We start from the raw sequence: 56,426 nt of genomic DNA, 5'->3' as shown, positions 1-56,426 counted from the left end.
CCCAGGTCCCCGACGAGCGGTTCATCGGCTACGTCACCCCGGAGAACCGGTCCACCGTCGGCACCGGGATGATCGTCTCCCTGGAGTTCAACCGGGAGATCGAGAACCGGGCCGCCGTCGAGCGGGCCGTCCAGGTGGAGGCCAGCCCCGCCGTCGAGATCCGCCCGCACTGGTTCGGCAAGGACCGCGTCGACTTCCGCCCCGAGGCGTACTGGAAACCCGGCACGAAGGTCACCGTCACGCTGCGGCTGCGCGACGTCGAAGCCGCCCCCGGCGTCTACGGGCTCCAGTCCAAGACCGTCTCCTTCACCGTCGGCCGCAGCCAGACCTCCCTGGTCGACGCCCGCGCCCACACCATGCGGGTCCGCCGCGACGGCGCCCTGCTCGCCACGGTCCCGATCACCGCAGGGGCGCCCAGGACCACCACGTACAACGGGAAGATGGTCGTCACCGAGATGCTGGAGGTGACCCGGATGAACAGCCGCACGGTCGGCTTCGGCGGCGAGTACGACATCCCCGACGTCCCGCACGCCATGCGCCTCACCGACTCCGGCACCTTCCTGCACGGCAACTACTGGGCGCCGGACGTCTTCGGCCGCACCAACGTCAGCCACGGCTGCGTGGGCCTGCTCGACGTGAAGGGCGGCGGCTCGGACACCCCCGCGGGCTGGTTCTTCGACCGCAGTCTCATCGGCGACGTCGTCGAGGTCGTGCACAGCGACGACAAGCAGGTCGCGGCCGACAACGGCCTCGGCGGCTGGAACATGAGCTGGAAAGAGTGGACGGCGCGCTCCCCGCGATGAAGTGCCCCCTTACAGGGGTATACGCACGACGTGCTCCAGCGTCGCCCCGCACGGCCGGAGTTTGGGACGGAACGGTGACCTTCCCGGGGATCCATCGCTCCGGGCCGTGTGATTAATTAGCGCGATACGCGCGTGGGACGCGCTGGAGTGCGGGCCTGATCAGGCCGTGCGAGGGGAGAACGACTGTGAACGGGCGACCGATATCGGGGGCGTCGGTTGGCGCACGAACCCACCGGAACAAGGGAATCCTGGCGCTGCTGCTGGGAGTTCTGCTGCTCGCGTTGACCGCGTGCGGCGGGGGAGGGGACGCGGACCGGGAAACCGGTCCGGGCGACGGCAAGGGCAAGGGCAAGGCGGCGAGCGGCACGGCGGACACCAGGGCCTCTCAGGCTGTGGTGAAGATAGCGCCCAAGGACGGGGCCGGCGACGTGGAGACGAGCGGCGCGCTCAAGGTCACCGCGGCCAAGGGCAAGCTGACCGAGGTCCGCGTGGAGGACACCAAGGGAAAGGTCGTCAAGGGGAGCATCACCGACGGGGGAGCCACCTGGACCCCCGCCTCGCACCTCGCGGCGGCCACCAAGTACACGGTCCACGCGGTGGCCAAGGACGCCGAAGGGCGTGAGGCCGCCGAGGAGTCGGCGTTCACCACCCTGACGCCGAAGAACACCTTCGTCGGCATCTACTCGCCCGAGGACGGCTCCACGGTGGGCGTCGGGATGCCCTTCTCGCTCCGCTTCACCCGGGGTATCACGCACCCCGACGCCGTCGAGAAGGCCATCAGGATCAAGACGGAGCCCGCGGTCGACGTCGAGGGCCACTGGTTCGGCAACGACCGGCTCGACTTCCGGCCGGAGGACTACTGGGCGGCCGGCACCAAGGTCACCGTCACCCTCGACCTCGACGGAGTCGAGGGCCGCCCCGGCGTCTACGGCAAGCAGGCCAAGACCGTGAAGTTCACGATCGGCCGCCGCCAGGTCAGCACCGTCGACGTCAAGACCCACAAGATGGTCGTCAAGCGCGACGGCAAGGTCCTCAAGACCATCCCCGTCACCACCGGCAAGCCGGGCTACGACACCTGGAACGGCCAGATGGTCATCAGCCAGCGCCTCACGGTGACCCGGATGAACGGCGAGACGGTCGGCTACGGCGGCGAGTACGACATCAAGGACGTGCCGCACGCCCAGCGCCTGACCGACTCGGGCACCTTCATCCACGGCAACTACTGGGGCGGCGACGCCTTCGGCAACTACAACGCGAGCCACGGCTGCATCGGCCTGCGCGACGTGCGCGGCGGCTACGACGGCAAGGTGCCGGCGGCCTGGTTCTTCGACCACTCGATCATCGGCGACGTGGTCGTGGTGAAGAACTCCAAGGACAAGAAGGTCGCCCCGGACAACGGCTACAACGGCTGGAACATGTCCTGGTCGGACTGGACCAAGTAGGTCCCCGAGTACCGGTCTTCCGCGGGCCGGGTGTGCTGTGACCCAGCACACCCGGCCCGTTGTCGTTAACGGCCGCTAACCTGCTGCCATGACTGTGCATCTCGAAGTGGCCGACGGCGTGGGCACCATCCGCCTGGACCGCCCGCCCATGAACGCCCTGGACGTCGCGACGCAGGACCGCCTCAAGGAGCTGGCCGAACAGGCGGCGACCCGGACGGACGTCCGCGCCGTCGTGCTCTACGGCGGGGAGAAGGTGTTCGCGGCGGGCGCGGACATCAAGGAGATGCGGGCCATGGACCACGCGGCGATGGTCGTACGGTCCCGGGCCCTGCAGGATTCCTTCACCGCGGTCGCCCGTATCCCCAAGCCGGTCGTCGCCGCCGTCACCGGTTACGCGCTCGGCGGCGGCTGCGAGCTGGCCCTGTGCGCCGACTACCGCATCGCCGGGGACAACGCGAAGCTCGGCCAGCCCGAGATCCTGCTCGGCGTCATCCCCGGCGCCGGCGGCACCCAGCGGCTGTCCCGGCTGATCGGCCCCTCCCGCGCCAAGGACCTCGTCTTCACCGGCCGGATGGTCAAGGCCGACGAGGCGCTCACCCTCGGCCTGGTCGACCGGGTCGTCCCCGCCGCCGACGTCTACACCGAGGCCCACGCCTGGGCGGCCCGGCTCGCGCGGGGCCCGGCGATCGCGCTGCGCGCGGCGAAGGAGTCCATCGACGCCGGCCTGGAGACGGACCTGGAGACCGGCCTCGCCATCGAACGGAACTGGTTCGCGGGCCTGTTCGCCACGGAGGACCGGGAGCGGGGGATGCGCAGCTTCGTCGAGGAGGGCCCGGGCAAGGCCAAGTTCCTCTGACGGGGCGGCGAATGTCACCCGCCCAATTCCGCTGATCCCCTTGCAGTTGACGCGGTGTCTCACCCGGCGTCCCCCGATGGTGCGGTTTATGCCGGCCTTAAGGCAACCTTAAGCGCACCTTGTCGGCGGTCGCCGGGCATTGCCCCCAACTCCCCTTTCGCCGCAGGTCAGATGGGATCTACCGGCCCCCGGTATGTCGCGGGCATATGCCAGCCGAATGGCATGGAATGCCCCATTCCGGGGGGCCTATTCCGCCGGAACGGCCCCCAACCGCCGTCCGGGCCGCCATGATGGGGGCATGGCGGGGCTGGAGGGTATCGAACAGCCGCGGCGGCACGGGAGTGCGACCGCGGCACGCTGGACGCCTGCGGTCGAGGACGAACGGGCGCACCGGGCACTGGAGTCGTACGGCAATCCCGCCGAGACCGAGGTGCGGCTCCCGTCCCGCCCCGAGTCCGCCGGGTCCGCGCGGCGGCTCGCCCAGGTCGTGGTGCTGCGGTACTGGGGCCTCTCGCCGAAGATGGCCGAGGACGCGGTGTTACTCGTCTCCGAACTGGTGGGCAACGCCGTGCGGCACACCGGTGCCCGCCACTTCGGACTCCGGATGCGGCGGCCGCGCGGCCGGATCCGCGTCGAGGTGCGTGACCCCTCCCGGGGGCTTCCCTGTCTCATCCCGGTCCAGGAGCTGGATCTGAGCGGGCGGGGGCTCTTCCTCGTCGACAAGCTCTCCGACCGCTGGGGGGTCGATCTGCTGCCCCGCGGCAAGACGACCTGGTTCGAGATGCGTGTCGCGGACCGCTGAAGCGGACCCTTCGTACTCTCGTACGCGGAAACCCCGGCCGCTTGGCAACCGGGGTTTCGGGGCGCCGCGGAGCGAATGGGGTGTGATCCGCGGGCCGACGACAACCATGGCCCGGGTCAATGGGTGGAGGTCGCACCGCTGACTATCGCAGACCCACCGTATTGATCCAAAACCGGGGGATGTCCCACGGTCCCCCTCCCGTCCCGGCCAAGTCCACCGCCCCCAAGCGTCTCTCGCCCCCTCCGCCCCTACCCGTCCCACCCCTGGGGCTCCGCCCCAGACCCCGCTCCTCAAACGCCGGAGGGGCTAAAGGATCGCGAGCGCCGGAGGGGCTGAAGGGTCGCGAGTGGAATTCGGCCCGCACCCGGCATCCGGCGGAAGGGGCCGTGCCGGTACATCAGATGTCCGTCGCTTACGCCCGGATCGAGCAGCCCCCACTACTCAGCACACGTCTGATCCAACGGCGACGGACGGATGTACCGGCACGGCCCCGACCCACCACCGAGCCACACCCGTACCGCCCGGCGCGCAGCCGCCCGCACCCGTACCGCCCGGCGCGCAGCCGCCCGCACCCGTACCGCCCGGCGCGCAGCCGCCCGCAGACGGACCAATCGCCGGTTTCCGGGACCTTCCCCCCTTAAATGGTCCGGTGACCACGCCCGCCGAAGACCCCGCACCCCCCGCCACACCCCCCGCCCCACCCCGACGCACAGCCCTGCTCTCGGGCCTCGCGCTCACCGCGGGAACCCTCACCGCGGGAACCCTCACCGCGGGCTGCTCCGCCCGTGCGGCCCCCGCCCACCCCGACACCACGCCGGCCGCCGCCCGATCGCGGCCCCCCGCCGCCCCGAGCGCCCCGGTGGTACCGCCCGCCCCGGCCCCCCGCCGCTTCCCCGCCCAGCCCGCCGAGATCACCCACGGCCCGCGCACGAACCCCCCGAAGGTCGCCCTCACCTTCCACGGCCAGGGCGACCCCGCCATCGCCGAGTCGGTGCTCGGCGAGGCCGAGAAGGCGGGTGTCCGGGTCACCGTCCTCGCGGTGGGCACATGGCTCGACGAGCACCCCGACATCGCCCGCCGCATCCTCGACGGCGGCCACGACCTCGGCAACCACACCCTCCACCACCTCGACATCAACGCGATGTCGCAGACGGACGCGGCCGCCGAGATCCGCGGCTGCGCGGACCGGCTGAAGCGGCTGACCGGCTCGATCGGCACCTGGTTCCGGCCCTCCCGCGCCCCCCGCGCCTCGGCCCTGGTCCAGCGGCTCGCGCAGGACGCCGGATACCCGCACACCCTCTCCTACGACGTCGACTCCCTCGACTTCACCTCGCCCGGGGCCGCCGCGGTCACCCGGAACGTCCTGGCGGCGGTCCGCCCCGGCTCCGTGGTGAGCCTGCACTTCGGCTACGCCGACACGGTCGCCGCCCTCCCCGACCTCCTGCACGAGCTGGACCGGCGCGGCCTGCGCCCGGTCACCACAACGGAGTTGCTGAGCTGATGCTGACGCCCCCCACTTCCCCAAGCCTCTCTTCCCGGCGCGGCGTGCTGGCCGCCGGCGCCGCCCTCGCCGCGCTGGCCGTCCTCACCGGCTGCGGCACCCCCGGCGGGAAGCACGCCGACGAGGCCCTGGGCACGAAGGCCGCCGTCCAGCCCGCGCCGGTGAAGAAGAAGGCGCCCGAGGGCCTGCCCGGCATGCCCCCGCTGCTCGACCCGAAGGACGTCTACGCCGCCGACCGGCCGGGCCGCCTCTCCCCGGTGGTCAAGGACTTCCCCTCGCGGGTGTACGTGCCGAACACCGAGTCCAACACGGTCTCCGTCATCGACCCGGAGACGTACAAGGTCATCGAGACGATCCCGGTCGGCGCGCAGCCCCAACACGTCGTCCCCTCCTGGGACATGAAGACGCTCTGGGTCAACAACGACAAGGGCAACAGCCTCACGCCGATCGACCCGAAGACCGGGAAGGCGGGCAAGCCGGTCGACGTGCACGACCCGTACAACCTGTACTTCACGCCCAACGGCAAGTACGCGATCGTGATGGCCTCGCTCGACCGCGAGCTGGTGTTCCGCGACGCGCACACCATGAAGCGCGTCAAGACCGAGCCGGTGAGCTGCTACGGCGTCAACCACGCCGACTTCTCCCCGGACGGGCGGTACTTCATCGTGTCCTGCGAGTTCAGCGGCGAGCTGCTGAAGGTCGACACCGAGAAGATGAAGGTGGTCGGCCAGCAGAAACTGCCCTACCAGGGGGCGATGCCGCAGGACGTGAAGATCTCCCCGGACGGCAAGAAGTTCTACATCGCCGACATGATGGCCGACGGCGTGTGGGTCCTGGACGGCGACAAGTTCACCAAGCCGACCCTGCTGCACACCGGCAAGGGCTGCCACGGGCTGTACGTCAGCCGGGACTCGCGCGAGATGTACATCTCCAACCGCGGCGAAGGCACCATCTCCATCTTCGACTTCACCCGGAACCGGCTCACCAAGAAGTGGCGCCTGCCCGACGGCGGCAGCCCCGACATGGGCGGCGTCTCGGCCGACGGCAAGGTGCTGTGGCTGTCCGGCCGCTACAACGCCGAGGTGTACGCCCTCGACACCCGCACCGGTGTGCAGCTCGCCCGCGTCCCGGTGGGCAGCGGGCCGCACGGTCTCGCCGTGTACCCCCAGCCCGGCCGCTACTCGCTCGGCCACACCGGCATCTTCCGCTAGAGCGGCGCCTGTTGGCCGGTCCGTCGACCCGTCCGTCCGGACACGCCGTCGTACGGGTGACGATCCACGGCCCGCCGCCGCGGAACGGAGATCGTGCTTCCCATGATCCTCCTTCGCCTGCGGCGGCGGGCCGCCGCCGTCGTCCTGTCCCTCGGCGCCGTCCTCGCGACGACCGCCGCGACACCCGCCGCCCCGGCCGCCCCCGCCACCCGGGCCGCGGCGCCCGCCTGCCCCCAGTTCGCCGACCCGGTCAAGGCCGCCGCCGACCGGCGGGTGGACGCCGCCCGCATCACCCCGGAGCCGGTCTGGCGCAGGACCTGCGAGACCCTGTACCGCAGCGACAGCCGCGGCCCGGCGACCGTCTTCGAGCAGGGCTTCTACCCCAAGGACGTCGTCGGCGGGCAGTACGACATCGAGCAGTACGTCCTGGTCAACCAGCCCTCGCCGTACGTGTCGACGACCTACGACCACGACCTGTACAAGACCTGGTACAAGTCCGGCTACAACTACTACATCGACGCTCCCGGCGGGGTGGACGTCAACAAGACGATCGGCGACACCCACCGCTGGGCCGACCAGGTCGAGGTGGCCTTCCCCGGCGGGATCGCCCGCCAGTACGTCATCGGCGTCTGCCCGGTCGACAAGAAGACCAAGACCGAGATCATGAGCGACTGCCAGAGCAACCCGTACTACGAGCCCTGGCACTGACCGGCGCTCCCCCCCCCACGCGCCCTGGCCCCCACGCGCCCTGGCCCCGACCGCCGCCGCTCGGGCAGGGGTCCGCTCAGCGCGGGGTGAGCAGCGCCTCCGCCCCGACGGGGCGGAAACCGGCCGCCTGGAACGCCCGCAGACTGCGGGCGTTCCCCGCCGCCACCTGCGCCCAGACCGGCTCGCCGGCGAGATGCCGGGCCGCCGCCGCGAGCGCCCGGCCCAGCCCCCGGTCCCGTACGGTCTCGTCCACCTCGACCGAGGTCTCCAGGCGCCCGCCGACCCCGTGGCCGAGGACGACCACCCCGCCGTCCGTCTCCCAGGCCCGCACGTCGTCCCGCCGCCGGCGCGCGGCGGTGATCCGCGGATGGTCGTGGCCGGTGAGTTCGGTGAGCGCGAGGGGCGGCGGGCCGGGCAGCGGGGCGGCGACGGAGAACACGTCGACGGTGTCGTGCGAGCGTCCGGTCCGTTCCATGAGCGCCGCGAGGAAGCGGGGGTTCATGGCCGCGGCGAGCGGGTCGCAGTCGACGGTGTCCAGGGTCGCGCGCACCCAGTCCTCGTCCTCGTCGGTGAAGACGACCGAGTGCGCGGTGAAGGCGAGCACCCCCGCGTCACGCGGCGCGTGCTGCCGTACGACCGTGACGGAGCCGTCGGCCGGCGGGAAGACCCCCCGGCCCGCCGCGTCCACGACAGCGCGCAACGTACCCGACGAACCGGTCATGACAGCCCCCTCGGCACTTGACCCTCCACCCACCGGTCACTCCGGTCCCACCCTTCCAGACACGACCGGCGCGGGCCCAGGCCTTTTCCCCGTCGGCGCCCGGTGCGCACCGGGCCGGGCGGGCGGGGTGCGACCTGGGCGGTCGCCGTACTGCGGGCTCGTACGGACCGTTAATCTGACCTCCGTACACAACGCACGACGCACGCAGTGACGCACGACGAAGGGGCGGATCGGTGGCCGACATCGAGGAAGCACGTAAGCAGTTCGAGCGGATCGATACGGACGGTGACGGGTTCATCACCGCGGCCGAGTTCAAGACCGCGCTCGCCCAGGGCGGCGACTGGAACGTCACCGAGTCGGTGGCGGAGGTCATCATCGCCGCCCGCGACCTCAACGGCGACAAGCTCCTCTCGTTCGACGAGTTCTGGGCCCACCTGAACAAGTGACCCACCCCGAAGGGGCGCCCGCCGGACATCCCGGCGGGCGCCCCTTCGGCGTTCCCGGGACCGTCCGGCAGGAATAGGATATCGGGGACCGGGGTTGGTGATCCCCATCAGGTGATCCCAACAGGAGCATCAACCCCGGAAGGGTCTGTCTCTCATGAAGATCGGCATCATCGGCGCGGGCAACATCGGCGGCAACCTCACCCGGCGGTTCACCGCGGCCGGGCACGAGGTCTCCGTCGCCAACTCCCGCGGCCCGCACACGCTCACCGCGCTCGCCGAGGAGACCGGGGCGACCCCCGTCACGGTCGGGGAGGCGGCGCGCGGCGCCGAGGTCGTGGTCGTCACGGTCCCCCTCAAGGCCGTACCGGACCTGCCGGACGGCATCCTGGACGGGGCCGCCGAGGGCGTCGCCGTCATCGACACCGGCAACTACTACCCGCAGCGCGACGGCCGCATCGACGCGATCGAGGACGACGGGCTCACCGAGAGCGGCTGGACCGCGCGGCAGATCGGCCACACCGTCGTGAAGGCATTCAACGGCACCTACGCCCAGGACATCCTGGACCGCGCCCGCCCGGCCGGCGACCCCGACCGGCTGGCGCTCCCGGTGGCCGGGGACGACGTGGCGGCCAAGCGGCGGGTGCGCGAGCTGATCGAGGAGATCGGCTTCGACACCGTCGACGCGGGCGGCCTGGACGACTCCTGGCGCCAGCAGCCCGGCACGCCCGTCTACGGCCTCCGGGAGGGCGTGGACGCGGTCACCAAGGCCCTCGCCGAGGCGAGCCCGGAGCGCCCGGCGGACTTCCGCGGCTGACCCGTACGACCCCTCCCGCCTGGGCCGGCCGGACTACGCCCCGCCGGCCCAGGCGCGCAGCGCCGCCTTGCTCGCGAAGTCGGCGACGTCCTTGTCCACCGGGTCGGACGTGTACTGGTGGAAGCGCCACTTCGCCTTGATCCGGGGCTTGCCCGCGGTGACGTAGTCGGCGATCCACAGCCCGTCGCCCGCGTACGAGGTGGTGTCGATGTTCAGCCAGAAGTTCCGGTTCGTGTAGAGCACCACCCGGTGGTGCGGGCGCAGTTCCTTCACCTTGCGGATGAAGCGGTCCTTCTCGGCGTTGCTCGCGTGGGTGCCGTCGCCGGTGGTCTCCCAGTCGACGGCGAGCACATCGCCCGCCTTCTCGGGGGCCTTGCCGACGAAGTACTCCGCCTGGGCGGTGATGTTGCCGGGCCACAGGAAGTGGTAGAAGCCGACCACACAGCCCGCGTCCCGCGCCGTCTTCACCTGCGCCCCGAGCTTCGGGTTGACGTAGGAGCGGCCCTCGGTCGCCTTGATGAAGACGAACGACAGACCGTCGGTTCCGTACGCGGACGACTGGTAGGCGCTGACGTCGATGCCTCGCAGCATGGGCAACCCTCCGTACGGCGGCCGGGCCACCCAGAGTGGTGCCCGGGGTCCATGGGGAACAACTGCCTTCCGGATTCCCCGACTTCCCCCGCCCCACCCTCGCACGGGCGCGCGAACCATGTCCGGCGCGGTCACCCGCCGCCGGTCAGTCGTCGAGGTTCCTGATGGTGCGGATCTTGCTCCAGTAGAGGGCGAGCGGTGCGAAGGCCACGAGCGCGCAGGCGGTGTAGAGGGCGCCGCGTGCGCTCAGAGCGTCCGCGGTGGAGCCGCCGAGGAGTGCGCCGACGGGGATGGCTCCCCAGGTGAAGAAGCGGACCGACGCGACGACACGGGGCAGGAGAGGGGGCGGGGTGACGGTCTGACGGTGGGTTCGGGTGAGGATGCTGAGGACGGTGATGCCCGCCGCGAAGCCGGCAAGGCCGAGACCGAAGCCGACGGCCGCCCAGTTCGAGCGGGCGAGCGGCATGAGCAGGGTGGCGGCGGCTCCCGCGACGGTGGCGACCACGACGGCGCGCGCGGTGCCGAGCCGGCCGGCGAGCCGGGTGGTGATCATGGCTCCGGCCAGGGCTCCCACGCCGTCGCAGGCGAGGACGAGTCCGACGGTGCCGGCCGGGAGACCGGCGGTGCGGACGAGGAAGACGGGGGTGACCGCCAGGACGATGCCGGAGGCGAGGTTGAAGGCGGTGGAAGCCAGGACGGAGGGGCGTATCACCGGATGCTGGAAGACGAACCGCAGGCCTTCCCTGATCTGCCGGACGAAGGGTTCCTGATGGCTTTTTGGGGAGCGGGGGCTCTCCGCGCGGATGCGCCCCAGAAGGGCCGCGGACAGCAGGTAGCTGACCGCGTCGGTGATCATGCTGGTGGCCGCGCCGAGGAGCTGCACGAGAAGGCCGCCCAGTGAGGGACCGGCCAACTGGGTGGTGGCGAGGGTGCCGGAGATAAGGCTGTTGCGGGCCGTCAGTTCTTCCTTGCCGACGATGGAGGGAAGAAAGGCGGTGTTGGCGACGTCGAAGAGGATGTTGGCCAGGCTGATGAAGAGACCGACCAGGACGAGCTGCGCGATGGTCAGGATGTGCAGCCACGCCGCGACGGGCACCGAGGCGATCAGGACGGCGCGGACGAGGTCCATGAGGACCTGCAGGCGCCGCATGGGGAAGCGTTGCACGATCACGCCGGCCGGCAGCCCGAGGAGGACCGCGCCCGCGTAGCTGGCCGCCGTGATGAGGCCGACATCGAAGGCCGAGGCGTCGAGGACGACGAGGGCGGTCAGCGGGAGGGCGATGGCGGTGACGCCGGACCCCAGGCTTCCGATGCCCGAGGCGGCCCAGAAGTACCAGAATCCGGAGCGCGATGAGGTTCCGCCGGGCACCGTGGTGACCTGGGGGCCAGTTGTCATGACAGCATTCCATCCCTCTTCGTGGGGGTTCCGGCCGGGCGCGGTCTCAGATCGTGCGGCTGTCCCGGGGGCGTGCGCCGAGCCGGAACTCCAGATGCGACACGGCCTCCCGGGCGGCGGCCAGTGCGGCTTCGGGGGTGTCCCCGAGCGCGCGGGCGGAGGCGAGACGCGCGTCGGAGTCGGTGAGCGCGCCGATCTCGCTGCCGGTCTGGGCGAGGACCGACACCTTGCTGACGCCGGGGACGGCCGCCGCTGTGTCGGTGCCGGTGACCGAGACGAGGGTGCCGGAGGTGTCGATGGAGGCGAACCAGATCGCCGAGGCCGGGCGTGACGGCCGGGCCTCGGCGAGCGTGGCCCGGATGCCGGGCAGCACCTGTTCGCCGAGTGCCTGCCGGGCCGTGCAGTCGTCGAGGTCGACGCCTGTGGCGTCCAGGGTCAGATCCGGGATGCTGTCGCCGCCGACGCGGACGTGCGTCTCGATCAGTCGCGGCCCCGCTCCGGTGAGGACGACCTCGGTGTGAGTCGGCCCGTTCTGCACGCCGAGGGCGTCGAGTATCCGCTTGACGTAGGTGCCGATGTCCCTGCGCTGTTCCTCCGGGAGACCGGCGGGGGAGACATGGCCCAGTTCCACGAAGCCGTCCGGGTCGGAGCACTTGGCGGTGATGCCCACCAGCACGTGCTCGCCGTACTCGGAGAACGCCTCGACGCTGTACTGGGGGCCGTCGAGGAACTCCTCCACGAGCACGCCCGCGGCGGCCTGGCCCGGCTCGCTCCGGCCGGCTCGCGCGAAGGCCTGCTCCAGATCGCCGTCGGTGCTGACCTTGCCGACTCCCGCGCTGCCCGCGCTCGACACCGGCTTCACGATGCAGGGCATGCCGTGGCGCTGGGTGAAGGCGCGCAGTTCGTCGAGGCTCTGGACACGCTGCGAGGCCGTGCTGTCGATCCCCTTCTCGCGCAGCCAGGCGCGCATGGCGGCCTTGTCGTGGGCCAGGTGCACGGTCTGCGGGCTGTGTCCCGGCAGCCCCAGGGACTGGGCGACCGCCGCGTAGGGGATCTGGTCCGACTCACCGAACGAGCCGACGCGGGTGAAGGGATCCCGCGCGTGCACGGCCAGGGCCAGGTCGATCCATTCCTGCTCGGGCGCGTTTCGGCGCAGGCAGATGACCCGGACGTTCTCCGCCGGCTCGCGGACCCGGCCGATGTAGGTGATGTCGCACAGGACGGTGGTGCGGGTGCCGGGCCTGGCCCGGCGCAGGCGGGCGGGGAAGTCGCGGCCTGGGCCGACGATCAGAACGTGCTCGGGCATGGTCTGTCTCCTGGGTCTCGGGCCCCGTCCGCGGAACGGCGGGGTGCGGCGGGACCACCCGCCGGGCTTGTCGGGCTGCGGAAACCTCCGGTGCGGGGGCCGCCGGGATGCCCCGGGACACCCGCCGCCGCGAGCGACGGAGCGCGCGCGGCGGCCTTGGTGTCAGGCGACTCTGTTGCGGGCGCCGCCCTCGACGTGGATCGTCTCGCCGGAGACGAACCCGGCGCGCAGCAGCCACATCACCGCGTCGACGACGTCCTCGCTCTCGCCATGCCGTCCGACCAGGGTCCCGGCGGCGCTCTTGCTCAGCAGGGCGCTCTTCTTGTCGCCCAGCCGATCCCAGGCGCCCGAGTCCACGACGCCGGGTGAGACGGCGTTGACGCGTACCGGGGCCAGGTCCGCCGCCAGGTGGCGAGCGGCGTACTCGACCGCGCCGTTGGTGATCCCCTTGACGAGGGACCCCGGCCCGGGGCGCCAGCCGACCACACCGGAGAAGAGCACCAGCGACCCGGTCGGGCGCAGGACCGGCGCGAAGTGCTTGGCCACCAGCATCGGACCGATCACCTTCGCCGTGAACGCGGCCACCAGCTTGTCGTGGTCCAGTTCGGTCGCGCGCACGTCGTGCGGCGCCGAACCCGTCGTCACGATGTGGTCGACGCCGTCCTTCAGCCGCTCGGCCGCGGCCGCGAGCGTCGACTCGTCCCCCAGGTCGCAGTGCACGGCGGTGGCGCCGATCTCCGCGGCCAGCCGCTCGGCCCCGTCCAGGCTCCGGGCACCGACCACCACCTCGTATCCGTCCTTGACCGCGCGCCGTGAGATCGCCGCGCCCAGTGCCCGCGCACCGCCGATCACCAGGATCCGTTCCATGGACTGCACTCTCCTTCGTAGGATCGGGTCTGACGGTATAGATTGCATACCGGTATCTTCAACGAAACCGGAGGCGGCCATGGGCAGGGCGTACAACGTGATGGCGGCGACATGCCCGAGCCGCACCGTGCTGCACCGGATCGGCGCGCGCTGGACCGTGTTCGTCGTCAACGCCCTGGACGGCGGACCGCACCGCTTCACCGAACTCAAGGCGCACATCCGCGGCATCACGTCGAAGGCCCTGACCGAAACCCTGCGCTCCCTGGAGGCGGACGGTCTGATCAGCCGTCACGAGTACGAGGAGAACCCGCCCCGTGTCGAGTACGCCCTGACCCCGCTGGGCCACTCCCTGCTCGTGCCGCTCCGCGCGGTGCGGACCTGGGCCGAGGAGCATGTCCCGGAGATCGAGCAGGCCCGCTCCCGCCGGGTCGTGGCCGACGCGGGTACCGGGTGAGAGCGTGTCCCTTCGATCAGTGAGGCGGTTCGGGCGATGACCGGACACGACGTGCCGGCCCCGGTCTTCGCCCGCGCCCCGGACGGCGTCGCGCTGGCCTGTCAGCACCGGGGGCAGGGGCCGCCACTGGTCCTGCTCGCCGGGCAGGCGAACAACCACCACTGGTGGGACGACACGCGGGAGGACTTCCACACCGTGCGCTCCACCGTCACGCTGGACCAGCGCGGCACGGGCGACAGCGACAAGCCCCGCGGGCCCTACTCCACCGCGCAGCTCGCCGACGACACGGTCGCGGTCCTCGACACGCTCGGCATCGAACGCGCCGACGTGTACGGCACCTCGATGGGCGGACGCGTCGCGCAGTGGCTCGCGATCCGCCATCCGCGCCGGGTGCGCCGACTGGTTCTGGGCTGTACCTCCCCCGGCGGCCCGCACGCCATGGAACGGGACACCGCGGTGCGGCGACTGCTCGCCCAACCGGACCCGGAGGCGGTACGCGAGGCGCTCGCCGACCTGATGTACTCGCCCCGCTGGCGAGCCGCGCACCCCGGTCCGTACCGGACCCTCGGCGACCCGCGGATGCCCGCCCACGCGCGCCGCGCTCATCTCGTGGCCAGCAACGAGCACGACGCCTGGAGCGAACTCCCGCGCATCACCGCGCCCACCCTGATCCTCCACGGCGACCAGGACCGGCTGACCCCGCCGGGCAACCTCGAACTGCTCGCGACCCGCATCCCCCGAGCCCGTACCCGGCTCTTCACGGGTGCTCGGCACGCCTACTTCGAGGAGTGCCGGGAGGAGGCCGCCGCCCTGGTGCGCGGGTTCCTCACCGAAGAGGAGTGAACGCCGGGTGCCGCCGCCCTCCCCGCGGCCGGCCGTGCGCCGAGGCCGCCGGTTCAAGAGGCCAGGCCGAGGTGACGGCCGTAGAGGGCGGCCTGCGTGCGGTGGCTGGCGCCGATCTTGCAGTAGATGCTGCCGAGATGGTTCTTCACGGTCTTCTCGGAGATGTCGAGCTGTCGGGCGATGAGCCGGTTGCTCAATCCCTCGGCCAGCAGGCCCAGTACGCAACGCTCGCGGGCCGTCATGGCGGCTCCCTGTGCCGGAGCCGCCAGGTGAGGGGTGGTCAGGCCGAGGCGGCGGGCGTAGAGGGCGGCCTGTGTGCGGTGGCCGGCGCCGATCTTGCAGTAGATGCTGCCGAGATGGTTCTTCACGGTCTTCTCGGAGATGTCGAGCTGTCGGGCGATGAGCCGGTTGCTCAACCCCTCGGCCAGCAGGCCGAGTACGTCCAGCTCCCGGAGAGTGAGGTTCACGGGCGGTGCTTCTCCCACGCTTTTTCCTCCCGCTGGGTTTCCTCGAAGGGCGAATGAAGAACCCCGCAAGGACGCGATTCCGTGGAACGTGCGGTTCACGGCGCCTCGTGCGGCGGCGGGACGACCGCCTCGCTTCCGTGCTGCCGCAGTCAAGCTACGCCCCGGACCCGGCCAGTTGCCCGTACGCCAGTGCGATCGGAGAGCGGGCCTGGAGCGGTTCCAGAGCGTGCGCCTTGAGCGGGTTCGCGGCGGTCTCAGGGCACGGCTCGGCCGCGCGCGCCGGGAAGCGGTGCCGGCGGCCGAGGCGGGGCGAGGCGTGGAAAAAGGCGGCCCCGGACCCAGGTGGTGCGGTCGGGGGCCGCCGGCTCGTCGGCCGGGGGCCCTGGTGCCCGCCGGCCGGGCAGGGCCTCACGCCTGCCAGTCGCCCGCGATCTTCAGCAGGCGGTCGTTCTGTTCGGGAGTGCCTATGGTGATCCGCACTCCCTCGTCGCCGAAGGGGCGCACCATGACTCCCGCCGTCAGGCACGCCTCGGCGAACGCCGGTGTGTGCGCACCGAGGCGCAGCCAGACGAAGTTGGCCTGGCTGTCCGGAACGGGCCGGCCCGCCGCCCGCAGCGCACGGATGACCCGGGCGCGTTCGGCCGTCAGGGTCCCCACCCGTTCCAGCAGTTCGGGTTCCGCGTCCAGCGAGGCCCGTGCCGCGGCCTGGGCGAGCCCGCTGACACCGAACGGCACGGCGCAAGCCCGCAGGGCGGCGGCGACCGGGGGATGCGCGACGGCGTAGCCGACCCGCAGCCGCGCCAGACCGTAGGCCTTGGAGAAGGTGCGCAGCACGACGACGTTGGGGCGGTCGCGCTGGAGCGCGATGCCGTCGGGTACGTCGGTGTCGTCGACGAACTCGCGGTACGCCTCGTCCAGCACGACCAGCACGTCGCCTGGCACCCGGTCCAGGAACCGTTCGAGTTCGCCGCGGTGTACGGCAGTGCCGGTCGGGTTGTTGGGGTTGCACACGAGGACCAGACGGCTGCGGCTGGTGAGCGCGTCGGCCATGGCCGTGAGATCGTGCCGCTCGTCACGCAGCGGGATCTGCACCGGGGTGGCCCCGGTGGCCCAGACGAGCCGGGGGTAGGCCTCGAACGAGCGCCAGGCGAAGACGACCTCGTCCCCACTCCCGACGGCGGCACACAGCAGATCCCTGGTGACGCCGAGGGACCCGGCGCCGGGAACTATGTTCTCGGCGGGCACCGCGAGCCGGGTGGACAGTCGGGTGACCAGCTCACCGTTGGCCGGATCGGGGTAGCGGTTGACGCGTCCCAGTTCCTCGCGCATCGCGGCGACCACCGACGGCAGAGGGGGAAACGGGTTCTCGTTCGACGACAGCTTGTCCACCAGGTCGCTGGGAGCGGCCCGGCCGGGTACGTAGCGGGGCAGCCCGGAGACATCGGCGCGCAGCCGGGGGACGGGTGACGAGGGCATCGGCGCTTCCTGTACGGGAGGGGGCGGGCGGTCGTACGGGGGCGCCGCCGGCCGCGGGAGCCGCGGGTCCCGGCGCCCCACGCCGTGGCGGGCGCGCGGGCACACTGTCCGGCCCGCGCACCCGCCACGCTCTTCCAGGGGTCAGCCGACGGCTTCGGCCGGCGCCTGCACCTCTTCGACCGCCCTGGCGCGTACGCCCGCGCCGGCGAACTCCTCCATGAACGTGGGAAAGGACAGGCGGACGTCTTCGAAGCCCGAGAAGTGGTTCGCGAACTGCATCCGCAGGCCTGCGACGAAGAGCGACATGAAGATGCGGTGGTCGCCCCAGCTCGACAGCGTCACCCCACCGGGATAGGTCCGCGCGCCGCGGACCAGGAAGCCGTCACAGACCCCGTCGTCGTACAGGACCTCGATGTCCACGCCCGCGCGGGACAGCTCGGCGGCCATGGCCTCGATGCGTGAGGCCTTGTGGAACCGGGTGAGACGACCGCCGGTCACCCGCAGGCTGCCCTGCACGTAGGCCCCGAGGCCGGCGAGCGTGGGCACGATGTTGGGGCAGTCGCGCACATCCACCTCGAAGTCCCCGCGGAGGCTGCCGGGCGGGTTGTCGACGGTCAGCGACGAGGTGTCCCGGTCGAAGGTGACACTCACCCCGAGCTGCTCCAGAATGGGGACGATCGCGAACTCGCCCTGCAGGCTGTCGCCGTACACGTTGGTCAGCACGGTCCGGCCCGGGAAGAGCGCGGCGGCGGCCAACAGGTACGAGGCCGAGGTGTAGTCCTCGTGGATGACGACGTCCTGGGCCTGGTAGGCGGAGGGCTCCACCCAGTAGTGACGCAGGTCCTCCGAGGCGGAGACCTTGATGCCCGCCTTCGTCAGACTCGCGAGCGTCTGGCGGATGTACGACTGGGAGAAGACCTCGCCCGTCACCTCGATCTCCACCGGGCCCTCGGCCAGCGGAGCCGCGAACAGGATGGCGGTGATGAACTGCGAGCTGATGTCGCCCGGCAGCCGGCAGACGCCGCCCCGCAGACCGCGCGCCCAGTTGACGATCGGCGCCTTGTTCTCGCTGACGATCGACTCGATGTCCGCGCCGAGTTCGCGCAGCGCCGCCAGAAGGGGTTCCATCACGCGGTTGCGCAGGGTCGCGTCGCCGGTCACCACGACGGGCGACGGCTGCACGGACGCCAGCGCCGTCGCGATGCGGAACACCAGGCCCGAGCCGCGCGACTGGATGACGCGTCCGACCGCCGGGAACGACCCGCCGATGCCCTGGATCTCCAGGAACCCGTCGTGCTCGGTGATCTGCGCACCGAAGGCACGGCACGCGTTCTTCATGGTCTCCGTCTCGTCGCAGCGGAGGTCGTTGTAAACGCGTGACGTGCCCTCGGCCAACGTGCCGGTCAGAATCGCCCGTTGTGTTTCAGGCTTCGAGGAAGGAACGCGGAATGTTCCGGAAAAGGAATCAACCGGATCAACTCTCAGCAGCATCCTTGAATCTCCTGTTTTCCGTGATTTTCGGTCTGAATGCTTCTGCACGTGATGTGTCTCTGCCGTCCCTACCGGTGATTCCACAGAGGGAGAAAGATGCTTTCCGCCGCTTGAGGATTCGGCGCCCGGTCGGCGGTTCGGGAAAAGTCTCCTGGTGCGCGCCGCAGTTCTCCATGAGTGAGGGAGGCTCGATATGAATTCTCCGTCCCGGATTGCGCACGGGCAATAGGTCCATGTGCCCATGGCATTTCCGGCATTCCCGCGCCCGGTCAGGCCAGGGACCGGAAGGACCGCTCGTAATGGACCATGGGGGCCCCCGCGTCCTCGCCAATGCGGGCGCCGCACACCCGCCCGACCAGGATCATGTGGTCCCCGGCCTGGTGGCGTGCGTGCACCTCGCAGTCCAGTTCGGCGAGCGAGTCGGCGACGGCCGGCAGTCCGCCGGGCGTGAGCGACAGGCCGCCCGACGCGAACTTGTTGACGCCGCGCGTCGCGAACCGCGTCGCCAGCGCGTCGTGTTCGCTCCCGAGCACGCTCACCGCGAAGGGTCCGCAGGCGGAGAACGCCGCGAAGGAGTCGGCCGAGTTCGCCAGACAGACCAGAATCAGCGGCGGGCGCAGGGACACCGAGCAGAACGAGCTGGCGGTGAAGCCGCGCGGCTCCCCGTCCGAGTCCAGGGTCGTGACCACCACGACCCCGGACGCGAACCGGGCCATCGCCGCCCGGAATTCCTCGGCGCCCGCCCGTCGTACCGTCTGTGCCGCTTCCGTCATGACCGCACCACCTGTCCCGCGAGATATCAGTCCGGTTTCGAAGCCGGCCCCCCGGCAGAGCCGTGTCCCCGCTGCGCCTGGCACCGGCGGAGTGCGCGGCCCTTTTTCGGCGCGGGGGTTGCAACAGGGATTCTGTGTCCCGAGCCGCGCTGGGTGCAATAGGCCCATCTACCCAGGCAGTTCCCTGGACGGGACGGATCAGGAGGCGGCCGTTCCGTCGAGAAGAGGGGTGCTGGGACGTAGGTCCTATTCAGGTCGAGCCCATCCCGTGCGAGGCTGAGGCAGTGCGAACGACACCTCCGTGGCCGCACCAGGAATACAGGGCCGGGTGTGTTTCCCGGGTCTTTGCGGGTCCGGTGCAACTGTCGGCCGGCCGTCTCGGGGCCGACGTATTCCTGATTTCGTGAACCGCGAACCGTGAGGACGATATCCATGTCCGGCGCCATCCTGTTCCTGAATCGCTGGCCCTTGTACGAGGACGAGCGCCGCTGGGAGAACCGCCTGGCCGCTCCCGAGGTCGTCTTCTCCGCCGAGACCGACCGGGTCACCTACGTCTGCGACGAGGGTGGCCGCAGCGCGGTGCCCGCCGACGCCGAACGGGTGCATGTCGTCACGGACTTCGACGACGTGGACGGGGTCCTGGAACTGCTCGACACCGTCGTGCGCGAGCAGGGCCCGTTCGACCACGTCATCGCCTTCTCCGAGATGCTCCTCGACCTCGCGGCGACTGTTCGCGAGCGGTACGGCGTCCCGGGGGCCGACCGCGAACAGACCTCCCGGTTCCGCGACAAGGCCGTCATGAAGGAGGTTCTGTCGCGGGCCGGTCTGAGGGTGCCGCGATGGGCGTCCTGCCGTACCGAGGAACAGATCGTCGAGGCCGCCGAGGAGTTCGGCTACCCCGTGATCGTCAAGCCGGTGCGGGGCGCGTCCAGCCAGGGCGTGCGCGAGATCGGCTCGGCCGAGGAACTGCGGGCCCTGTGCGCCGAGCGGAGCCTGCGCGACTTCGAGATCGAGGAGTTCGTGCGGGGCGAGATCCTGCACGTCGACGGCGTACTGGACGCCGCGGGCGTGCCCTTGTTCCTGTGCACCTCGCGCTACGTTTCCAGTTGCCTGGATTTCGAGATCTCGGGTGAACCGCTCGGTTCCGTCTTCCAGACGGACCCCGCGGTGCGCGCGCGCTGCGAGGACTTCGCCGTGCGCTGTCTGAGCGCGCTCGGCCTGCGCGGCTCCGCCTTCCACCTGGAACTCTTCGACACCGGCGACGAGCTGGTGTTCCTGGAGGTCGGCGCCCGGGTGCCGGGTGCCGACGTGCCGTACGTCATCCACGACGTGCACGGCGTGAACCTCTTCCGGCTCTGGGTGGACGTGCTGCTCGGCCGAGCGGTCGAGACACCGGCCGCCGATCCGGAGGAAAGCGGCGGCTGGCTCATCGTCCCGGGTCCCAGGCCGCTGCCCCAGAAGATCACCCAGGCTGTCTCGCTGCTGGGTGACATCCCCTACGTGTACCGGGAGTTGGTGCCCCGGCCCGGAGAGGTCCTGGTCTCTCGTCCCGGCTCCTACGCGACGCTGCAAGGCGGCCGCTTCCTGTTCCGGGGCGGCACCCAGGAACAGATCGAACGGGCGGTGCGCCAGGCACGGGCGCAGTACCGCCTCACCGCCGAACCTGTCGCGTAGAGCGAGCGGTCCGACCCGTGCCACCGGCAACCGAACCGTCGAGTCCCTGGAGGAAGACGTGGATCAGAGTCATGCGAAGCTGGCCGACAAGAACTTCGTGCTGTTCGCCGAGGGGTGCTTCGGACTCTTCACGAGCAAGATCGCCGCTTCGCTGGTCCGCTATCGCGGAGACCGCTGCGTCGCGGTGATCGACAGCCGCAGGGCCGGCCAGAGCGTCCAGGACGTCCTCGGCTACGGGGGCTCGATCCCGATCGTCAGCCGGGTGGAGGAGGCCCTGCACCTGCACCCCGAGGTCATGATCATCGGCAAGGGCCTGCACTCCGTCGAACTCCCGTCCGGCTGGAAGCCGCACATCCTCGCGGCGGTCCACCACGGCCTGCACGTGATCAACTCGATCCACTACCGCCTCGCCGACGACCCGGACATCGCCCGCGCCGTGCGGGAGACGGGAGTCACCGTCTGGGAGACCAAGGACGCCCCGACGGTGCCGCTCAACAAGGCCCGCGTCCTGGACCTGGACACCTGGGTCATCCACACCTGCGGCAGCGACTCCAACATAGGCAAGAAGACCGCCGCCCTCCAGGTCTGGAACGAGGCCAACCGCCGCGGCATCCCCACCGGCTTCGCCGCCACGGGCCAGAGCGGCATGCTGATCTCCGGACACGGCATCGCGATCGACGGTGTGGCCGGCGACTTCATGGGCGGAGCCGTCGAGCAGGTCGTCATGGAGGCCGCCGCCGGCAACGAGTGGGTCGTCGTCGAGGGCCAGGGCTCCCTCAACCACATCGGGTTCAGTGGCGTCGCCCTCGCGATCCTGCACGGCTCCCTGCCCCACGCCCTGGTCTTCTGCCATCGCCTGGGGGCCGAGCGCACCAAGGTCTGGGAGACGCCCATCGCCCCGATCCCCGAACTCATCCGCATGAACGAGGAACTCACGGTCTTCGAGCGGCCCGCCAAGGTCGCCGCCGTCAGCCTGAACAGCGCCGGCTACACCGAGGAGGACTACCGCCGGGCGGCCGAGAAGCTGGAGGACGAGACCGGACTGCCGGTCGTCGACCCGGTCCGCGAGGGCGGCGCCGCCCGGCTCGTGGACATCCTGCGCACTCACCAGCAGGAGAGCGCCGGCAGCAGCTCGGCCCGGCGGCGTTGAAGGCCCGGCCAGGAAACCGCGAGGAGACGCACTGATGAAGAGAGCGATCCTGCTCCTCATGCACCAAGGCAAGTCCTACACGGAGGACATCGCCCGGGCCGCCGCCGGACTGGACCTGGACCTGGTCGCCGTCAGCTCCCGGCCGGGGACGCCGTCGGCGCTGGCGGACAGCCGCCGCCATCTGGCGGACTGTGTGGTCACCGAGGAACCCGAACTGGGCTCCGGCGACGTCGACAAGGCCCTGCGCGAACTCTCCGGCCGCGGCTATCGAATCGAGGCCGCCCTCGCCACCTTCGAGGGCTACCGCCTCCTGATGGCCTCCCTCAACCAGCGGCTCGGCGCGCGCGACTGCACCGAGTCCGCCCTGCGCCTGTGCCTCGACAAGTACGCCCTGCGGAGCCACCTCGCCGAGGAGGGGCTGAGCGAGGTCGCCGTCCACCGGCTCGCGCCCGGCCGGATTCCCGGGCTCGACCCGTCGAAACGCTGGTTCGTCAAACCGGTGCGCGGTGCCTCGTCGTTCGCGACCTTTGTTCTCGACGACGTCGCCGACCTGGCCGACCTGCCCGCGATCCAGCAGCAGATGCGCGCCGACCCGTCCATGAGGGCGATCTTCATGGACCGGTACGACTTCCTCGCCGAGGAGTACGTCGACGGCCCGGAGTTCAGCTTCGAGACCTTCGTCCTCGACGGCGGAATCCATCACCTGTGCGTCCACGAGAAGGCCCGCGTGGAGCGTCTGGAGCGGACCACCCTCGAGGGGATGTCGGTCAGCCCGCCCGTCAGCCTGGGACGCGAACTCGTCCTGGAGGGAGCCGACCACGTCACCCGCTGCCTCACCGCGCTGGCGGAGCACGGACTGACAGCCGGCGCCTTCCACATCGAGGTCAAGTACTGGGAGTCCAGGAAGCGCTGGGAGATCATCGAGATCAACCCCCGGATGGGCGGCAGCCTCATCAACGACAGCGTCCAGGCCGTCACCGGGCTCTCCCTCCTGGACCTGTGGACCGAGTCCCTGCTGCTGCCCGACGCCGAGCGGGACGCCTTCCACGACCGGCTCACCGGCGCCTCCCAGCTTCCGGCCCTGGGCACCGGCGCGGCCGACCGGGCGACCGTGTTTCTCAGCAAGTACGGGGAGAAGGGGCGCACGGTCGACGCGATCGGCTTCGAGCCGCCCGACCGCGCACCCCGAATCCTGCGCGTCCACGTCGCCGAGGGGTCCGAACTCGCGTCGTCCGACCGCGGGATCTGCCTGATGGACGCCCTGTGGGACGTGTCGGCCGACGACCTCGCCGGGGAGATCGACTTCCTCGACCGGCACGCCACCGAGCACTTCCACGTCCGCTACCGCTGACCGCGCCGCCGCCCGGCCCGCCCGCGGGACGGGGGACATCGCTCCACTCGACCGTCGTGTGAACCCCCCCAGCGAGGAATTCCCTCCGCTGGACCTCTTGTGAAGGAGTACGCATGAACCGCGTGCAGAACACCGGTATCCAGCACCCGAAGCCGTTCTACAACGAGGCGCAGAGCCGGCTGAAGAAGGCCGAACTCGACCGCTACCTGGACAAGAAGATGGAGGAATGGAAGAACTCCGTACCCTTCGCGTCCCACCTGACCGAGCCGGAGCTGCACCAGGCGTACTACCGCCGCACCCTCATCGAGCACGTGTGGCGCATCCGTCTGTCGCGGGTCAGCCAGTCCAAGGCCATCTACAAGATTGCCCAGGTCGCGCCCAGGGCCGCCCGCGACTACGCGCAGTACCAGGCCGACGAGATGCTCCACGACAGGCTGTACGTCAGTGACGCCGCCGCCGCCGGTGTCACCGAGGAGGAGATCCTCGCCACCGAGCCCTACCTCTCCACCCGCCTTCTTGAGGGCTTCTTCTACTACGCGCTGGAGCACGAGTCGTTCCTCGCCCCGGTCGTCTCCAACTACCTGGTGGAGTACACCCAGATCAAGCTCCAGCCGGCCATCGTGGAGAACCTCCAGAGCCGGCTCGGCAAGGAGAAGGTCAAGGGGCAGGCGGCCCACCTCCACGTCGACTCCACCGAGGACCACTCGCAGGAGATGTGGGACATCCTCCACCAGCTCATCTTCAGCGAGGACGACTTCCGCCAGGTCTTCAAGTACATCGACGACGTCCAGGAGATCCTCGCGCTGTTCTTCCGGGAGATCTACGCGGACACCGTCGCCAAGCACCTGGACACCGCCGTCAAGCCCTCGTCGGAGACCGCCGTCACGGTGTGACCCGAGCGCGGGGCCCGTCGGCGAGGCCGCCGGCCGCCTCCGCGCCCCCGGGGGCGGCCGGCGGCCACGCCGGGCCGCCCCCGGGGGTCCCCGCACCGCCCGTTGACACTCTTGCCACCCAGCAGGGAGTAACCCACATGTCCGAAATCGTCAGCGCGACGCTCGCCAAGGAGTACCAGGAGAACGGCTTCGCGGTCGCCGAGCGCCTCTTCGACCCGAGCGAGGTCGCCGAGCTGGGCAACGCCATCACCGAGATCCTGGCCGTCCCCGACATCGGCTCCGTCGCCGAGGTGGAGCCGGGCGACAAGGGCATGGCCCGCCGGATCTGGTCGCCCACCCAGCAGCACCCCGCCTTCGAGCGCGCCGCCGCCCACCCGGGACTGCTCGACCACGTCGAGGCGCTCATCGGCCCCGACATCCTCTTCCACTACAGCAAGCTCCACCTCAAGGCGCCGCAGGTGGGCAGTGTCGTCGACTGGCACCAGGACTTCGCCTACTACCCCCACACCAACACCGACCTGGTGACAGCACTCGTCTACCTCGACGACACCACCGTCGAGAACTCCGCCCTCCAGGTCGTCCCCGGTTCCCACCGGCAAGGCCTCGCCGACCACTACGTCGACGGCCACTTCCGCGGCAAGGTGACCGGCGCCAACGCTCCCGACCCGGCCCTCGCCGTACCCATCGAGGCGCCGGCGGGCAGTGTGGTCTTCATCCACTGCCTGCTCCTGCACTACTCCTCCCCGAACCGCTCCGACCGCTACCGCCGGGCCTTCCTGCCGGCCTATCGGGCGGCGGATGCCTTCCCGATCCACTTCGGCCCGCACGCCGGCCACAACGAGGCCGGAGTGCGGCTGCTGCGCGGCGCCGTCTCGGACACGGCACGCGTGGAGGCCGGGGCGTGGCGTCTGCCGCTCGCGGAGCGCCCCTTCGGCTCGCTGTTCCAGCTCCAGGAGGGCGCCCACGAGACCGCGACCGCGGCGGCGAGCACCGGGTACGCCACCACCGAGGCGTCGAGGTGAGCACTCCGTGAGCACACCGCGGGTGGCCCTCGTCCACGCCTGCCTGCGCGGCGGGACGGGCGGCAGCCCCACGGCCGTCGTGCTGGAGCACGACGCGGACGCCCCGGCGCTGGGTGACGACGAGCGGCGCCGGATACCCGCCGCCTTCGGCACCTCGCACGCCGTGTACATACGTCCTGCCGGTGACATCACCGACCTGCGCTTCTTCACGGCACGCGGCGAATTGCCCGCCTGCGGGCACGGCACCATAGCCGCCCTCGCCTTCCTCGCCGCCCGGCACGGCGGCGTCGCGCCGTACGGGGCGACCCTGCGGGCGGCGGGGCGCGTCTTCGCCGGGCGGGCCGAGCGTGACGGCGAGCTGATCACCGCGGCCTTCGACCCCGGACCCGTCTCCCTGCGCGAACCGGCCGCCGGGGAGCGGACCCTCGTACTCGAGGCCCTCGGACTCGCACCGGACGAAGCGGGGCCGGACGTCCGGATCGCCGGCGTGGGCAGCGAACGCGCGCTGGTACCGGTCCCCAGCCGGGCCGCGCTCGCCACGCTGCGCCCCGACCTGGCGAGGCTCCGTGCGGTCTGCGACCGGTTCGGCCTGATCGGCGCGTACGTCCACTCGCGGCCTTCGCCGCAGGGCGCGCTCGCGGCTCGGATGTTCGCCCCCTCGATCGGCGTGGGCGAGGACGTCGCCAACGCCAACGGCACGGCCGCTCTCGTGGCACACCTGTCCGGCCGGGGCGTTCACCGCATCGCCGTCGACATGGGCGACGCCCTGGGCGGACGCGCCACCATCACCGCCACGGCGGGACCGGGCCCACGCGTCGAACTCGGCGGAACGGCACGGGTCCTGACGGAGCGGGACAGTCGGAATTCGATCGATCGGAAGGTGGGAACGTGGCCGTCAGTAGCTTGACACCCCGGCTGGACCCGGAGACAGACGAGCTCAGAGTGCACTGGAACTCTCCGCTCAGCGGGCAGCGGAAAGCGACGGGAAAGTACGGGACCGGACAGTTCGACCTCGACGAGATCGTCGAGTTCGCCCAGGAGGCGGACCGCCTGGGCGTCGACTCTCTCCTCATGGGGATCGGCGCCCACATGCCTGACCCGCTCCCGGTGCTCGGCGCGCTGGTTCGCGAGACCGAACGCGTCAAGTTCCTCCTGGCCTACCGTCCCGGACTGCTCTCGCCGACGCTCTTCGCCCAGGTGGTGAACACGATCTCGTGGATGTCCGACGGACGGATATCCCTCAACCTGGTCGCCGGCACCTCCCCGGCCGAGCAGGCGGGTTACGGAGACTTCCTCGCCCACGACGAGCGCTACGCGCGCTCGAAGGAGTTCCTGGACATCCTCCACCGGTTCTGGCGCGGCGACACCCCGCTGTCCTACGACGGCAGACACCACCGCATCGAGAACGCGCACATCGGCCTCGGCTACAAGGGCGGCGGCCGTCCCGAGATCTACATCAGCGGGGCCTCCGAGGTGGCCCAGCAGACCGCCGTGGAGTACGGCGACTGCTGGCTGCGTTACGGCGACACCCCCGAAGGGCTGGCCGCGGCGGCCAAGCCCGTGCTGGCACAGGGCCGCCGGGTGGGAACCCGTATGCACGTGCTGGCGAGGGAGACCCGTGCGGAAGCGCTGGCGGACCTCGCCGAGCTGATGCACGATCCTGACGAGGAACACCGCAAGCGGATCGCCGACGCGGTGGCCGCGTCCGACTCCGTGGCCGTGGCCACCACCTTCGGGCTGGCCGGGGCAGCGGACTCCGACTGGCTCTCCCCCATGCTGTACTCCGGTGCCGTGGCCTATCGCGGCGGACCGGCCCTGTGCGTCGTGGGCAGTTACGAGGAGGTCGCGGCGTACCTCTACGCGTACAAGGCGGCCGGGATCAGCGAGTTCATCTTCTCCGGCTGGCCGACGCGCGACGAGATGCGGATCTTCTACACCCGTGTGCTGCCGCTGCTGCGCCGGCTCGAACGCGCCGGGGCCGACCGGGTGGCCCACGCGGCGGCCACCCGGCTCTGACGGGCCAGGCGTCCGTTCCGGGCCGTCGAGGGAGTACGGCGAGCGCCCCGGCGCTCCACCCGTCCTCCACGCGATCCCTCGGCCACCCGGAGCGGACGGCGTTCACCTTCGCCCGCTCGACCGGTCTGTTCACGTCGCCGCGATCCGGACTCCCACACCCGGTGCACCGGCATGCCGGTGCGGGCGAGTTCCGGCCCGCCGAGGGTGCTGATCCTCTGCCCGGCCCACGGCAGATTCCGGACCCGCGCGGTACGAGCAGAGAGCTGATCACAGTGAGCCTGACCTTGGAAGCACTTGAGAGCGTCCACGGCCGTGGTGCCGCCGGCCTGCGGGTGAGACTGGAGACGCTCGTCGCCAAGGAGTGGGTTCTCCTCGCCGAGTGCACGACCAACGAGTTCGGCCGGATCGACGACTGGGACGGCCTCGGCGAGAGCCAGGGCCTGTACCAGATGGTGTTCGACGTCGACCGGTACTTCTGCGGACTCGGCATGATCCCCGTCTGTCCGGAAGTCGTCACCACGTTCCGGGTCTTCGGCGGGCAGGCACGGTGCCGGGTGTTCTTACACCTCTCGCTGCACCACTACGCCGTGGCCTTCACCTAACATGCACGGTCGCGGCAGCGCTCCCGGCCGGGACCGGAGCAGTCCGGCGGCCCGCGGGGACAGGGTGTGCACCCGGGTCCGCGCCTCGGCCAGGCACTGTTTTGCCGCCTCCAGGTCTCCGACGCTCCGCAGGGCCGCGTGCAGGGCGATCAGAGCCTCGGCCTGGTCGGCGGGGACATCCATCGACCGGAACAGCGAAAGCGCCCGGCGCAGGTGGCCGACCGCCCCCGGGGCGTCATGCGTGGCGAGCGCCAGCTCGCCGAGTGCCACCAGAACCCGGCCGGTGATCAGCCGCTCGCCGTTGCCCTCCGCCCGCACGAGAGCACGTCGCAGGGCCCTGGCGGCCCCCTCCGAGTCCCCGGCCATCAGCAGGGCGGAGCCGACGCCGTGGAGCGCGTAGGCCTCGCCGGTGTGGTCGCCGATGAGGTGGACGATGTACAGCACCTGTTCGAACGCTTCCAGCGCGGCCCCGCAGTCACCGCGATCCAGATGCGTCTGCCCGAGGCGGTGCAGCACCTGGGCCTCGACACGCCGGCCACTGCCCTCCCGGCTCAGCCTCAGCGCCTCGCTCAAGAGCGGACCGGCCGCGGCGTCGTCGCCGCTGTCGAGCCGCAACTGCGCGAGATTGTGCAGTACGTAGGCCACGGCGACGGACTGCCCGCCTTGCCGGAATGTCCTGAGCGCCGCCTCGTAGTGGCCGGTGGCCTCCTCGTGCCGGCCGCGGAGCCGGGCCAGGTACCCCAGGCCACGGGTGGCGAGGGCGCCCCCGAGTTGTTCGCCGATCTCCTCGAAGATCGTGGCGGACTCCAGTAAGTGGGTCTCGGCGCGGGCGAAGTCCTGCTTGTTCACGGCGAGGGAACCGAGCGAGTGGAGCGTCGCCGCCTCTCCCAGGCGATCGCCCGCCCCCCGGCTGGCGGCGAGCGCGGCCTCGCTGGTGTCGCGCCAGTCGTCGAGGCACGCCTGGGTCTCCAGGAACGTCACCGCGGTGACGGCGAGCCCCCAGCAGTGCTCGCTGAACCCCATCATGGAGGCCTGGCGGACATGGGCGAGCAGCGAGGAGCGCTCTCGGGAGAACCACCGGAGAGGATCGGCGAGAATCCGGTCCACCAAGGCGTCGGGCAGCGGGTACAGATACACGTCACGGCCCCGGATCAGTACGTCCTGTCCGTACTCGCGTTCTCGGGCCTTCGACAGCAGGAAGAGGAAGCAGCCGAGCACCCGGCGGACAGCGGCCTCGCGGGCCTCCGTGGTCTCCTCGGTGGCCAGCCGCTCCCGGGCGAGGAGCCGGATGAGGCTGTGGAGCCGGTACTGCCGGTGGTGTCCGGTCCCCACTCCGACGGTGTCCAGGAGCTGCGCGTCCATCAGCTCGTGGACCAGATCGTGCACCGCCTGCTCGGGAAGGTCGAGGAGCGCCATGACGGCCCAGAGGGAGAAGGGCCCCTCCTCCAGGATGGCCAGCAGCCGGAACAGACGCCGGGCGTCCTCGCGCAGACTGTCGTAGGTGAGGGAGAGCCCGGCCCGGATGCCGACGTCCGCGTAGTCGAGCTCGTCCAGCCGGCGGGTCTCGTCCGCCAGACGTTCCACCAGCTCGGCTATCGCCCAGTGGGGCCGGGCGGCCAGGCGGGCCCCGGCGATACGCAACGCCAGCGGGAGGTGCCCGCACAGATCGGCGAGGGTCCGCGTGGCCTCCTGCTCGTCCGTGACACGTTGGGTGCCCAGTATGCGGCCGAGGAGATAGGCCGACTCCTTCGGCGCGAAGGTCGGGACGTCCACCCGTACCGCTCCGGCGAGGCCGCCTATGTGTCCCCGGCTGGTGATGATGACCGCGCAGGAGGGCTTGCCGGGCAGAAGCAGCCTGATCTGGCTCTCCTCGGCGACATTGTCGAGAACGACCAGCACCCGCCGCTTCGCCAGGAGGGCACGGTACATCTCGGCCCGCTCCTCGATGTCCTCGGGAATCGCCGTGCCCTTGACCCCCAGTGCGCGCAGGAAACGTTCGAGCACCTGGGCGGGCGACACCGCGGCGGAGCCTCCACCGTGCAGGTCCGCGAAGAGCCGGCCGTCGGGGAAGTCCGCGGCGACCTCGTGGCCGAGATGGACGGCCACGGCGGTCTTGCCCACCCCGGGCTTGCCGACGAGCGTCACGATGGGCACCGCCAGGGCGGACCTGCCGTGGAACGACACGAGGAGTTCGCGGACTTCGGCGACCAGGCGCTCCCGCCCCGAGAAGTCGGCGACGGCGGCGGGCAGCATCTCCGGCGCGTCGGCAACGGTGGGCGCACTGCCGTCCGCCGTCACCGCGCGGCTGTCCGGGAGATCGAGCCGCGGGTCCGTGACCAGGATGGAGTGCTCGAGCTGCCGCAACCGGACGTCGGGTTCCACGCCCAGTTCCTCCAGCATGAGTTTGCGGGCCTCGCGGTAGACGCTGAGTGCCTCCGCTTGGCGGCCGGATCGGTAGAGAGCCAGCATGAGCAAGCCACGCAGTCGCTCGCGCAGCGGAAACTGCGCGACCAGATGGAAGAGTTCACCGACGAACGTCAGATGCCGGCCAAGTGCGAGTCCAAGCCGGATGTGCTCCTCGGCGGCGGTGATGCGCTGCTCGACGAGCCGGCCGGCGCTGGACTCGACCGCCTCGCCGGGAATGCCTTCGAGCGGGGCTCCGCGCCACAGTCCAAGTGCCTGACGGTACGTGGTCGCCGCCTCCTCCAGCCGCCCTCCGTCATGCAGCGTGCGCGCCTTTACGACGAGCGTGTCGAACCGCAGCGCGTCAAGGGTCTGCCCGTCCGCGCGGACCAGGTAGCCGTGAGGATGCGTGCTGATGACGTCCTCGGCACCGTGGGCGTCGAACAGGCGCCGCAGGCCGGAGACGGTTATCTGGACCTGGGCGCGCGCCGTCGCGGGCGGAGTCTGTCCGTACACGGCGCTGATCAGCCGTTCCGGACTCACGACCTGGTTGGCGTTGAGCAGGAGAGTGGCGAGTACGATCCGCTGGCGCGTGCCGCCGAGTTTCAGCGGAGTCGGGCCGACGCTTGCGTGAAGAGGGCCGAGGATACCGAACCGGACTTCGGGCACGCCGATCTTCCTGTCAGCCCCGGGCATGTTCTGCTCCACGTTGCTTCCCCCCAAGAACGTGCACAGCTCAGGGAACTCTAGAGATTCGCCGGTGACCGAGTCAACGAACCAGCCGGAGGCTGAGACTCCTCGTTGCCGAAACGCGCATGACCTGGCGTGATGCCTTTTCACAACAGGGCCGGGAAAGCTTGTCTACAGAGCGTTTCTCGCCATGATGCGCGTTTTTCGCAGGTGGTCGGGGCGCTATCGGCTCCCTATTGTTTCGGCCACTTTCATCGATCGTGACCCGATGGCACGTCCTGTCAGGCTCTAGGCGTCTTCAACAGCCGCCGCAAGGCCGGACTCCGGGAGAGTGAAACCATGAACATGGTCAGAAACTGGTCGCTTCTCGTGGCGTGCGCGATTCCTCTCGTCATCACCTCGACGATCGCGTGCGCACCACGAGCGACGGCCGCCGTCACGGTACAGGAGGCGTCGGCGGCCGGCGGAGACACCGGAAACGTCACGCAGCACAACCCGTGGGGATGAGCCAAAGCCGGCTCCGCCAGGTTCCACGTACCCGCCGCCTCGGCCGAGCGCTGGACGGACTGTCCGAAGAGATGGGAAAGCAGCGTGGACATCGATCTACTCGGCGCACTGGTGGTACGCGAGCAAGGCATCTCGGTCACGCCGACCGCCCCCAAACCACGGCAGGTGCTTGCTCTGCTGGCGCTCAACGCCGACCAGGCCGTCCCGGCCGCCACGGTGATCGAGGAACTCTGGGGTGCCACTCCGCCGCTCAGGGCCCGCACCATCCTGCAGAACTACGTCCTGCAACTTCGCGAGCTGATCGGCGCGGCTCTGCGGCAGGCACACGATGCCGCTCCGCGCTCCGCCAAGGACATTCTGGTGACCGTGCCCGGCGGCTATCTCCTCAGGACCGGTGAAGGGCGCAGCGACGTCCGGGAGTTCGAGCGGCTCGCGGGCGCCGGGTACCGGGCCGTGGACGCCGGGGACTACCCGCGGGCCGTCCGAAGGCTGAGCGAGGCACTGGCCCTGTGGACCGGCCGGGTCCTCGCCGATGTCCGCACGGGACCCCATCTGGAACCCCAGGCCGCCCGGCTGGAGGAGAGCCGGCTCGGCGTGCTGGAGCAGCGCGTCGACGTCACGCTGCGCCTTGGCCGGCATCGGGAACTGCTTGCCGAGCTGACCGCCCTCGTCAGCCGCTACCCCACCCACGAGAACCTGTGCGGACAGTTCATGCTCGCCCTGTATCGCTCCGGGCGCCGTGGCGAGGCGCTCAGCGCCTATCAGCGCCTGCGGACGGCCTTGTCGCGGGATCTCGGTCTGGAGCCCTCGGCCGCACTCGTCAGGGTCCAGCTCTCCATCCTTGCCTCCGGTCCGTCCCGTTCGGCAGGACACGAGGTGTTCGCCGCCCCGCGCGGGTCCCACGAGGCGCACGCCGTGACCAGCGCCGGATAACCGGCCTCCCGGCGCTCACGTGCCGGTTCTGTTCCGCGGTGCGAGCGGGCAGGACCCGTCCGCGGGGCGGGAAGACCAGACCCCGGCAGTTCGCAAAGGCGCGAACTCCGTGGTCAGGGTCCGTCCGTCTAGCACTCGATGATGTTCACCGCGAGCCCGCCCCGGGCCGTCTCCTTGTACTTGACGCTCATGTCGGCGCCCGTTTCCTTCATGGTCTTGATCACCTTGTCCAGGGAGACCTTGTGGGAGCCGTCGCCGCGCATGGCCATCTTCGCCGCCGTCACGGCCTTCACCGCGGCCATGCCGTTGCGCTCGATGCAGGGGATCTGGACCAGGCCGCCGACCGGGTCGCAGGTCAGGCCGAGGTTGTGTTCCATGCCGATCTCGGCGGCGTTCTCCACCTGCTCGGGGCTGCCGCCCAGGACCTCGGCGAGGGCGCCGGCCGCCATCGAGCAGGCCGAGCCGACCTCGCCCTGGCAGCCGACCTCGGCGCCGGAGATGGACGCGTTCTCCTTGAAGAGCATGCCGATGGCACCGGCCGCGAGCAGGAACCGTACGACGCCCTCCTCGTCGGCACCCGGCACGAAGTTGATGTAGTAGTGCAGCACCGCCGGGATGATGCCGGCCGCGCCGTTGGTCGGGGCGGTCACCACCCGGCCGCCCGCCGCGTTCTCCTCGTTGACCGCCATCGCGTAGAGGGTGATCCACTCCATCGCGTGGGCCAGCGGATCGCCCTCGGCGCGGAGCTGGCGGGCCGAGTGGGCGGCGCGCCGGCGGACCTTGAGGCCGCCCGGCAGGATGCCCTCGCGGGACATGCCGCGCGACACGCACGCCTGCATCACACGCCAGATCGCGAGAAGCCCCTCGCGGATCTCCTCCTCGGTGCGCCAGGCCCGCTCGTTCTCCAGCATCAGCGCGGAGATCGACAGACCGGTCTCCTGGGTCAGCCGCAGCAGCTCGTCACCCGTGCGGAACGGGTACTTCAAAACGGTGTCGTCCAGCTTGATGCGGTCCTCGCCGACGGCGTCCTCGTCCACCACGAAGCCGCCGCCCACCGAGTAGTACGTCTTCTCCAGGACCAGCTCACCGGCGGCGTCGTAGGCGAAGACCGTCATGCCGTTCGCGTGGTAGGGCAGGGCCTTGCGGCGGTGCAGCACCAGGTCGTCGTCGAAGGAGAAGCCGATCTCGTGCTCGCCGAGCAGGTCGAGCCGCCCGGACGACTTGATCCGCTCCACCCGCTCGTCCGCGCCCTCCACGTCGACCGTACGGGGAGAGGCGCCCTCCAGGCCGAGCAGCACCGCCTTGGGGGTGCCGTGGCCGTGGCCGGTCGCGCCCAGGGAGCCGTACAGCTCGGCGCGTATCGAGGTGACCTGTGCCAGCAGCTCCTCGTTGCGCAGCCGCCGGGCGAACATCCGGGCGGCGCGCATCGGGCCCACCGTGTGGGAGCTGGACGGGCCGATGCCGATCGAGAACAGGTCGAAGACCGAGATGGCCACGGGGAACTCCTTGGTGGTTTCGCCGGACGCCGTTGTCCGGCGGGGGTGGTGCGGGACTGCATGGGACGGGGCACCGCGCGCTGCCTCCAGTGTGCGGTGCCCCGGACGCCCGTGCGGAACGTCGAAACGAACGTCGAAACGCACGTCGGAACGTACGCGGGAACGGAACGTCGGCCCGTACGGAACGAACCGTACGAACAGAACCGTACGCGGGAAAAACGTACGAGTGAAAAACGTACGACCGGAACCGGGCGGAACTACGCCAGGCCGGGGTACAGCGGGTGCTTGCCGGCCAGGGCGGACACCCGGGCCTTCAGGGACTCGGCGTCGTAGGACGGCTTCAGCGCCTCGGCGATGATGTCGGCGACCTCGGTGAAGTCCTCGGCGGTGAAGCCGCGGGTGGCGAGGGCCGGCGTGCCGATGCGCAGACCGGAGGTGACCATCGGCGGACGCGGGTCGTTCGGGACGGCGTTGCGGTTGACCGTGATGCCGACCTCGTGGAGACGGTCCTCGGCCTGCTGCCCGTCCAGCGCGGAGTCGCGCAGGTCGACCAGGACCAGGTGCACGTCCGTGCCGCCGGACAGCACGTCCACGCCCACGGCCTTCGCGTCGTCCTGGACCAGCCGCTCGGCCAGGATGCGCGCCCCCTCCAGCGTGCGCTGCTGGCGCTCCTTGAAGTCGTCCGTGGCGGCGACCTTGAAGGCGACGGCCTTGGCCGCGATCACATGCTCCAGCGGACCGCCCTGCTGACCGGGGAAGACCGCCGAGTTGATCTTCTTGGCCAGCTCGGCGGTCGAGAGGATCACGCCGCCGCGCGGGCCGCCGAGGGTCTTGTGGGTGGTCGTCGTGACGACATGGGCGTGCGGCACCGGGTTCGGGTGCAGACCCGCGGCCACCAGACCGGCGAAGTGCGCCATGTCGACCATGAGGTACGCGCCCACCTCGTCGGCGATCCGCCGGAACTCCGCGAAGTCGAGCTGACGCGGGTACGCGGACCAGCCGGCGACGATCAGCTTCGGGCGGGACTCCTTGGCGAGCCGCTCGACCTCGGCCATGTCGACCTGGCCGGTCTCGTCGTCCACGTGGTAGGCGACGACGTCGTAGAGCTTGCCGGAGAAGTTGATCTTCATGCCGTGGGTGAGGTGCCCGCCGTGCGCGAGGTTCAGACCCATGATCGTGTCGCCCGGCTTGAGCAGCGCGAACATCGCGGCGGCGTTGGCCTGCGCGCCCGAGTGCGGCTGGACGTTGGCGTGCTCGGCGCCGAACAGGGCCTTCACCCGGTCGATGGCGATCTGCTCGACCACGTCGACGTGCTCGCAGCCGCCGTAGTAGCGGCGGCCGGGGTAGCCCTCGGCGTACTTGTTGGTCAGGACCGAGCCCTGGGCCTCCATGACCGCGACCGGAGCGAAGTTCTCCGAGGCGATCATCTCCAGGGTGGACTGCTGGCGGTGCAGCTCGGCGTCGACGGCGGCGGCGACGTCCGGGTCCAGCTCGTGCAGGGAGGTGTTCAGAAGCGACATGCGGTGACTCCTCAGCCGGCGGTGAACGCGGCGTACTCGTCGGCGGACATCAGGTCCTCGGGCTCGTCGGCGACGCGGACCTTGAACAGCCAGCCGCCCTCGAAGGGGGCCGAGTTCACCAGCGACGGGTCGTCCACCACGTCCTGGTTGGCCTCGACGACCTCGCCGCCGACGGGGGAGTAGAGGTCGCTGACCGACTTGGTCGACTCCAGCTCGCCGCAGGACTCGCCCGCGGTCACCGTGTCACCGACCTCCGGAAGCTGGGCGTAGACGACATCGCCGAGCGCGTTCGCCGCGAACTCGGTGATGCCCACGGTCGCCACGCCGTCCTCGACGACGGACAGCCACTCGTGCTCCTTGCTGTAGCGGAGCTGCTGGGGGTTGCTCATGGCCTGAATTCTCCTGTACGCGGGGGAGTGCTGATGAAAGGGGGAGTCTGTCGTGCGGACGGGCCCGCCCGGGGCGCCGCCGCCCGGCGCCGCGAAAGCCGCGACGCCCGTGGTCCGTACGGGCCGGTGATCCCGGGAGCGTGATCCGGGGAGCCCCTGGACCGGTGGTCCGACCCGGGCTGGTCGTCCGTACCGGTCGTCCGGACTGGTGGCCCGGACCGCTCGTCCGTATCGGCTGCCCGGACCGGTCGTCCGTACCGGCCGCCGTCACGGCCCGCCGGTGCGGACCAGTGTCACTTCCGGCGCTTGTAGAACGGCAGCGCCACGACCTCGTAGGGCTCATGCGTGCCCCGGATGTCCACGCCGACACCGGTGCTGCCCGGCGCGGCGTGCGCGGCGTCCACGTACGCCATCGCGATCGGCTTGCCCAGCGTGGGGGAGGGGGCGCCGGAGGTGACCTCGCCGACGACCTGGCCGCCGGCGACGACCGGGTACCCGGCGCGCGGCACCCGGCGCCCCTCGGCGATCAGGCCGACCAGGACCCGCGGCGGGTTCTGCTCGGCGCGGTCGGCGGCCTCCCGGAGCGCGGCGCGCCCCACGAAGTCGCCCTCCTTCTCGAACTTCACGACCCGGCCGAGCCCCGCGTCGAACGGGGTCAGCGCGGTGGTCAGCTCGTGCCCGTACAGCGGCATGCCCGCCTCCAGGCGCAGCGTGTCGCGGCAGGACAGACCGCACGGGATCAGCCCGGCGGGCGCCCCCGCGTCGGTCAGCGCCTGCCACACCTTCTCGGCGTCGGCGGGCGCGACGAACAGCTCGAAGCCGTCCTCACCGGTGTAGCCGGTGCGGGCGATCAGCGCCGGGACGCCGGCCACGGTGCCCGGCAGGCCCGCGTAGTACTTCAGGCCGTCCAGGTCCGCGTCGGTGAGCGAGGCGAGGATGCCGGGCGACTCCGGGCCCTGCACGGCGATCAGCGCGTACGCGTCCCGGTCGTCGCGCACCTCGGCGTCGAACCCGGCGGCGCGCCCGGTCAGCGCGTCCAGCACCACCTGGGCGTTGGAGGCGTTCGCCACGACCATGAACTCGTGCTCGGCGAGCCGGTAGACGATCAGGTCGTCCAGGATGCCGCCGTCCTCCTGGCAGATCATCGTGTAGCGGGCGCGGCCGACGCCGACGGTGGCGATGTTGCCGACCAGCGCGAAGGCGAGGAGTTCGGCGGCCTGCGGGCCGGTGACGGTGATCTCGCCCATGTGGGAGAGGTCGAAGAGGCCGGCCTTCGTACGGACGGCGAGGTGCTCGTCGCGCTCCGAGCCGTAGCGCAGCGGCATGTCCCAGCCCGCGAAGTCGGTCATCGTCGCACCCAGCGAGCGGTGCAGGGCGTCGAGCGCGGTGAGACGGGGGGTGGTGCTGCTCATCGGTGGGGCTCCCAAGGCATGACGGCGAGGTCGATCCTCCCCATCTGTCATCGGAACCTGAGAGGTTCATCAGGACCCCGCGAAACGGTGATCCCGACTTGCACCTTGGGTGGAGCCACCGGAGAGCGGCCCGCTTTTCAGATGTGCCTCGCCCGCGCGGTAACGGGGCCTGAGAGATTCAAGGGAGGGACTTGCTCCTTCGGCGCCCGGGTACACGTACCCAGGACTCTCCCGCGCGGATTCAAGCGGCCGGTATGCAGTTGGCGCGGCCATCATTGCACGCCCCGTCCGATCAGGGCAGTCCGCCTCTGTAACCGGGCTGTGGCAGTCCGCGCACAGAAACGGGAAGCGCCGCGCATTACCTTCTCTTTACACTCGGCGGGGACGACGCGGGGTGGGGCCCCGCACCGAGGGGACATCGAGGGGACGGGACCCCGCGTCCGAGGGTCCCGAGGGGAGGACGGCCACGGTGAACAGGACCACGGCGTACGCGACGACCTCGGGCCTCGCGCTGCCCGAACAGCCCGGCGCACCGGCCCGGGAGGCCTGCGTGCCGCTCCCGGCGGGCGTCGTCCGCGACCTTCGGGACCGCGCCGGACACAGCCCGCACCGCCTGCGCTTCGGTCCCCGCGACCTCGTCGTGGTCACCGGACTGCCCGGCAGCGGCAAGTCGACCCTGATGCGGCGGGCCGTCGCGGGCGTGCGGGTCGACTCGCAGGACACCCGCGACCGCTGGGACGCCCGGCTGGCCCGCCCGCTCCGGCGCACCCGGACGGCCCGCCCGCCGAGGAACGGCAGCAAGACCGCTCCTCTGCCGACGGACGGCGTGCCGGCCGCCCCCCTGCCGTCAGGCGGCGACCGCACGGCTGCCCCTTCGACGGGCGGCGGCCGGACAGCACCCCTGCCGGCGGGCGGCGGCCGCGCGGCTCCCCTCTCGGCGGAGGGCGGCCGGACAGCTCCCCTGCCGGCGGACGGCGACCGCGCGGCTCCCCTGTCGGCGGAGGGTGGCCGGACAGCACTCCTGTCGGCGGAGGGTGGCCGGACAGCACCCCTCCCGACCGACAGCAGCCGCCCGGCCCCCCTGCTCCCGTACGCGCTCTACCGCCCCCTCGTCCGGCTCGCGCACTACGCCGGGCTGCGTCGGGCGCTGCGCGCCGAGGGCGGGGTGGTGGTGCACGACTGCGGTACCCAGGCCTGGGTGCGCCGCTGGCTGGTCCGCGAGGCGCGCCGCCGGGGCGGCACCCTGCACCTGCTGCTGCTCGACGTCGCCCCGGACACCGCGCTGGACGGCCAGCGCGAGCGCGGCCGGGGCGTCTCGCGCTACGCCTTCGCCCGCCACCGCGCCGCGGTCGCCCGGCTGCTGCGCTCCGTGGAGCGCAGCGATCTGCCGGAGGGCTGCGGCTCGGCGATCCTCATCGACCGGGCGGCGGCGGACGTGCTGCGCGGGATCGACTTCGGCCCCTGACCGGCCGGGCGCCTCACCCCACTAACCTTTCCAGCCGGAACAGCGGTTCGACGCAGGCGGTAGAGACAGATGGACTTCCCGGCACAGGCACATCCCCACCCGCACGGCGGCTGGCCCGGCAACGAGCTGGAGGAGGTGCTGTCCGCCGCCCTCGGCATGGGAGCGGCGGCCTCGGCGGGCGCCCGCATCGTCGAGGTGCTCGGCCGCAGCTTCGTCTGGGTGCCGCTGCCCAGCGGCGGCGGCCCCGGCACCGGCCCGCTCGACCTGCCCACGATGGAGATCCAGGGCCAGGCCTACGTGCCCGTCTTCAGCTCCGAGGAGCAGTTCCGGCAGGTCACCGGCGGCCATATGTCGTTCACCATCGCGCCCGCCGTGGAGTTCGCCCGCGGACTGCCGCCGCAGGTCGGCATCGCGGTCAACCCGGACGGGGTGGTCGGCGTACCGCTGCCGCCGATCGCGGTCGCCGAGCTGTGCCGGGCCGGCCGGACCCCGCTGGACGGACCGGCGAGCGGCGGCCGGGTGCGGCTCTTCGAGCCCGACTGGCAGGAGGACCCGGTGGACTTCCTCTCCGCCGCCTCCGCCGAGTTCGCCGCGACCGGCGTCGTGCTGAGCGCCCGCCGCTGCCTGGCCAGCATCGAGGGCGAGGACCCGGTCATGTTCATCGGCGTCGAACTCTCCCTGTGGGAGGGCGAGGCCCGCAACCTCCCGCTCGACGCCCTCGGCCGCGCCCTCGGCCGGGTCCAGGTGAACCTCCCGGTGAACCTGGTCCTGCTCGACGTGACCCAGGACCCGGTGGGCGACTGGATGCGCGCCCAGGTCCGGCCCTTCTACCAGGCGGGCCACTGAACGCCCGCCCGGCCGTGCGGCGAAGGAGCCGAGGACGGCGTCCCCCGGCGGAGGACGTTCGCCGCATAAGCTGGTTTCATGGCCCGGTCGAGGTGTTGACGCCTGTTCTCAACCCGAGCCTCGGACGTTATGGATGAGTTCGTCGTGATGTGTTCTCGAAGGGGCGGTTGAAGGGTGAGCGCGTCGGGCACGGCCGCGGCCGGTCAGGTCGAGCACATGCTGCGCCAGGTGACGCCCGGGCGTTACGACGCCTACGAGGCGCTCCTGCGCGCCCTCGCGACGCCCTCGTCCGGCCAGGTGTGGATGCTCCTGTGGCACGGCCAGGCCGGCTCCCCGGACGCGCAGTACGGCAACATGCAGGTGGACGGCTTCGGTTACGCGCCCTGTGTCACCTCCGCCCAGGAGCTGTCGGCCAGCGGCTGGAACCGCTCCTACGAGGTCGTCGACGGCCTGGACGTGGCCCGCACGCTCTACCCCGACCACTTCGGCCTCTGGCTGAACCCGCACGCCCCCGGCGGCGGGCTCGGCATCCCCTGGCTGGACCTGCGCCGGATCGCCACCGGCCTGGAGCGGCAGCCCGCCGGCCCGCTCCGGCTCTCCGAACCCGGCATCGAGATCCCGCAGTTCTACGCCCTGCTCACACAGAACGCGCACCGCACCCCGGCCGTCCGCTCCCTGCGCCGGGCCTGGGTGCAGCCCGCGCTCGGCGCGCCGTATCTCGCCATCGGCCTCGACGTGTACGACACCTCGCCGCCCGCCGTGGACTCGGTGCGGGCGATGATGCAGCAGTCCATCGGCGCGGTCCCCGAGGGGCTGCCCGTCTCCACGGTCGCGATGTCGGACGCGTTCGACCCGGTCGCGATGTGGCTGCGCGCCAACGCCCGGCCGTTCTACGACCGCGAGGCCCACGCGGCCCCGGCGCAGGCCCCGGCCGCGGGCGGCTACGGCTATCCGCCGGCGCGCGGCGGCTACTGATCCGTCTCACATTCCGGACTGACCGCAGGGTGGGGTGAGGCTGCCCGCGGGACGGGACGAGGGGTGCCCGCGAGGTGAGACGGGGGCCGCCGACGGAGTGTGGGGCGGCCGGCCGGGCGCTCGCCAACTCGCTTCCGTACGGGGGCAAAACGGTCACCGGGTGAGGGGAAGCGGGGCTTCTGTGACTTTGGCGCGGACATGACCTCGTTGGTCTGGCTGTTCGGGCGACTGTCCGTCTTGCGGCAGTTCGATCCTCGATACCCACCGTCCGGATAACGGAACCTTCCAGATGGCATCACGTTTACGCATCCATTCACCGCCAAGTCTGGCAACAGATCGCCCAAACATTGAAGACTTCCGGCTCCAGGGGTTTAACCCCTGAGTACGACGGACTGAATCACGCCGCTACAGCGGCAAGTGCGGGCCGGCTACCGCCGGTTGAGAGGGGTCCCTGCCAGATGACGGCACCATTGCACGAGCCGACCGCGGAAGCGGCCCCGAGCGCGGCCGAGGAAGCGGCGGTTGCCGCCGCCGACCAGAAGGCCGTACAGGGGCGTTCCCTGGGCCGGATCGCCTGGGAGCGCCTGAAGCGGGACAAGCTTGCCCTGACGGGCGGTGTGGTCGTACTCGCCCTCATCGTGATCGCGCTGCTCGCACCCCTGCTCACCAACCTGGTCGGGCAGGACCCGGACGCGTACCACGAGAGCCTGATCGACCCGCTCTTCGGCACGCCCAAGGGATCGCTCGGCGGCATCAGCGGCGACCACCTGCTCGGCGTCGAGCCGGTCAACGGCCGGGACATCTTCGCCCGCATCCTCTACGGGGCCCAGATCTCCCTGCTCGTCGGCTTCCTGTCCGCCGTGGTCGCGGTCATCCTGGGCACCGTCCTCGGCATCCTGGCCGGGTTCTTCGGCGGCTGGGTCGACTCGCTCATCAGCCGCGTCATGGACGGCCTGCTGGCCTTCCCGCAGCTCCTGTTCATCATCGCGCTCGTCTCCGTCATGCCGAACACCATGCTCGGCCTGACCGGTTCCAGCGTGCGGGTGTTCGTGATGATCCTGGTCATCGGCTTCTTCGGATGGCCCTACATCGGGCGCGTGGTGCGCGGCCAGACCCTCTCGATGCGTGAGCGCGAGTACGTCGAGGCCGCCCGCTCGCTGGGCGCCGGGCGGCTGTACATCCTGTTCAAGGAGCTGCTGCCCAACCTGGTCGCCCCGATCATCGTCTACACGACGATGATGATCCCCACCAACATCCTCACCGAGGCGGCTCTCAGCTTCCTGGGCGTGGGCGTCAAGCCGCCCACGGCTTCCTGGGGACAGATGCTCTCGAACGCGATCGATTACTACGACTCGGACCCCATGTACATGGTGGTCCCCGGCGTGGCGATCTTCATCACCGTTCTTGCCTTCAACCTCTTCGGCGACGGCGTGCGGGACGCTCTGGACCCGAAGGGTTCCCGCTGAACCGCCGTACCCCAAGCGTCCCGTGGCACCTGCACGGGGTCTCTCATCAAATCCGGAGGATCCGAGATCGTGACTACCCAACGCACCTCAGGGCGGCGTAAGCAGGCGCTGGCCGCCGCTGCCGCGGTCGCCGCGTTGCTGACCACCGCAGCGTGCGGCGGCGGCGACGGCGACGGCAAGGACGGCGGCTCCAAGAACGGCGCGGCCGGCTTCGACGCCGCCAACAACAAGGTCGCCCAGGCCTCGCTGGCCAAGAAGGGCGGGACGCTGCGTTTCGGTGGCGCCCAGGACGCCGACTCGTGGGACACCACGCGCGGCTACTACGGCTTCATGTGGAACTTCGCCCGCTACTACAGCCGTCAGCTCGTCACGAACAAGACGGAGCCGGGCAAGGCCGGAGCCGAGATAGCTCCCGACCTCGCCAGCGGCCTCGCCAAGGTCTCCGACGGCGGCAAGACCTACACGTACACCCTGCGTGACGGCATCACGTGGGAGGACGGCAAGGAGATCACGTCCAAGGACGTGAAGTACGGCATCGAGCGCGTGTGGGCGCAGGACGTGCTGTCCGGCGGCCCCGTGTACCTGAAGGACGTCCTCGACCCGAAGGGCGCCTACAAGGGCCCCTACAAGGACACCTCCAAGGACAAGCTCGGTCTGAAGGCGATCGACACGCCGGACGACAAGACCATCGTCTTCCACCTCCCGAAGGCCAACTCGGACTTCGAGGAGATGCTCGCCCTGGTCTCGGCCTCGCCGGTCCGCCAGGACAAGGACACCAAGTCCAAGTACGGCCTGCACCCGTTCTCCTCGGGCCCGTACAAGTTCGAGTCCTACAGCCCGGGCAAGGACCTGACCCTGGTCCGCAACTCCGCGTGGAAGGCGTCCTCGGACCCGATCCGCAAGGCGTACCCGGACAAGATCACGGTCAAGTTCTTCTCGAACGCCAATGACCTGGACCAGCGTCTGATCAACAACGACCTGGACCTGGACATCAACCAGACCGGCATGTCGCCGCAGGGCCGCACCACCGCCCTGAAGCAGCACAAGGCCAACCTGGACAACCCGGTCTCCGGCTACATCCGTTACGCGGTCTTCCCGCAGAGCGTGAAGCCGTTCGACAACGCCGACTGCCGCAAGGCCGTCATCTACGGCGCCGACCACGTGTCGCTGCAGACCGCCCGTGGCGGCCCGGTCGCCGGTGGCGACATCGGCACCAACATGCTGCCCCCGTCGGTCGCGGGTGCCGAGGGCCAGAAGTACGACCCGTACGGCATCTCGGGCGAGAACAAGAACGGCAACGTGGCCAAGGCCAAGGAGGCCCTGAAGGCCTGCGGCAAGCCGGGCGGCTTCTCCACCACGATCGCCGTGCGCAACAACAAGCCGGTCGAGGTTGCCACCGCCCAGTCGCTCCAGGCGTCGCTGAAGAAGATCGGCATCAACGCCCAGATCGACCAGTACGACGGCTCGCAGACCACCGGCATCATCGGTAGCCCCGCCAACGTGAAGAAGAAGGGCTACGGCATCATCATCATGGGCTGGGGCCCGGACTTCCCGTCCGTGCAGGGCTTCGGTCTCCCGCTGTGGGACAGCAAGTACATCCTCGACAGCGGTAACTCGAACTACGCGCTGATCAAGGACAAGGCGATCGACGGCCTGTTCGACGACTACGTCAACACGCTGGACGACGCCGGCAAGACCAAGATCGCCACGGAGATCAACCACAAGGTCATGGAGGGCGGCTACTACCTGCCCTTCACCTTCGAGAAGTTCATCAACTGGCGCGGGGACAACCTGGCGAACGTGTACACCACCGACGGCTACAGCGGTATGTACGACTTCGTCAACCTCGGCCTGAAGTCCGCGAAGTAACCCCGGCACACCCGCCGTACGGCACGAAAGGCAGGTGAAGGCCGGCGCGGCGTGATCGCGGGCCATCGGACGACCTCCGATGGCCCGCGGTCCCGCAGCGGGCCGTAAGCTGTGCTCGCTTACCTCATCAGGCGGCTGTTCGCCGCCGCAGTGATGCTCGTGGTCATCATCATGGTGGTCTTCGGCATCTTCTTCCTCGTCCCCAAGTGGGCGGGCGTCGACGTCGCCACAAGCTTCGTGGGCAAGCAGGCGGACCCCGCGGCCGTCGAGGCCGTACGGCAGAAGCTGGGCCTGAGCGACCCGATCTACCAGCAGGTCTGGGAGTTCTTCAAGGGCATCTTCGCGGGCCGCACCTACGCGGCCGGCGGTGACGTCACCCACTGCGCCGCCCCGTGCTTCGGCTACTCCTTCCGCAGCGAGCAGGCCGTCTGGCCGGTGCTCACCGACCGCTTCCCGGTGACCCTGGGACTCGCGCTCGGTGCCGCCGTGCTGTGGCTCGTGTTCGGTGTCGCCGCCGGTGTGCTCTCCGCGCTCAAGCGGGGCAGCCTCTGGGACCGCGGTGCCATGGTCGTCGCCCTGGCGGGTGTGTCTCTCCCCATCTACTTCACCGGTCTGCTCAGCCTCGCGATCTTCGCGTTCGGGCTGAAATGGATCGACGCGCAGTACGTGCCCCTCGACCAGAGCTTCTCGGGCTGGTTCGGCGGCATGATCCTCCCCTGGATCACCCTGGCCTTCCTGTACGCGGCGATGTACGCCCGGATCACCCGCGCCAACATGCTGGAGATCCTCGGCGAGGACTACATCCGCACCGCCCGCGCCAAGGGCCTGGGCGAACCCGTCGTCATCGGCAAGCACGCCATGCGCTCCACGATGACGCCCATCCTCACCATGCTCGGCATGGACCTCGGCGCCCTCATCGGCGGCGCGATCCTGACCGAGACGACGTTCAGCCTGCCCGGCCTCGGCCAGGCCGTGCTCAACGGCATCAAGAACCAGGACCTGCCCATCATTCTGGGCGTCACCCTGATCACTTCTCTCGCGGTGCTGATCGCCAACCTCGTGGTAGACGTCCTGTACGCCGTGATCGACCCCCGAGTGAGGCTTTCATGACGGACCTCAGCAAGAGCGGAGCGGCCGTGGGCGAGCCCGTCAGCGCCCGCCCGGCCCCCACCTCCTTCCTGGAGGTGCGCGACCTGAAGGTGCACTTCCCGACCGACGACGGCCTGGTCAAGTCCGTCGACGGCCTCACCTTCTCGCTCGACAAAGGCAAGACGCTCGGCATCGTGGGCGAGTCCGGTTCCGGCAAGTCCGTCACCTCGCTCGGCATCATGGGCCTGCACACCGCCGGCCAGTACGGCAAGCGCAAGGCGCAGATCTCCGGCGAGATCTGGCTGGACGGCACCGAGCTGCTCTCCGCCGACCCGGACGAGGTGCGCAAGCTCCGCGGCCGCGAGATGGCGATGATCTTCCAGGACCCGCTGTCCGCGCTGCACCCGTACTTCACGATCGGCCAGCAGATCGTGGAGGCGTACCGCATCCATCACAAGGTCGACAAGAAGACCGCCAGGCGCCGGGCCGTCGAGATGCTCGACCGGGTGGGCATCCCCCAGCCGGACAAGCGGGTCGACAACTACCCGCACGAGTTCTCCGGCGGTATGCGCCAGCGCGCGATGATCGCGATGTCGCTGGTCAACAACCCCGAGCTGCTCATCGCCGACGAGCCGACGACCGCCCTCGACGTCACCGTCCAGGCGCAGATCCTCGACCTCATCCGCGACCTCCAGAAGGAGTTCGGCTCCGCGGTCATCGTCATCACCCACGACCTGGGCGTCGTCGCCGAACTCGCCGACGACATCCTGGTGATGTACGGCGGGCGCTGCGTCGAGCGGGGACCGGCCGAGAAGGTGTTCTACGAGCCCCGGCACCCCTACACCTGGGGTCTGCTCGGCTCGATGCCGCGGCTCGACCGCGACCAGCAGGAACGCCTCATCCCGGTCAAGGGCTCGCCGCCCTCCCTCATCAACATCCCGTCCGGCTGTGCCTTCAACCCGCGTTGCCCGTACGCGGACGTGCCGAAGGACAACGTCACCCGCACGGTCCGCCCCGAGCTGACCGAGGTCGGCAGCCAGCACTGGGCCGCCTGCCACATGACGCAGGAGCAGCGGGAGCGTATCTGGACCGAAGAGATTGCGCCGAAGCTGTGAGCGAGAACAAGGCAGTGAGCATCCCCGCGCAGAGTGATGGTCTCCAGCTCACCAAGGACGCCGCCCACGGCGAGACCCTGCTGAAGGTGACCGGACTCCAGAAGCACTTCCCGATCAAGAAGGGCCTGCTCCAGCGGCAGGTCGGCGCCGTGCACGCGGTCGACGGACTCGACTTCGAGGTCAAGGCGGGCGAGACGCTCGGCGTCGTGGGCGAGTCGGGCTGCGGCAAGTCGACGATGGGCCGGCTGATCACCCGGCTGCTCGAACCGACCGGCGGCACGATCGAGTTCGAGGGCAAGGACATCACGCACCTCGGGGTGAGCGGGATGCGCCCGCTGCGCCGCGATGTGCAGATGATCTTCCAGGACCCGTACTCGTCGCTGAACCCGCGCCACACCATCGGCACGATCATCGGTGCTCCCTTCAAGCTCCAGGGCGTCGACCCCGAGGGCGGCATCAAGAAGGAAGTGCAGCGGCTGCTGTCGGTGGTCGGGCTCAACCCCGAGCACTACAACCGCTACCCGCACGAGTTCTCCGGCGGCCAGCGCCAGCGCATCGGCATCGCCCGCGCTCTGGCGCTCAACCCCAAGCTGGTCGTGGCGGACGAGCCGGTCTCCGCGCTGGACGTGTCGATCCAGGCCCAGGTCGTCAACCTGCTCGACGACCTCCAGCAGGAACTCGGCCTGACGTACGTGATCATCGCGCACGACCTCTCGGTGGTGCGGCACGTCTCGGACCGGATCGCCGTGATGTACCTCGGCAAGATCGTCGAGCTGGCGGACCGCGAGGCGCTGTACAAGGCGCCGATGCACCCGTACACCAAGGCGCTGATGTCGGCGGTGCCGATCCCCGACCCGCGGCGCAAGAACGAGAAGAGCGAGCGCATCCTCCTCACCGGGGACGTGCCCTCGCCGATCTCGCCGCCGAGCGGCTGCCGCTTCCACACCCGGTGCTGGAAGGCGACGCAGATCTGCACGACGACGGAGCCGAAGCTCGTGGAGCTGAAGCCCGGTCAGCAGGTCGCCTGCCACCACCCGGAGAGCTTCGCGGACCAGGCCCCGCAGGACACCGTGCTGCTGTCCGTCGCCAAGCGGGCCGCCGAGCTGGTGGCCGACGAGGTGCTCGCGGAGTCGGCGGAGACGTCGGCCGCGGTCGCCGCCGAGCGGGAGACGGCCACCGCCGAGCAGTCCGGCGAGACCACGACCGAGGACTCCGCCACGGACGCCGCGGTCGCGGACGCTTCGGGCGCTTCGGACGCGGAGTCGGAAACGCCGGCTGAGAAGCCCGCGGCCGAGCCCGAGAAGTAGCCGGCGCGGAAAGCGACGGCGCGGCAGACGCCTGTGCCCCGGTGGCCGGAGAAATCCGGCCACCGGGGCACAGGCATTTCGGTGCGTCACATATCAGGAACCGGTCTCCCAGTAATGCCAGCCCACGGAAGTGGCGGGCAGTTTCGCGGTTCCCCTCTTCAGCACCGTCACCGAGCAGTTCGGGTTGGTGCGGTTCGACTCCCAGCCCACCTTGTATCCGCTGGAGCCGTACTGCAGGTTTCCGTACTTGTTGGCGTGAATGTTGTGCGAGTACGTGTGGCCGGTGGTCACGGCCACGGACTTGGTGATGCTGCCGCTCACGGAGGCCTTCGCCGAGGCGAACAGATAGCTGGCGCTCACTTCGAGGGAGGTGGAGAGGCTGTACGTGATGGTGGACGCCCGGGTGACGGACGCGGTGATGGTGCCACCGGGGCCGTCCTTGAAGTACGCGCCGCTCGCGGGGAGACGGTAGGAGCTGTGCGAGGTGATCCGGACGCCGTAATCGAGCGGGCACTGCCTTTTCGGAGTGACGACCGCGGAGGCCGGAGCCGCGCCCACGACAAACGGAATGGCTCCGGCCATGACGAGCGTGGCCAACTTCGTTCTCTTGCGCATGATTTCCCCCATGGTCATGGTTCGGCCTCCGGGTCAGTGGAGTCCGTGAAGCTGCGGCGAGCCTATGGAGTTGACTGAGAGTGGTCAATTGAATTCGGTTGTGTTGAGGAACAGTTGAGCTTGCCGTGCCGCGCGGGTAAAAACTTGGGAAGTCGGGAGGATCGATATCCTCAAGTGGCCCTGTTTGGAACCCCGTTGATGGGATGGCGGGATGCCGCACCCCGGTCCCGCGTCCCGCGTACGCCTTCCGCCAGGCCCTTTCCCGGTCGGGCGCACGCCCCGCGGCAGGTGACAATGTCGGCGTGCTCCTGCAACTGTTCAGCCCCTCCGTCCAGCACACGCTCGACCTGATCGGTATCTTCGTCTTCGCGATCTCCGGCGCCCTGCTGGCCGTCCGGAAGAACTTCGACGTCTTCGGTATCGCCGTCCTCGCGGAGATCACCGCCCTGGGCGGAGGGCTGCTGCGCGACATCATCATCGGTGCCGTACCCCCGGCGGCCTTCACCGATCTGGGGTACTTCACCACGCCGTTCGTCGCCGCCCTGCTCGTCTTCTTCCTGCACCCCCAGGTGGAGCGCATCCAGGTCGGCGTGAACGTCTTCGACGCGGCCGGGCTCGGCCTGTTCTGCGTCACGGGCACCGTGAAGGCGTACGCCTACGGGCTCGGCCTCACCGCCTCGGCCGCCCTCGGCCTCGCGACCGCCGTCGGCGGCGGCGTACTGCGCGACGTCCTCGCCAACGAGGTGCCCTCACTGCTGCGCTGGGACCGCGACCTGTACGCCGTGCCCGCGATGGTCGGCGCCGCCATGGTGGCCCTCTGCATCCGCTACGACGCGCTCACCCCCTTCACCAGCGGCCTCGCCGTGGTCACGGCCTTCGCGCTGCGGCTGCTCGCGATGCGCTATCACTGGCGTGCCCCGCGGGCGTGGAACCGCCGTTCGACGGTGAGCGAGGAAGAGACCCTCTGACCCCGCCCGGTCCGACCCCGCCCGGTCCGGCCCCGCCCGCCCCGACGCCACCCGGTCCGGCCTCGCCCGCCCTGGCCCCGCCCGCCCCGGCGTCGTCCCGCCTGGCCCGGCCCGCCCCGGCGCCGTCCCGGGAGCGGTCGGTGTCGCCGGTCGCCACCAGGTGGCCGGTGCCGGTGGCGGGGACCGAGCCGGCCGCCGCGGACGCCCGGAGGCGGGCGGTCAGCCAGCGGAACACCTCGGGCAACTGTGGCCGCCACAGGCCCATGTCGTGGCCGCCCGCGCTGCGCGGCAGCAGCACCACGTCCACCCGCGTCGGCGGCTTCGCGATCCGCCGCATCGCCGCCCCCGCCTCGTAGCCGTCACCGGACTCGCCGGAGAAGTAGAGCGCGACCGGCGGCGGGAGCCGGTCGGCGCGGAGCCGGACGGCGGGGTTGTTGCGCAGCCGCAGTTCCGGGTTCCGCCCGGCGAGCGAACTGCGTTCCTCGTGGGGGTCGTTGTAGCCCGACATGCTCACCGCGGCCCGGAACCGGTCGGGGTGGGCGACGGCCAGCTTGGTGGCGCAGTGCGCCCCGGCCGAGTACCCGGCGGTCGCCCAGCCGCCCGGTGCGGGCTCGGCCCGGAAGTTGTCCCTGACCATCCTCGGCACGTCGACGCCGAGCCAGCTCTCCGCGTTCACCGTGCCCGGGATGTTCGCGCAGCCCGTGTCCGCCCGGGCCAGCAGATTGGTGCGCGGCGCGACCAGGATGAACGGCGCCACCCGCCCGTCGCGCATCAGCGGCAGCAGTTGCTCGTGCACCCTGAGCGAGTCGAACCAGGCCCGTGCGGAGCCCGGGTAGCCCGGCAGCAGCTCCACGACGGGGAACGAGCGGTGGCGGTAGGCCGGTTCGTGGTACTGCGGCGGCAGCCAGACGTAGACCTCGGCGTGCACCCCGGAGATCTGCCCGCGCAGCTCGGTGACGCGCACCCCGCCCGCCTTGTCCATGGCGGGCCCCTCGGCCGGCTCGAAGGTCTGCCGGACGCGGGGGAGTGCCTCCAGGGCGATCCCGCCGGTGCCGTCCGCGCCGAGGTCGGCGGCCTGCTCGACATGGTCGCCGGTGCCCAGCAGGTCGGCCCAGTCGTCGTAGAGACCGTTGGCGTTGTTCACCAGGACGAAGACCAGGCTGATCGCGGTGGCCTGGGCGAACAGCAGCATCAGCAGCCGGGCCGTGCCGCGCGCGGGCCCCGGTCCGGGCACCCGGGACCACAGGGCAAGCGGCAGTGCGAGGGCGACGGCACAGAGCGCGATCATGGTCAGGAGGAACGGCGTCCCGGTGAGGCTCATGCCCTGACAGAGGCCGGCTCGAGCCGATTGGTCACGGGTGATTCCGGACACTTGCCGAGAAAATGGCGAACGATCACCCTCCTGGACGGGCGTTCATCTCCACCTGGACGGGCGTTCATCTTCACGCAACACTAAAAGCTACCGCTTAGTAATCACCTGTTGTACCGTTCAGGTATGCCAGAAGCAGCTTCGGTACAGGCCGCATGGGCCACGATCGGCGACAGCGAGTTCGACCGCGACACCGCGGTCACCGAGCGCGCGCCGGGCGTCTACGACGTGGACCTCTCCGCCGGGTGGACGATCATCACCGCCGTCAACGGCGGCTATCTGCTGGCCGTCATCGGCCGCGCGCTCGCCCACGCCCTGCCGCACTCCGACCCGTTCACGGTCTCCGCGCACTACCTGACCGCCTCCCAGCCGGGCCCCGCGGTCATTCGCACGGAGGTCGTCCGCACCGGCCGGACCCTGTCGACGGGCCAGGCGTCCCTCTTCCAGTACGACGAGGCGGGCCGTGAGGTCGAGCGGATCCGCGTCCTCGCCTCCTACGGTGACCTCGACGCGCTTCCCGACGACGTCCGGACCACCGCGGTCCCGCCCGTCTTCCCGCCCATGGACCAGTGCTTCGGTCCGCAGGACGCGCCCGCCCCGATCCCCGGCAGCTCGGCGATCACCGACCGGCTCTTCCTCAAGCTCGACCCCGCCACCCTGGGCTGGGCGCTCGGCGCACCGTCCGGGAAGGGCGAGATGCGGTCCTGGTTCGGGCTCGCCGACGGCCGGGACGCGGACCCGCTCTCGCTGCTCCTCGCGGTGGACGCGCTGCCGCCGACCGCCTTCGAGATCGGGCTGTCCGGCTGGGTGCCGACCGTCGAGCTGACCGTGCACGTGCGCTGCCGTCCCGCGCCCGGCCCGCTGCGGGTGTCGATCACCACCCGCAACCTCGCCGGCGGCTTCCTGGAGGAGGACGCCGAGGTCTGGGACAGCGCGGACCGGCTGGTGGCCCAGTCCCGCCAACTCGCCCGCGCCCGCCTCGGCTGACGGCCCGCCGGCCCGGGGGGACTTGGCCGGCCCGAAGGGGTCGGTGGGTTCACCCCGGTCGCAGGCCTGGCATGCCTGCCGGCCCCGCAGCGCCGCTCTTGTCCCGTACGGGGATGGGGGCGGCGCACCCCTTTTCGCGCCGGCGCCGGGCCGGGCGTGCCCCTTCCGCGTCGGACCCCGCCGCCGGGCCGGGCGTACCCCTTCCGAGGGGGACCCCGCCGCCGGACCCGGCGTACCTCTTCCGCGTCGGACCCCGCCGCCAGGGCAGGTCAGCCGAGCCAGTTGCGGCGGCCGATGCTGATCAGCCGCATCTGGCGGCTCGCCACCCGGGCCACCCGCTCGCGCTCCGCCTCGGAGCCGTCCAGCGCCTCCAGGAACGCCGAGGCCGCCATCAGCATGTGGTCGACGTAGAGCCCCGCCAGCATGAGCAGGTCCTCGTCGTTCCACCCCTTCGACTCGGGGTGTTCGGCGAGCGCGTCCCTCACCTCCCCGGCGAACCGGGCCAGTTGCTCGCGGATCGCGTCCCGCACCGACTGCACCCCGCCGTGCCGCTCGCGCGCGATGAAGCGGACGTGCGCGGGGTGCGCCTGAACATGATGGGCGATCAACTCCACGGCGCGGGCGATCCGTTCGTCGCTGTCGCCGGCCGCGGACACCGTGTCCTCGATCATCGGGTGCAGACTCCCGAGCGCCTCCTCGACCAGCGCCACCCCGAGATCCGCCGTCGAGCGGAAATGCCGGTAGAAGGCGGTCGGCGCCACTCCCACCGCGCGCGTGACCTCCCGCAGACCCAGGCTGCTCAGGCTCTGGTCCTCCAGAAGCGCCAACGCGGCGTCCAGCAGCGCCTGTCGGGTCTTCTGCTTCTGCGCCTGCCGGATGCCGAGAGTGTGACTCATGCCATGCAGTTAACAACTGTTCTCTGGAATTTCAAAGCCCTCGGACGCGCTAGACTCAAGAGTCAGTGAACAAGTGTTACTACAACCGTTCACTGAGTCGACAAGTCCCGGAAACAATCGGGCCTCACCGTCGAGGCACGGGTGGTCCGGGACAGGACCACGAGACTTCTTCGAGAGGCATCTCATGCTGTTCCTCGTCGCCGCACTCCTGCTGCTCGGCGTCGTCATGGGCACCGTGGCGCACGCGCCGCTGCCCGTCACCCTGGTCGCCGCGGCCGTCATCGGCATCTGGCTGGTCGTCTTCGCGCTGCGCGAGCGCGGCGCCCGCCGCCGCCACACCTCCGCCGGCTGACCGCCGCCACACCTCCGCCGGCTGACCGCCGCCACACCTCCGCCGGCTGACCGCCGCCACACCTCCGCCGGCTGACCGCCGGCCCACCGCACCCTCGCCGACCGGCCCGTGGTTCCGTTCCTCCACCAACCCACCGTTGGGAGCTGACGTACGTCATGGCACTCACCACTCACTCCGCCGGCACCACCCGATCCGCCGACCCCACCCGCACCGCGGGAACCGGCACCGACACAGGCCGCGGCACCGGCCGTGGCACCGACACCGACTCCGGCCGCGCAGCGGACGCCAACCGCGCCACGGACGCCCCGCGTACCGCGAACTCCCCCCGGACCGGGGAAGCCGCCCACTCCGGGGAAGCCGCCCGCTCCGAGGCCGCCCCCGCCGCCCGCCGGAGCCGTGTCCGGGACGCGGACGGCATGGCCGTGGCCGCCTTCATCCTCGGTCTGGTCGGCCTGCTGGTCCTCAACGTCTTCCTCGGCCCCCTCGCCATCGTGCTCGCCTCCGTCGCCCTGTGGCGCGGGACCGCCCGCCGTGGCCGCGCGTTCCTCGGCCTCGGCCTCGGCATCGCCGACCTGGTCGTCCTGATCGCCGTCATGCAGGTCGACAGCACGGTGTCCTGGAGCTTCTGAGCCGTCCGGCAGCCCCCCGCGCGGGCCGCGACGACGGCCATGCCGGTGGGGGCGGCGGCGAGGGAACGAAGGGCCCGTAGAATCGGGCCCACCATGGCTTACCTCGACCACGCCGCGACCACCCCGATGCTCCCCGAGGCGGTAGAGGCACTGACCGCCCACCTGAGCGTCACGGGCAACGCCTCCTCCCTCCACGCCGCCGGCCGCCGCGCCCGGAGGACGGTCGAGGAGGCCCGCGAGAGCTTGGCGGACGCCCTGGGCGCCCGCCCCAGCGAGGTGGTCTTCACCTCCGGCGGCACCGAGGCCGACAACCTCGCGGTGAAGGGCCTCTACTGGTCCCGCCGGGACGCCGACCCGGCCCGCACCCGGGTCCTGTCGAGCCCCGTCGAGCACCACGCCGTCCTCGACGCCGTCCACTGGCTCGGCGAGCACGAGGGCGCCACCGTCGAGTACCTCCCCGTGGACGCCCACGGCCGCGTCCACCCCGACGCCCTCCGCGAGGCCATCGCCCGCAACCCCGACGACGTCGCCCTCGCCACCGTCATGTGGGCCAACAACGAGATCGGCACCCTCATGCCGGTCCGTGAACTCGCCGACGTCGCCGCCGAGTTCGGCGTCCCGCTGCACGCCGACGCCGTGCAGGCCTTCGGACAGGTCCCCGTCGACTTCGCCGCCTCCGGCCTCGCCGCGATGACCGTCTCCGGCCACAAGATCGGCGGCCCGTACGGGATCGGGGCGCTGCTGCTGGGCCGCGAGTACACCCCCGTACCCGTGCTGCACGGCGGCGGCCAGGAGCGGCACGTCCGCTCCGGCACGCTCGACGTCCCCGCCATCGCCTCCTTCGCGGTCGCCGGCCGGCTGGCCGCCGAGCAGCGCGAGTGGTTCGCCCGCGAGATCGGCGGCCTGCGCGACGACCTGGTCGACGCCGTCCGCAAGGCCGTGCCCGACGCGATCCTCGGCGGCGACCCGGCCCCCGGCGGCCGGCTGCCCGCCAACGCGCACTTCACCTTCCCCGGCTGCGAGGGCGACTCCCTCCTGCTGCTGCTCGACGCCCAGGGCATCGAGTGCTCCACCGGCTCGGCCTGCACCGCGGGCGTGGCCCAGCCCAGCCACGTCCTCCTCGCCACCGGCACCGACCCGGACCTCGCGCGCGGCACCCTGCGCTTCTCCCTCGGCCACACCTCCACGGAGGCCGACGTCGACGCGGTGGCCCGGGCGATCGCCCCCGCCGTGGAACGGGCGCGCACCGCCGGCCTCACCTGACCGGCCCCGCCCGCGCCCTCAGGCGACTGCAGCCCGCGCCCTCAGGCGGCCACCGCCCGCGCCCTCAGGCGGCCACCGTCCGCGCCCGCCGGACCAGGCGCATGTACCGGTCCCAGTCCCAGTACCTCCCGGGGTCGGTGTGGTCGGTGCCCGGCACCTCCACGTGGCCGATGATGTGCTTGCGGTCCACCGGTATGCCGTACCGCCCGCATATCCCGGCCGTCAGCCGCGCCGACGCCTCGTACATCGCGTCCGTGAACGAGGCGGCGCTCTCCACGAAGCCCTCGTGCTCGATGCCGACACTGCGCTCGTTGTACGCCCGGTTGCCCGCGTGGAACGCCACGTCCAGCTCGCGGATCATCTGGGTGACCTGCCCGTCCTTGCGGACCACGTAGTGCGCCGCCGCTCCGTGCCCCGGGTCCTGGAAGACCCGCACCGCGCTCGCGTAACTGCCCTGGGTGACATGGATGATCACCCGGTCGATCGCGTAGTCGTCGGGGCGGTCCGCCCGCCGCCAGTTCGCCGGTGACGCCGACACCCACCGCGCGCCCCGGAAGTCCACCGCCCCCGCGACTCTCGGCTTCTCCACGCCGGGCATCCGCCACCACATGTGCGACAGCACGTCCCGCGCGATCGCCGCCGTGCCGATCGCGGCCGCCACACCGCCGACCAGCAGCACCCGGCGGCCGACCGCCGCGTCCGCGTCTTTCGCCCCCGCCTTGGATCCACGGCCCTGCGGCTTCCCCTTTTTCGCCCCCATGCGATCTTCAACGGATACTCGCGGGATCCGGTTCCCGGCGACCCGTACTCTGGAGGGGTTATGACTGACACCTCGCAGCGCCCCCTCCGCGTCCTCGCCGCCATGTCGGGCGGAGTGGACTCCGCCGTAGCCGCCGCCCGTGCCGCCGAGGCCGGGCACGACGTGACGGGCGTCCACCTCGCCCTGTCGGCGAACCCCCAGTCGTTCCGCACCGGAGCGCGCGGCTGCTGCACCATCGAGGACTCGCGCGACGCCCGCCGCGCCGCCGACGTCATCGGCATCCCCTTCTACGTCTGGGACCTCGCCGAGCGCTTCCGCGAGGACGTGGTCGAGGACTTCATCGCCGAGTACGAGGCGGGCCGCACCCCGAACCCGTGCCTGCGCTGCAACGAGAAGATCAAGTTCGCGGCCCTGCTCGACAAGGCGCTCGCGCTCGGCTTCGACGCGGTCTGCACCGGCCACTACGCCCAGGTGATCGTCCGCGAGGACGGCACCCGCGAACTGCACCGCGCCTCCGACATGGCCAAGGACCAGTCCTACGTCCTCGGCGTCCTCGACGACCGGCAGCTCGCGCACGCGCTGTTCCCGCTCGGCGACACCGTCACCACCAAGGACGAGATCCGCGCCGAGGCCGAGCGCCGGGGCCTGGCCGTCGCCAAGAAGCCGGACTCGCACGACATCTGCTTCATCGCCGACGGGGACACCCAGGGCTTCCTGGCCAGCCGGCTGGGCAAGGCCGAGGGCGACATCGTGGACGAGGCCGGCGCGGTCGTCGGCTCCCACGACGGCGCGTTCGGCTTCACCATCGGCCAGCGCAAGGGGCTGCGCATCGGCACCCCGGCCCCGGACGGCAAGCCGCGCTACGTCCTCGACATCTCGCCGGTGGACAACAGGGTGACGGTCGGCCCGGCCGCCTCCCTGGACGTCTCCGCGCTCACCGCGATCAAGCCCCGCTGGTGCGGCGCCGCCCCCACTGGCCCCGGCACCTACACGGCCCAGCTCCGCGCCCACGGCGGCGAGACCGAGGTGAGCGCCGACCTGGTCGACGGCGAGCTGCGGGTCACCTTCACCGAGCCGGTCCGGGGCGTGGCACCCGGCCAGGCGATCGTCCTGTACGACGGCACGCGCGTGGTGGGCTCGGCGACGATCGCGACGACCACGCGCGCGACGGCCGGGGTCTGAGGCCCGCCGGCCGCCACGCCCTGTCGTCACATCCCCGCCTGCCTGCCGACGCCACGCGCGCGCCCCAGGCTCTTGGCTGCGCTCGAACAGGGGAGACCCCGATGACGCCGCCAGGCCCGCCCTCCGGACGACCGACGGGGAATGACGACAGGACCTAGGGCGTGTCGTTTGGATCAGGTGGCGCCGGAGTGCGGCGCCTTGTCGGCTGGGCCGAGCGGGGCAGGGTGCGTGCAGCTGCAAGGCGGAG

General features: G+C 70.9%; 51 protein-coding genes, 3 pseudogenes and 1 riboswitch (1 of these 55 running past the window's edge). Of the genes and pseudogenes, 35 read left to right on the top strand and 19 right to left on the bottom strand.

All coding sequences use genetic code 11. From position 1 onward, the window contains the following. From AB0912_RS23520 to AB0912_RS23490, 7 genes are all read left to right on the top strand, one after another. Window positions 1-803 carry the 3' portion of an Ig-like domain-containing protein gene (locus AB0912_RS23520; protein WP_366702836.1) on the top strand. The gene continues 424 nt to the left of window position 1, outside the view, so the window shows 803 of its 1,227 coding nt (coding positions 425-1,227); the start codon falls outside the window, past its left edge; its stop codon occupies window positions 801-803. 185 nt (window positions 804-988) lie between these two features. Further along, window positions 989-2,245, top strand: coding sequence for an Ig-like domain-containing protein (locus AB0912_RS23515; protein WP_366702833.1), 1,257 nt, complete (start codon window positions 989-991; stop codon window positions 2,243-2,245). Between the two features lie 88 nt (window positions 2,246-2,333). Then, on the top strand, window positions 2,334-3,101 hold the full coding sequence (locus tag AB0912_RS23510) for an enoyl-CoA hydratase-related protein (RefSeq protein ID WP_366702831.1): 768 nt from the start codon (window positions 2,334-2,336) through the stop codon (window positions 3,099-3,101). A 298-nt stretch (window positions 3,102-3,399) separates the two neighbouring features. Beyond that, window positions 3,400-3,903: an ATP-binding protein gene (locus tag AB0912_RS23505; protein WP_366702829.1), complete on the top strand. Its 504-nt coding sequence runs from the start codon at window positions 3,400-3,402 to the stop codon at window positions 3,901-3,903. A 649-nt stretch (window positions 3,904-4,552) separates the two neighbouring features. Continuing rightward, on the top strand, window positions 4,553-5,404 hold the full coding sequence (locus AB0912_RS23500; RefSeq protein WP_366702827.1) for a polysaccharide deacetylase family protein: 852 nt from the start codon (window positions 4,553-4,555) through the stop codon (window positions 5,402-5,404). Next, window positions 5,404-6,615: a hypothetical protein gene (locus tag AB0912_RS23495; RefSeq protein WP_366702825.1), complete on the top strand. Its 1,212-nt coding sequence runs from the start codon at window positions 5,404-5,406 to the stop codon at window positions 6,613-6,615. The genes AB0912_RS23500 and AB0912_RS23495 overlap by 1 nt, the downstream gene beginning before the upstream one ends. 102 nt (window positions 6,616-6,717) lie before the next feature. Continuing rightward, entirely contained in the window at window positions 6,718-7,323 is a 606-nt protein-coding gene (locus AB0912_RS23490) for an ADP-ribosyltransferase (RefSeq protein WP_366702823.1), read from the top strand. Window positions 7,324-7,399: 76 nt separating this feature from the next. Here the strand turns inward: AB0912_RS23490 and AB0912_RS23485 are convergent, their stop codons facing one another. Continuing rightward, window positions 7,400-8,044, bottom strand: coding sequence for a GNAT family N-acetyltransferase (locus tag AB0912_RS23485; RefSeq protein WP_366702821.1), 645 nt, complete (start codon window positions 8,042-8,044; stop codon window positions 7,400-7,402). Between the two features lie 233 nt (window positions 8,045-8,277). Between AB0912_RS23485 and AB0912_RS23480 the strand changes: the two genes are divergently transcribed. Then, complete coding sequence (locus tag AB0912_RS23480) at window positions 8,278-8,490, top strand: EF-hand domain-containing protein (protein WP_366702819.1); 213 nt, start codon at window positions 8,278-8,280, stop codon at window positions 8,488-8,490. Window positions 8,491-8,623: 133 nt separating this feature from the next. Beyond that, a pseudogene (locus tag AB0912_RS23475) lies at window positions 8,624-9,304 on the top strand (NAD(P)-binding domain-containing protein); the annotation flags it as partial. 33 nt (window positions 9,305-9,337) lie between these two features. On the opposite strand, the gene AB0912_RS23470 reads toward AB0912_RS23475, so the two are convergent. The 4 genes from AB0912_RS23470 to AB0912_RS23455 form a co-directional block, all read right to left on the bottom strand. Further along, window positions 9,338-9,895 carry a glycoside hydrolase family 25 protein gene (locus AB0912_RS23470; RefSeq protein ID WP_366702817.1) on the bottom strand — a complete coding sequence of 186 codons (558 nt, stop codon included), beginning with the start codon at window positions 9,893-9,895 and terminating at the stop codon, window positions 9,338-9,340. Window positions 9,896-10,040: 145 nt separating this feature from the next. Beyond that, a complete protein-coding gene (locus AB0912_RS23465; protein WP_366702815.1) occupies window positions 10,041-11,291 on the bottom strand; it encodes an MFS transporter in 1,251 nt (416 codons plus the stop codon). Window positions 11,292-11,337: 46 nt separating this feature from the next. Continuing rightward, window positions 11,338-12,597 (bottom strand): ATP-grasp domain-containing protein, encoded by a 1,260-nt coding sequence (locus tag AB0912_RS23460; RefSeq protein WP_366702813.1) that lies wholly within the window; start codon window positions 12,595-12,597, stop codon window positions 11,338-11,340. A 162-nt stretch (window positions 12,598-12,759) separates the two neighbouring features. Next, window positions 12,760-13,464: an SDR family oxidoreductase gene (locus AB0912_RS23455; RefSeq protein WP_366702811.1), complete on the bottom strand. Its 705-nt coding sequence runs from the start codon at window positions 13,462-13,464 to the stop codon at window positions 12,760-12,762. Window positions 13,465-13,543: 79 nt separating this feature from the next. On the opposite strand from AB0912_RS23455, the gene AB0912_RS23450 reads away from it, so the two are divergent. Continuing rightward, a complete protein-coding gene (locus AB0912_RS23450) occupies window positions 13,544-13,918 on the top strand; it encodes a helix-turn-helix domain-containing protein (RefSeq protein WP_366702809.1) in 375 nt (124 codons plus the stop codon). Between the two features lie 36 nt (window positions 13,919-13,954). After that, window positions 13,955-14,761 (top strand): alpha/beta fold hydrolase, encoded by an 807-nt coding sequence (locus AB0912_RS23445; RefSeq protein ID WP_366702807.1) that lies wholly within the window; start codon window positions 13,955-13,957, stop codon window positions 14,759-14,761. A gap of 53 nt (window positions 14,762-14,814) precedes the next feature. Here the strand turns inward: AB0912_RS23445 and AB0912_RS23440 are convergent, their stop codons facing one another. The 4 genes from AB0912_RS23440 to AB0912_RS23425 form a co-directional block, all read right to left on the bottom strand. Continuing rightward, window positions 14,815-15,228: a LuxR C-terminal-related transcriptional regulator gene (locus AB0912_RS23440; RefSeq protein ID WP_366702805.1), complete on the bottom strand. Its 414-nt coding sequence runs from the start codon at window positions 15,226-15,228 to the stop codon at window positions 14,815-14,817. A gap of 408 nt (window positions 15,229-15,636) precedes the next feature. Then, on the bottom strand, window positions 15,637-16,704 hold the full coding sequence (hisC, locus tag AB0912_RS23435) for a histidinol-phosphate transaminase (RefSeq protein ID WP_366702803.1): 1,068 nt from the start codon (window positions 16,702-16,704) through the stop codon (window positions 15,637-15,639). 141 nt (window positions 16,705-16,845) lie between these two features. Next, complete coding sequence (gene aroA, locus AB0912_RS23430) at window positions 16,846-18,195, bottom strand: 3-phosphoshikimate 1-carboxyvinyltransferase (protein WP_366702801.1); 1,350 nt, start codon at window positions 18,193-18,195, stop codon at window positions 16,846-16,848. Window positions 18,196-18,464: 269 nt separating this feature from the next. Next, window positions 18,465-18,968, bottom strand: a complete 504-nt coding sequence (locus tag AB0912_RS23425; protein ID WP_366702799.1) for a flavin reductase family protein — start codon at window positions 18,966-18,968, stop codon at window positions 18,465-18,467. Window positions 18,969-19,400: 432 nt separating this feature from the next. Between AB0912_RS23425 and AB0912_RS23420 the strand changes: the two genes are divergently transcribed. The 8 genes from AB0912_RS23420 to AB0912_RS23385 all read left to right on the top strand — a co-directional run bounded on the left by AB0912_RS23420 (window position 19,401) and on the right by AB0912_RS23385 (window position 27,676). Further along, on the top strand, window positions 19,401-20,642 hold the full coding sequence (locus tag AB0912_RS23420) for an ATP-grasp domain-containing protein (protein WP_366702797.1): 1,242 nt from the start codon (window positions 19,401-19,403) through the stop codon (window positions 20,640-20,642). A gap of 58 nt (window positions 20,643-20,700) precedes the next feature. Then, window positions 20,701-21,792: a DUF1611 domain-containing protein gene (locus tag AB0912_RS23415; protein WP_366702795.1), complete on the top strand. Its 1,092-nt coding sequence runs from the start codon at window positions 20,701-20,703 to the stop codon at window positions 21,790-21,792. 34 nt (window positions 21,793-21,826) lie between these two features. Beyond that, entirely contained in the window at window positions 21,827-23,143 is a 1,317-nt protein-coding gene (locus AB0912_RS23410; RefSeq protein ID WP_366702793.1) for an ATP-grasp domain-containing protein, read from the top strand. 113 nt (window positions 23,144-23,256) lie between these two features. Beyond that, a complete protein-coding gene (locus tag AB0912_RS23405) occupies window positions 23,257-24,036 on the top strand; it encodes an iron-containing redox enzyme family protein (RefSeq protein WP_366702791.1) in 780 nt (259 codons plus the stop codon). Between the two features lie 137 nt (window positions 24,037-24,173). Next, window positions 24,174-25,058, top strand: coding sequence for a phytanoyl-CoA dioxygenase family protein (locus AB0912_RS23400; RefSeq protein ID WP_366702788.1), 885 nt, complete (start codon window positions 24,174-24,176; stop codon window positions 25,056-25,058). A 7-nt stretch (window positions 25,059-25,065) separates the two neighbouring features. Beyond that, window positions 25,066-25,965 carry a PhzF family phenazine biosynthesis isomerase gene (locus AB0912_RS23395; protein ID WP_366702786.1) on the top strand — a complete coding sequence of 300 codons (900 nt, stop codon included), beginning with the start codon at window positions 25,066-25,068 and terminating at the stop codon, window positions 25,963-25,965. Next, a complete protein-coding gene (locus AB0912_RS23390) occupies window positions 25,947-27,074 on the top strand; it encodes an LLM class flavin-dependent oxidoreductase (protein WP_366702784.1) in 1,128 nt (375 codons plus the stop codon). Before AB0912_RS23395 ends, AB0912_RS23390 begins: the two co-directional genes overlap by 19 nt. A gap of 284 nt (window positions 27,075-27,358) precedes the next feature. Further along, a complete protein-coding gene (locus tag AB0912_RS23385; RefSeq protein WP_366702782.1) occupies window positions 27,359-27,676 on the top strand; it encodes a hydroxyisourate hydrolase in 318 nt (105 codons plus the stop codon). Here the strand turns inward: AB0912_RS23385 and AB0912_RS23380 are convergent. Beyond that, window positions 27,635-30,775 carry a BTAD domain-containing putative transcriptional regulator gene (locus AB0912_RS23380; RefSeq protein ID WP_366702780.1) on the bottom strand — a complete coding sequence of 1,047 codons (3,141 nt, stop codon included), beginning with the start codon at window positions 30,773-30,775 and terminating at the stop codon, window positions 27,635-27,637. The genes AB0912_RS23385 and AB0912_RS23380 overlap by 42 nt on opposite strands. A 275-nt stretch (window positions 30,776-31,050) precedes the next feature. Further along, a complete protein-coding gene (locus AB0912_RS23375) occupies window positions 31,051-31,368 on the bottom strand; it encodes a hypothetical protein (protein ID WP_366702778.1) in 318 nt (105 codons plus the stop codon). Here AB0912_RS23375 and AB0912_RS23370 point away from each other — a divergent pair. Next, window positions 31,361-32,209 carry an AfsR/SARP family transcriptional regulator gene (locus AB0912_RS23370; RefSeq protein ID WP_366702776.1) on the top strand — a complete coding sequence of 283 codons (849 nt, stop codon included), beginning with the start codon at window positions 31,361-31,363 and terminating at the stop codon, window positions 32,207-32,209. The genes AB0912_RS23375 and AB0912_RS23370 overlap by 8 nt on opposite strands. Window positions 32,210-32,337: 128 nt before the next feature. Here AB0912_RS23370 and AB0912_RS23365 read toward each other — a convergent pair whose 3' ends face one another. The 4 genes from AB0912_RS23365 to gcvT all read right to left on the bottom strand — a co-directional run bounded on the left by AB0912_RS23365 (window position 32,338) and on the right by gcvT (window position 37,026). Further along, on the bottom strand, window positions 32,338-33,705 hold the full coding sequence (locus tag AB0912_RS23365) for an L-serine ammonia-lyase (protein ID WP_366702774.1): 1,368 nt from the start codon (window positions 33,703-33,705) through the stop codon (window positions 32,338-32,340). Window positions 33,706-33,962: 257 nt separating this feature from the next. Then, the gene (gene glyA, locus AB0912_RS23360) at window positions 33,963-35,225 is read right to left on the bottom strand and encodes a serine hydroxymethyltransferase (protein WP_366702772.1); all 1,263 of its coding nucleotides are present in this window, start codon (window positions 35,223-35,225) and stop codon (window positions 33,963-33,965) included. A gap of 11 nt (window positions 35,226-35,236) precedes the next feature. Beyond that, on the bottom strand, window positions 35,237-35,614 hold the full coding sequence (gcvH, locus tag AB0912_RS23355; RefSeq protein WP_366702770.1) for a glycine cleavage system protein GcvH: 378 nt from the start codon (window positions 35,612-35,614) through the stop codon (window positions 35,237-35,239). Window positions 35,615-35,907: 293 nt separating this feature from the next. Beyond that, on the bottom strand, window positions 35,908-37,026 hold the full coding sequence (gene gcvT / locus AB0912_RS23350) for a glycine cleavage system aminomethyltransferase GcvT (RefSeq protein ID WP_366702768.1): 1,119 nt from the start codon (window positions 37,024-37,026) through the stop codon (window positions 35,908-35,910). A 147-nt stretch (window positions 37,027-37,173) separates the two neighbouring features. Then, a riboswitch (glycine riboswitch) is annotated at window positions 37,174-37,270 on the bottom strand. Window positions 37,271-37,495: 225 nt separating this feature from the next. Between gcvT and AB0912_RS23345 the strand changes: the two are divergent. From AB0912_RS23345 to AB0912_RS23305, 9 genes and pseudogenes are all read left to right on the top strand, one after another. Further along, window positions 37,496-37,780, top strand: a pseudogene (locus AB0912_RS23345) (ATP-binding protein); the annotation flags it as partial. A gap of 330 nt (window positions 37,781-38,110) precedes the next feature. Next, window positions 38,111-38,491, top strand: a pseudogene (locus tag AB0912_RS23340) (ATP-binding protein); the annotation flags it as partial. Window positions 38,492-38,560: 69 nt separating this feature from the next. Continuing rightward, window positions 38,561-39,337, top strand: a complete 777-nt coding sequence (locus tag AB0912_RS23335) for an enhanced serine sensitivity protein SseB (protein ID WP_366702766.1) — start codon at window positions 38,561-38,563, stop codon at window positions 39,335-39,337. A gap of 174 nt (window positions 39,338-39,511) precedes the next feature. Further along, entirely contained in the window at window positions 39,512-40,312 is an 801-nt protein-coding gene (locus AB0912_RS23330; protein ID WP_366702764.1) for an enhanced serine sensitivity protein SseB C-terminal domain-containing protein, read from the top strand. A gap of 458 nt (window positions 40,313-40,770) precedes the next feature. Continuing rightward, window positions 40,771-41,778 (top strand): ABC transporter permease, encoded by a 1,008-nt coding sequence (locus tag AB0912_RS23325; RefSeq protein ID WP_366702762.1) that lies wholly within the window; start codon window positions 40,771-40,773, stop codon window positions 41,776-41,778. Window positions 41,779-41,847: 69 nt separating this feature from the next. Then, window positions 41,848-43,647 carry an ABC transporter substrate-binding protein gene (locus tag AB0912_RS23320; RefSeq protein ID WP_366702760.1) on the top strand — a complete coding sequence of 600 codons (1,800 nt, stop codon included), beginning with the start codon at window positions 41,848-41,850 and terminating at the stop codon, window positions 43,645-43,647. Window positions 43,648-43,758: 111 nt separating this feature from the next. Then, window positions 43,759-44,757 carry an ABC transporter permease gene (locus AB0912_RS23315; RefSeq protein WP_366702758.1) on the top strand — a complete coding sequence of 333 codons (999 nt, stop codon included), beginning with the start codon at window positions 43,759-43,761 and terminating at the stop codon, window positions 44,755-44,757. Beyond that, entirely contained in the window at window positions 44,754-45,851 is a 1,098-nt protein-coding gene (locus AB0912_RS23310; RefSeq protein ID WP_366702756.1) for an ABC transporter ATP-binding protein, read from the top strand. Before AB0912_RS23315 ends, AB0912_RS23310 begins: the two co-directional genes overlap by 4 nt. Window positions 45,852-45,865: 14 nt before the next feature. Then, window positions 45,866-47,158, top strand: coding sequence for a dipeptide ABC transporter ATP-binding protein (locus tag AB0912_RS23305; RefSeq protein ID WP_366702864.1), 1,293 nt, complete (start codon window positions 45,866-45,868; stop codon window positions 47,156-47,158). Window positions 47,159-47,251: 93 nt separating this feature from the next. On the opposite strand, the gene AB0912_RS23300 is transcribed toward AB0912_RS23305, so the two are convergent. After that, a complete protein-coding gene (locus AB0912_RS23300; protein ID WP_366702754.1) occupies window positions 47,252-47,773 on the bottom strand; it encodes a hypothetical protein in 522 nt (173 codons plus the stop codon). A 302-nt stretch (window positions 47,774-48,075) separates the two neighbouring features. Here AB0912_RS23300 and AB0912_RS23295 point away from each other — a divergent pair, with 302 nt between their 5' ends. Next, window positions 48,076-48,741: a trimeric intracellular cation channel family protein gene (locus AB0912_RS23295; RefSeq protein WP_366702752.1), complete on the top strand. Its 666-nt coding sequence runs from the start codon at window positions 48,076-48,078 to the stop codon at window positions 48,739-48,741. Here AB0912_RS23295 and AB0912_RS23290 read toward each other — a convergent pair. Next, window positions 48,641-50,062 (bottom strand): alpha/beta hydrolase-fold protein, encoded by a 1,422-nt coding sequence (locus AB0912_RS23290; protein WP_366702750.1) that lies wholly within the window; start codon window positions 50,060-50,062, stop codon window positions 48,641-48,643. The genes AB0912_RS23295 and AB0912_RS23290 overlap by 101 nt on opposite strands. A 174-nt stretch (window positions 50,063-50,236) precedes the next feature. On the opposite strand from AB0912_RS23290, the gene AB0912_RS23285 reads away from it, so the two are divergent. Further along, window positions 50,237-51,097, top strand: coding sequence for a thioesterase family protein (locus tag AB0912_RS23285; RefSeq protein WP_366702748.1), 861 nt, complete (start codon window positions 50,237-50,239; stop codon window positions 51,095-51,097). Between the two features lie 269 nt (window positions 51,098-51,366). Here AB0912_RS23285 and AB0912_RS23280 read toward each other — a convergent pair whose 3' ends face one another. Continuing rightward, window positions 51,367-51,993 (bottom strand): TetR family transcriptional regulator, encoded by a 627-nt coding sequence (locus AB0912_RS23280; RefSeq protein WP_366702746.1) that lies wholly within the window; start codon window positions 51,991-51,993, stop codon window positions 51,367-51,369. A gap of 184 nt (window positions 51,994-52,177) precedes the next feature. Between AB0912_RS23280 and AB0912_RS23275 the strand changes: the two genes are divergently transcribed. The 3 genes from AB0912_RS23275 to AB0912_RS23265 all read left to right on the top strand — a co-directional run bounded on the left by AB0912_RS23275 (window position 52,178) and on the right by AB0912_RS23265 (window position 54,237). After that, window positions 52,178-52,345, top strand: a complete 168-nt coding sequence (locus tag AB0912_RS23275; protein ID WP_355867596.1) for a hypothetical protein — start codon at window positions 52,178-52,180, stop codon at window positions 52,343-52,345. 416 nt (window positions 52,346-52,761) lie between these two features. Then, window positions 52,762-52,974: a DUF4190 domain-containing protein gene (locus tag AB0912_RS23270; protein ID WP_366702862.1), complete on the top strand. Its 213-nt coding sequence runs from the start codon at window positions 52,762-52,764 to the stop codon at window positions 52,972-52,974. A 93-nt stretch (window positions 52,975-53,067) separates the two neighbouring features. Further along, complete coding sequence (locus AB0912_RS23265; protein WP_366702744.1) at window positions 53,068-54,237, top strand: cysteine desulfurase family protein; 1,170 nt, start codon at window positions 53,068-53,070, stop codon at window positions 54,235-54,237. 64 nt (window positions 54,238-54,301) lie between these two features. On the opposite strand, the gene AB0912_RS23260 is transcribed toward AB0912_RS23265, so the two are convergent. Continuing rightward, window positions 54,302-54,997, bottom strand: a complete 696-nt coding sequence (locus tag AB0912_RS23260) for an N-acetylmuramoyl-L-alanine amidase (protein WP_366702742.1) — start codon at window positions 54,995-54,997, stop codon at window positions 54,302-54,304. Between the two features lie 60 nt (window positions 54,998-55,057). On the opposite strand from AB0912_RS23260, the gene mnmA reads away from it, so the two are divergent. Then, window positions 55,058-56,179: a tRNA 2-thiouridine(34) synthase MnmA gene (gene mnmA / locus AB0912_RS23255; protein WP_366702740.1), complete on the top strand. Its 1,122-nt coding sequence runs from the start codon at window positions 55,058-55,060 to the stop codon at window positions 56,177-56,179. The last annotated feature ends 247 nt before the right edge of the window (window positions 56,180-56,426 follow it).

Source organism: Streptomyces sp. NPDC007084 (genome assembly GCF_040703595.1).
Classification (GTDB): Bacteria; Actinomycetota; Actinomycetes; order Streptomycetales; family Streptomycetaceae; genus Streptomyces.
This window is presented reverse-complemented; position numbering and strand designations above follow the sequence as displayed.

Bases quoted from the DNA above. Each gene is read 5' to 3' on its own strand.
- AB0912_RS23310 (WP_366702756.1), top strand. From the start codon at position 44,754: ATGACGGACCTCAGCAAGAGCGGAGCGGCCGTGGGCGAGCCCGTCAGC.
- AB0912_RS23485 (WP_366702821.1), bottom strand. From the start codon at position 8,044: ATGACCGGTTCGTCGGGTACGTTGCGCGCTGTCGTGGACGCGGCGGGC.
- AB0912_RS23510 (WP_366702831.1), top strand. From the start codon at position 2,334: ATGACTGTGCATCTCGAAGTGGCCGACGGCGTGGGCACCATCCGCCTG.
- mnmA (WP_366702740.1), top strand. From the start codon at position 55,058: ATGACTGACACCTCGCAGCGCCCCCTCCGCGTCCTCGCCGCCATGTCG.
- AB0912_RS23470 (WP_366702817.1), bottom strand. From the start codon at position 9,895: ATGCTGCGAGGCATCGACGTCAGCGCCTACCAGTCGTCCGCGTACGGA.
- AB0912_RS23450 (WP_366702809.1), top strand. From the start codon at position 13,544: ATGGGCAGGGCGTACAACGTGATGGCGGCGACATGCCCGAGCCGCACC.
- AB0912_RS23400 (WP_366702788.1), top strand. From the start codon at position 24,174: ATGTCCGAAATCGTCAGCGCGACGCTCGCCAAGGAGTACCAGGAGAAC.
- aroA (WP_366702801.1), bottom strand. From the start codon at position 18,195: ATGCTGCTGAGAGTTGATCCGGTTGATTCCTTTTCCGGAACATTCCGC.
- AB0912_RS23335 (WP_366702766.1), top strand. From the start codon at position 38,561: ATGGACTTCCCGGCACAGGCACATCCCCACCCGCACGGCGGCTGGCCC.
- AB0912_RS23265 (WP_366702744.1), top strand. From the start codon at position 53,068: ATGGCTTACCTCGACCACGCCGCGACCACCCCGATGCTCCCCGAGGCG.
- AB0912_RS23280 (WP_366702746.1), bottom strand. From the start codon at position 51,993: ATGAGTCACACTCTCGGCATCCGGCAGGCGCAGAAGCAGAAGACCCGA.
- AB0912_RS23410 (WP_366702793.1), top strand. From the start codon at position 21,827: ATGAAGAGAGCGATCCTGCTCCTCATGCACCAAGGCAAGTCCTACACG.
- AB0912_RS23260 (WP_366702742.1), bottom strand. From the start codon at position 54,997: ATGGGGGCGAAAAAGGGGAAGCCGCAGGGCCGTGGATCCAAGGCGGGG.
- AB0912_RS23460 (WP_366702813.1), bottom strand. From the start codon at position 12,597: ATGCCCGAGCACGTTCTGATCGTCGGCCCAGGCCGCGACTTCCCCGCC.
- AB0912_RS23285 (WP_366702748.1), top strand. From the start codon at position 50,237: ATGCCAGAAGCAGCTTCGGTACAGGCCGCATGGGCCACGATCGGCGAC.
- AB0912_RS23375 (WP_366702778.1), bottom strand. From the start codon at position 31,368: ATGTCCACGCTGCTTTCCCATCTCTTCGGACAGTCCGTCCAGCGCTCG.
- AB0912_RS23290 (WP_366702750.1), bottom strand. From the start codon at position 50,062: ATGAGCCTCACCGGGACGCCGTTCCTCCTGACCATGATCGCGCTCTGT.
- AB0912_RS23380 (WP_366702780.1), bottom strand. From the start codon at position 30,775: ATGCCCGGGGCTGACAGGAAGATCGGCGTGCCCGAAGTCCGGTTCGGT.
- AB0912_RS23465 (WP_366702815.1), bottom strand. From the start codon at position 11,291: ATGACAACTGGCCCCCAGGTCACCACGGTGCCCGGCGGAACCTCATCG.
- AB0912_RS23270 (WP_366702862.1), top strand. From the start codon at position 52,762: ATGGCCGTGGCCGCCTTCATCCTCGGTCTGGTCGGCCTGCTGGTCCTC.
- AB0912_RS23455 (WP_366702811.1), bottom strand. From the start codon at position 13,464: ATGGAACGGATCCTGGTGATCGGCGGTGCGCGGGCACTGGGCGCGGCG.
- AB0912_RS23445 (WP_366702807.1), top strand. From the start codon at position 13,955: ATGACCGGACACGACGTGCCGGCCCCGGTCTTCGCCCGCGCCCCGGAC.
- AB0912_RS23300 (WP_366702754.1), bottom strand. From the start codon at position 47,773: ATGCGCAAGAGAACGAAGTTGGCCACGCTCGTCATGGCCGGAGCCATT.
- glyA (WP_366702772.1), bottom strand. From the start codon at position 35,225: ATGTCGCTTCTGAACACCTCCCTGCACGAGCTGGACCCGGACGTCGCC.
- hisC (WP_366702803.1), bottom strand. From the start codon at position 16,704: ATGCCCTCGTCACCCGTCCCCCGGCTGCGCGCCGATGTCTCCGGGCTG.
- AB0912_RS23490 (WP_366702823.1), top strand. From the start codon at position 6,718: ATGATCCTCCTTCGCCTGCGGCGGCGGGCCGCCGCCGTCGTCCTGTCC.
- AB0912_RS23275 (WP_355867596.1), top strand. From the start codon at position 52,178: ATGCTGTTCCTCGTCGCCGCACTCCTGCTGCTCGGCGTCGTCATGGGC.
- AB0912_RS23505 (WP_366702829.1), top strand. From the start codon at position 3,400: ATGGCGGGGCTGGAGGGTATCGAACAGCCGCGGCGGCACGGGAGTGCG.
- AB0912_RS23420 (WP_366702797.1), top strand. From the start codon at position 19,401: ATGTCCGGCGCCATCCTGTTCCTGAATCGCTGGCCCTTGTACGAGGAC.
- gcvT (WP_366702768.1), bottom strand. From the start codon at position 37,026: ATGAGCAGCACCACCCCCCGTCTCACCGCGCTCGACGCCCTGCACCGC.
- AB0912_RS23405 (WP_366702791.1), top strand. From the start codon at position 23,257: ATGAACCGCGTGCAGAACACCGGTATCCAGCACCCGAAGCCGTTCTAC.
- AB0912_RS23325 (WP_366702762.1), top strand. From the start codon at position 40,771: ATGACGGCACCATTGCACGAGCCGACCGCGGAAGCGGCCCCGAGCGCG.
- AB0912_RS23495 (WP_366702825.1), top strand. From the start codon at position 5,404: ATGCTGACGCCCCCCACTTCCCCAAGCCTCTCTTCCCGGCGCGGCGTG.
- AB0912_RS23425 (WP_366702799.1), bottom strand. From the start codon at position 18,968: ATGACGGAAGCGGCACAGACGGTACGACGGGCGGGCGCCGAGGAATTC.
- gcvH (WP_366702770.1), bottom strand. From the start codon at position 35,614: ATGAGCAACCCCCAGCAGCTCCGCTACAGCAAGGAGCACGAGTGGCTG.